The organism is Pseudomonas sp. LBUM1643, from assembly GCF_059716215.1.
The window spans coordinates 4,960,001-5,017,671 of record NZ_CP166813.1; the positions used below are offsets into that span (position 1 = coordinate 4,960,001).

The window sequence follows — 57,671 nt, forward strand, 5'->3', positions numbered from 1 at the left end:
AGTGTCAGTATCAGTCCAGGTGGTCGCCTTCGCCACTGGTGTTCCTTCCTATATCTACGCATTTCACCGCTACACAGGAAATTCCACCACCCTCTACCATACTCTAGCTCGACAGTTTTGAATGCAGTTCCCAGGTTGAGCCCGGGGATTTCACATCCAACTTAACGAACCACCTACGCGCGCTTTACGCCCAGTAATTCCGATTAACGCTTGCACCCTCTGTATTACCGCGGCTGCTGGCACAGAGTTAGCCGGTGCTTATTCTGTCGGTAACGTCAAAACACTAACGTATTAGGTTAATGCCCTTCCTCCCAACTTAAAGTGCTTTACAATCCGAAGACCTTCTTCACACACGCGGCATGGCTGGATCAGGCTTTCGCCCATTGTCCAATATTCCCCACTGCTGCCTCCCGTAGGAGTCTGGACCGTGTCTCAGTTCCAGTGTGACTGATCATCCTCTCAGACCAGTTACGGATCGTCGCCTTGGTGAGCCATTACCTCACCAACTAGCTAATCCGACCTAGGCTCATCTGATAGCGCAAGGCCCGAAGGTCCCCTGCTTTCTCCCGTAGGACGTATGCGGTATTAGCGTCCGTTTCCGAGCGTTATCCCCCACTACCAGGCAGATTCCTAGGCATTACTCACCCGTCCGCCGCTCTCAAGAGAAGCAAGCTTCTCTCTACCGCTCGACTTGCATGTGTTAGGCCTGCCGCCAGCGTTCAATCTGAGCCATGATCAAACTCTTCAGTTCAAACATCTTTGGGTTTTTAAGAAACCCTAAACTTGGCTCAGCAATCGTTGGTTACATCTTTGATTTCTCGCGGAGTAACTTGTGATGCTGATAATCTTGTTGACTATCAGTCTGACTCCACAAGCACCCACACGAATTGCTTGATTCAGTTGTTAAAGAGCGATTGGTTAAGATCTTTCGTCTCAACCGAGGCGCGCATTCTACAGCAGCGCTTGTTGCTGTCAAGCGGTTATTTTCAGAAGTTTTCAAAGTTTCCTTTGTAACTTCAACCACTTGCGCTTTCGATCTCTCGTTAGCGGGAGGCGAATTCTACAGCGTTACTCGCTGCTGTCAACACCTCTTTTTCAACTCCTTTCGCGCTTCGATGACCTGAAGCAACTCACTGCCGAAAACTTCGTAACTCTTTGTTTACCAAGGAGTTTTCCGTTTCGACTGCGCCGGAAGTGGGGCGAATTATAGACATCCTGAATCTGCCGTCAAGCACTGATTTTGCTTTTCTATCAGAAACTCGAATAGTTTCCTTATATAAGGAAGGGATCCGACCTGACAGCTTACGCGCGACATAAAAAAGCCCTGCCTGAGTGAACCCAGCAGGGCTTTTCGACTTCTGCAGTAACCTCAAGATCTTGATGAACATCACCGAACAAGAAACGGGCCGGCAGAAGGAGAAGTCATGGTGTCCCAGGGCAGGTTCGAACTGCCAACCTTCCCCTTAGGAGGGGGATGCTCTATCCAATTGAGCTACTGAGACATTCGTCATCCGGAAAACTGCCAAGAGGCATCATGCAGCGACGGCGTGCATGTTAACGGGCAACCCTTCTTTTGTCATGTCGTCCGCATGCTTTTTAAGCGTAGGCAATGTTCCCCTCATTTGCCGATGTTGGCCGGTCGTGCAAATAACCTCCCCCCAAAAAGCCATCATTGCAAAATGCACGAACAAAACCATTCAGTTGACCCCTAATTCCCTGTATTTGAGGGACTTATCCCATTTAGACTGTTGGCATGCTCGCTGCTTTAGTAACCTGCAAAGCATCGGAGATCATTCCCATGAACAACATCCTTCTTCTTTCGAACGTGATCGCACTGGCGCTTCTGCTGGGATTCACTTTCACACCCGAGAAGGATGAAGAGTCGATCGTCCAACGGATGCCGCATTATCTTCAGCTGCAAAAAGCCCCTCAGCTAGCGGTCATAAATACCGATTCAGGCTTTGCAATTCAAAGCGGTAGTCAGGGGACGGTCGGGTTGTCCACTCATTCTTCAGATCGCTTGGTATTTTGAATCATTCAGGAGCATCAGTATGTCCAAGTCCGCCGCAGGATTATTCGTCCTGGCCCTAATAAGCGGCATCTACCATTTTTCATCAGCACAAGAGACGTATCTCACCGTCCCACTGATTGCTTGCGGCGCTTTTTCCTCGCTTTTCATCCTGGCATTGATCGCCGGTCGTAAGATCAAGTTCGACCCGGTATTTCGCTAACACACTCGTAGCAACGTCAAAAGGCGAGGACCACCAGAGTGACCTCGCCCAACCCCCTCACGAAAATGAATCCAGAATCGCAAAATCAACCGCGCCAATTTTATGGCCACGGTATCTGATCAGCGCGACTTCCCGTGGAGCCTCCTCCCCGGCTAGCGGCCTCGTTAAAACTCTGCCATCCATCCTGAAACTGCCTACTTCACGAACCTTCAACTAGCGAATCGGCCATTTGCCACTATTCTCTAAAAGGAAGGTTTCCGCAGAACCTCGCATAGCTAGCGACTTCAGGTGGCACTTGGGAAATCGTTTTGCAAGCACGAGGACGCGCCGGCAGGACAGCCGGTCAAAGTTTCAAACCAGTCCGCATTTCTGATGATTGGTGCTGGCAGAACGCCTTTATCCAGTTCAATATTTGTCACAGAATTGGCGCCAACGAACTGGCAATCTTGAGGCATGATGCGAGCCTCTATCAATTCAGGTTGAACATTTGGCCAGAGCGCTTGTCCTATCAGACATCCTGCGGCCAATCCCGAGAACCGCTCCCCTGAACTAACCGGTTAAATATATGCGCCCATTGAAACAGGCAATTTATTCCAGCCGTACGGCTGACAAGTTCGTCGTACGTCTGCCAGACGGAATGCGTGAACGCATTGCCGAAGTGGCTCGCAATCATCATCGCAGCATGAACTCCGAAATCATCGCGCGCCTTGAGCAAAGCCTTATTCAGGAAGGTGCGCTGGGCGAAGAACTAAGCATGCGCCTGGACAGCCCGGAGCTGTCACTGCACGAACGCGAACTGTTGCAACGTTTCCGCCAACTCTCCCATCGCCAGCAAAACGCGCTCGTTTCGCTGATCGCCCATGACGCCGAGATGGCCACAGACGCGTCCTGATTGAACTGATTCCCAAGCCAGCGTAAAGCTGGCTTTTTTTTGTCAAAATTTCAGTAGTAGAGGTGCATTGCCCGCCCCTCGCCCACTGTAATACCTGACTACTTTGGCGCCCTGATTATGCAAAGAGAACCGTCTTGGATTCAGAGTTCCACCGATAAAAACGAGAAAAGCCCTGCAGGCGTAACTTGCAGGGCTTTTCGGTGAGACTGGCCATCGAATTAGACCCGTCGAATGACGGATCTTAAAAACGGTAAGTCAGAGCAAGAATATCGTCGCCAAGCCCAGAAATATGAAGAAGCCCCCACTGTCCGTCATCGCAGTGATCATGACACTCGCTCCCATTGCAGGATCACGTCCTAGTCGAGCGAGTGTCATGGGTATCAACACCCCCATCAATGCAGCAAGCAGGAGGTTAAGTGTCATGGCAGCAGTCATGACCACCCCCAGGGACCAGCTCCCATATAGGAGGTAGGCCACGATGCCAATGACGCCTCCCCAAACCAAGCCATTGATCAGGCCGACCGCCAACTCCTTGCGCATCAATCGCGAGGTATTGCCTGTACTCACCTGATCCAGCGCCATCGCCCTTACAATCATAGTGATGGTCTGATTACCCGAGTTACCGCCAATACCGGCCACAATCGGCATCAATGCCGCGAGTGCTACCAGCTTTTCAATAGAACCTTCAAACAGGCCAATCACTCGCGAGGCAATGAACGCAGTAACCAGGTTAACCGCCAGCCAGGCCCAACGGTTACGCAGAGACTTCCAGACCGACGCGAAAATGTCCTCCTCTTCACGCAGACCCGCCATGTTGAGAACTTCGTTCTCGCTCTCTTCACGAATCAGATCGACCATTTCATCGATGGTCAGACGGCCGATCAACTTGCCGTTCTTGTCGACCACGGGGGCCGAAATCAAATCGTAACGCTCAAATGCCTGAGCAGCATCGTAGGCATCTTCATCCGGATGAAAACTTACCGGATCGCTGGCCATGACCTCCGCGACCTGTTTGTCCGGATCGTTGACCAACAAACGTTTGATGGGCAAAACGCCCTTCAGCACGCCGTCGTAATCCACGACGAACAGTTTGTCCGTATGACCTGGCAACTCTTTTAGGCGACGCAGGTACCGCAAAACCACCTCAAGACTGACATCCTCACGGATCGTCACCATCTCGAAGTCCATCAGCGCACCGACTTGTTCCTCGTCGTAGGACAACGCGGAGCGAACGCGCTCACGCTGTTGACCATCCAGAGTTTCCATCAGCTCGTGAACAACGTCTCTCGGCAACTCGGATGCGAGGTCCGCCAATTCATCGGCGTCCATGTCCTTGGCTGCCGCCAACAGCTCGTGATCGTCCATGTCGGCGATCAGGGTTTCACGAACCGAGTCGGACACTTCAAGCAGGATGTCACCGTCGCGATCGGCCTTGACCAATTGCCAGAGCGTTAAACGATCGTCCAGCGGCAAAGCTTCAAGAATGTAGGCGACGTCGGCGGAGTGCAGGTCATCGAGCTTGCGTTGCAGCTCGACGAGGTTTTGGCGGTGAACAAGGTTCTCGACCCGTTCGTGATGCGGGCCTTCCTGGCGATGAGTCAGGTCTTCGACCACTCGCTGACGATGCAGCAGCTCAACGACCTGAGCGAGGCGGTCTTGCAGGCTTTCTTGCGTTTTCTTTACTTCTACTTCAGACATAGGCGAACTCCACTCCCAGCAGCGGGGCACGCCGGAAGGATCAATCAGTTAATTCATGATTGGAAAAATGGGGTACTGAGTAACTACTGGGTAAGTCCATGGAGGTTTTCCACAAGCCCCGGCGGGGCTGACGGGCGCAATGATACACCGCCCGAAGGTTTTAAACGTTAAAAAATCGCGGTTGAAACAAGCGCTTGCAGAACAAACCTGAGTGACGCCCTGATCCATTCAATCTGCGACGACTCATTCGGAAAAGAAAACACACCCTCACCGGAAAATGTAGCGACTACCCTGCAATAGGACCGTCAAGGAGGATGATCGATGCTTTCGAATAGACATTATTTTTTGCTGGCCGCTTTGCTCTGCCTTCCCCAGACCGCGCTTGCAGTGACCATTCACCGCTGCGAGGCGCCTGACGGAAGCATCACCTTCACCACATTGAGCTGTAACGCCGGGGAGGACCTCTCAATGCAAGAGGTGCGCACTTCGGTGCCAGGTACCACGATGGCACTGCTGCCGGAAGCTGATATCCGCGACAGGACAAGCTCAACCGGGATGAGGAATCTGACGATCGTCGGCCATGCCGAGGATAAATGTGGAAATCAGTTGAGCGCACGCGAGAGACGTGAAGCGATCATCAGTCAGCGCATCGTCGCCGGCATGACCCAACAGGATGTGGAAAGTGCCTTGGGTAAACCGGACAAGATCACTATTCGAAATTTTGCCACGAGCTATCGCTACGACACCAAACGAGGTCGTAACGCGCAAATCACATTTGACGAAAGAGGATGCACGAAAGGAAAAGCCAAATCCCAGACGGCAAAAAGCCCGCTGTAAAAGCGGGCTTTTTGTTGTTTGGTGCACTCGACAGGATTCGAACCTGTGACCGCTCGGTTCGTAGCCGAGTACTCTATCCAGCTGAGCTACGAGTGCATGTGTGTTTTTATACCAGATCACAACTGGTTGGAGCCAAGTCATTCGCATTACTGCAAACAACTCTTAAATGGTGCACTCGACAGGATTCGAACCTGTGACCGCTCGGTTCGTAGCCGAGTACTCTATCCAGCTGAGCTACGAGTGCATTTGTTGCCGCGCATTATAGGCCGTCTAATCTCTATGTCAAACACTTTTTCTAGTAATTTCAACAACTTACCGAAGAAGCCAGATTACAACGTACTACGCAAATAATGGCGGAGAACGGGGGATTCGAACCCCCGACACCCTTTTGAGGTGTACTCCCTTAGCAGGGGAGCGCCTTCGGCCACTCGGCCAGCTCTCCGCAACACGGGGCGTATCTTAACCAACCTTTTCCCCGTTTGCAAACATAAAAAGCGATAAAAATTAATGGCTTGGTTCTTCGTCCTTCTCTTTCTTTATACGCAGGTAAATTTCCTCACGGTGGACCGCAACCTCTTTCGGGGCGTTGACACCGATACGCACTTGATTTCCTTTGACGCCGAGCACGGTTACGGTGATTTCGCCATCACCGATAATCAGGCTTTCTGCGCACCGACGAGTCAGAATCAACATACCTTTCTCCTCACGCATTACATTTCAGGGACAGCAGTCTGCAAAAAAAAGGCACTCGACCTACAACCAAAATGGTCGAAGTCCTACATGCCTGAGTATTGACCAGCGCGAGCAAAAGAACAGCCTCGAGTCACGCCATTCAAGAAAACAAAAGGCGCGGTCAGACCGCGCCCTTTGGCAAACGCATCACTCGCCCTGACGGGCCGGCGCGTCCAGTTCGAAAGCCGTGTGCAGAGCGCGCACAGCCAGTTCCAGATACTTCTCTTCGATCACCACGGAGACTTTGATTTCCGAGGTCGAGATCATCTGAATGTTGATCGTTTCCTTGGCCAGTGCTTCGAACATCCGACTGGCGACGCCTGCGTGGGAGCGCATGCCAACACCGACGATCGACACCTTGGCGATCTTGGTGTCGCCGATGACTTCACGGGCACCCAACTCGCTAGCGGTTTTTTCCAGCACCGTCTGCGCCGCCTGGTAGTCATTGCGGTGCACAGTGAAGGTGAAGTCAGTGGTGTTATCGTGCGCGACGTTCTGCACGATCATGTCGACTTCAATGTTCGCGCCACTGATCGGGCCCAGAATCTTGAACGCAACGCCCGGGATGTCTGGCACGCCACGGATAGTCAGCTTGGCTTCATCGCGGTTGAAAGCGATACCGGAAATGATCGGCTGTTCCATGGTTTCCTCTTCATCAATAGTAATGAGGGTGCCCGGCCCCTCCTTGAAGCTGTGCAGTACGCGCAGCGGAACGTTGTACTTCCCGGCGAATTCCACCGCACGGATCTGCAACACCTTTGAACCGAGGCTGGCCATTTCCAGCATCTCTTCAAAGGTAATCTTGTCCAGGCGCTGAGCCACGGACACCACTCGTGGATCCGTGGTGTAGACGCCATCGACGTCGGTGTAGATCTGGCACTCGTCAGCTTTCAAGGCCGCTGCCAGCGCCACGCCAGTGGTGTCGGAACCGCCACGACCGAGGGTGGTGATGTTGCCATGCTCGTCGACGCCCTGGAAACCGGCGACAACCACCACACGTCCTGCTTTCAGATCACCACGAATCTTCTGGTCATCAATCTGCAAGATACGCGCTTTGTTGTGCGCACTGTCTGTCAGGATCCGCACTTGATTGCCGGTGTAGGACACCGCTGGCACGCCGCGCTTGATCAGCGCCATGGCCAACAGTGCAATCGTCACCTGCTCACCAGTCGAGACAATCACGTCCAGCTCACGAGGAACCGGTTGATCGTCGCCACTGATTTTCTTGGCCAGATCGATCAGACGGTTGGTTTCGCCGCTCATTGCAGACAGCACAACCACCAGGTCATCGCCGGCATCGCGGAATTTCTTAACCTTGTCGGCGACCTGCTCGATTCTCTCGACAGTGCCGACCGAGGTGCCTCCAAATTTCTGTACGATCAAAGCCATTTCAAAGCCGCCTCTGCCCCTGAAGGGCGCCCAAATAATCACTCAAACAGCGTTCTGGTCCGCCACTAGACTGCGGATCGGAAACAGTTGCCTTATAAACCCTGCTCTACAAACGGAACAGTCAGGGCCAATGCCGCGTCCAGTGCGCCAGCGTCAGTACCACCGCCCTGCGCCATGTCTGGACGACCACCGCCCTTCCCGCCCACTGCCGCAGCGGCTTGCTTCATCAAATCACCGGCTTTGAGTTGGCCAGTCAGGTCTTTGGTTACGCCTGCAACCAGAACGACCTTATCCTCATGGACACTGCCGAGCAGGATCACTGCGCGGCCGAGTTTGTTTTTCAGTTGATCGACCAGCGCCAGCAGCGCCTTGCCATCCTGGCCGTCCAGACGCACGGCCAGGACCTTCACACCCTTGACGTCCAGCGCAGAAGCCGACAGATCGTCGCCCGCCGCGCTGGCAGCCTTGGCCTGCAACTGCTCGAGTTGCTTCTCCAGCAGACGGTTGCGCTCCAGCACAGCCGAGAGCTTGTCGATCAGGTTGTCGCGACTGCCCTTGACCAGGTTGGCCGCTTCCTTGAGTTGTTCTTCCGCAGCGTTCAAGTAAGCCAGTGCCGCAGCACCGGTGACGGCTTCGATACGACGCACACCCGAAGCCACACCACCTTCGCTGATGATTTTCAGCAGGCCGATGTCACCGGTACGGTTGGCATGGATACCGCCGCAGAGCTCGACGGAGAAATCACCGCCCATGCTCAGTACGCGAACGTTGTCACCGTACTTTTCGCCAAACAGCGCCATGGCGCCTTTTTGCTTGGCGGTTTCGATATCGGTTTCTTCAGTCTCAACCGCAGAGTTCTTGCGAATTTCAGCGTTGACGATGTCTTCCAGTGCTTTCAGTTGCTCAGGCTTGATCGCTTCGAAGTGGCTGAAGTCAAAACGCAGGCGCTGACTGTCGACCAAAGAGCCTTTCTGCTGAACATGTTCGCCCAGCACCTGCCGCAGTGCTGCGTGCAGCAAGTGGGTCGCCGAGTGGTTCAGCGCGGTGGCGTGACGCACTTCGGCATCAACATGAGTGTCGACCGGCGCGCCAACGAGCAGGCTGCCCGAAGCCAAAACACCGTGATGCAGAAATGCACCTCCAGTCTTCGTCGTGTCGCGCACGTCGAAACGCGAAGCGCCCGCTTGCAGGTAACCGCTATCGCCAATCTGGCCACCGGATTCCGCATAGAACGGGGTCTGATTGAGGACGATGACGGCCTCTTCGCCTTCACTCAATACGTCGACCGACTGACCATCTTTATAGATGGCGACAATTTTGGCCGAACCGCTGGTGGCTTTGTAACCGGTGAACTCGGTGGCCACGTCAACCTTGACCAGCGTGTTGTAATCCAGGCCGAACGAACTGGCCGAACGGGCACGGACGCGCTGGGCTTCCATTTCACGTTCGAAGCCGACTTCGTCGACGGTCAGATTACGTTCACGGGCGATATCCGCCGTCAGGTCCATCGGGAAACCGTAGGTGTCGTACAACTTGAACACCACGTCGCCAGGCACGACGGTGCCTTTGAGCTCCAGCAGATCCTGCTCGAGGATCTTCAGGCCGTGCTCAAGCGTCTTGGAGAACTGCTCTTCTTCAGCTTTAAGCACGCGTTCGATGTTGGCTTGCTGCTGCTTGAGTTCCGGGAAGGCCTCACCCATCTCGGCAACCAGTGCCGCGACGATCTTGTAGAAGAAGCTACCGGTTGCGCCCAGCTTGTTACCGTGACGGCAGGCACGACGAATGATCCGGCGCAGCACATAGCCCCGACCTTCGTTGGACGGCAGCACACCGTCTGCAATCAGGAAACCGCACGAGCGGATGTGGTCAGAGACCACCTTGAGCGACGACTGGTCGTCATTGCTGCAACCGATGGCCTCGGCCGAAGCGCTCAGCAGATTCTTGAACAGGTCGATTTCGTAGTTGGAATGGACGTGCTGCATGACCGCACTGATCCGTTCCAGGCCCATGCCGGTATCGACCGACGGCGCTGGCAACGGATGCAACACGCCATCGGCGGTGCGGTTGAACTGCATGAACACGTTGTTCCAGATTTCGATGTAGCGATCACCGTCTTCTTCCGGCGAACCCGGCGGGCCGCCCCAGATGTGGTCGCCGTGATCGTAGAAAATCTCGGTGCAAGGACCGCACGGTCCGGTATCACCCATGGTCCAGAAGTTATCGGACGCATACGGCGCGCCCTTGTTGTCGCCGATACGGATCATGCGCTCGACCGGCACACCGATCTGCTTCGTCCAGATGTCGTAAGCCTCATCGTCCGACGCATAGACGGTGACCCAAAGTTTTTCCTTGGGCAGCTTCAAGACATCGGTCAGGAAGGTCCAGGCGTACGTGATCGCGTCATGCTTGAAGTAATCGCCGAAGCTGAAGTTACCCAGCATTTCAAAGAATGTGTGGTGACGAGCGGTATAGCCGACGTTTTCCAGGTCACTGTTCTTGCCACCGGCACGCACGCACTTCTGGCTGCTTGTCGCACGGGTGTACGCGCGCTTTTCCTGGCCCAGGAAACAGTCCTTGAACTGGTTCATCCCCGCGTTAGTGAACAGCAGGGTTGGGTCGTTGCCCGGAATCAAAGAGCTGGAGGCTACACGGGTGTGGCCTTGCTCTTCGAAGAAGCGAAGGAAGGCTTCACGGATTTCTGCGCTTTTCATTAGGTTCTTCCACGGAGGCTGCGGCCAAAGGCCTGTGCGAAACGTCAACAGACGAAGCGACGGCAAAGGGCCGTATTATATCGGCGTTAGTGACTAGGTACAGTGTGTTTGTACGATACAAACAGTCAATTGGACGGCTAACACGGTCAGTTGCGAGAAAAGTCGGCAAATGTCGCGACGACCTGCTCGATTTGAGCACGACTAACGTCCATGTGAGTCACCATACGGAGCCGCCCGGCAGCACTCAATTTGATCCCTCTCTCGGCGGCGAAGGCCTTGATCGCCTCGGCTTTTTCGCCCATTTGCACATAAACCATGTTGGTCTGAACGGGCTCGACCTCATAACCAGCGGCTTTCAGGCCGTCAGCCAGGTGTTGTGCGTTGGCATGATCGTCGGCCAGACGCTCCACGTTGTTTTCCAGCGCATACAACCCAGCCGCCGCCAATAGACCCGCCTGACGCATACCGCCCCCCACCATTTTGCGCAATCGCCGGGCCTTGGCAATCAGTTCCGTCGAGCCACACAACACCGAACCGATGGGCGCCCCGAGTCCTTTGGACAGGCAGACGGACACTGAATCGAAATGCTGGGTAATTTCTCGCGCATCCACCCCCAATTTGACCGCCGCGTTGTAAAGACGCGCGCCATCCAGATGCAACGCCAAGCCATGCTCTCGGGTGAACGCCCGAGCCCGAGCCAGATACTCCAATGGCAGTACTTTGCCTTGCATGGAGTTCTCCAGCGCCAGCAAACGGGTGCGGGCGAAGTGGAAATCATCCGGTTTGATGGCGGCGGCCACGTGAGCCAGATCCAGCGAGCCATCGGCCTGCACCTCGATAGGCTGCGGCTGGATCGAACCCAGAACCGCAGCGCCGCCACCCTCGTACTTATAGGTGTGTGCCTGCTGGCCAACGATGTATTCGTCACCACGCTCGCAGTGGGCCATCAACCCCAACAAGTTGCTCATGGTGCCCGTTGGAACAAACAGCGCCGCAGCAAAGCCCAACCGATCGGCAAGCTCGGCTTCCAGACGATTGACCGTCGGATCTTCACCGTACACGTCATCACCCGTGGCCGCTTTGGCCATCGCGTCGAGCATACCGGCGGTGGGTTGGGTGACGGTGTCGCTGCGAAGATCGATAACGCTCATGAATCTGGCCTCGGTAAGCAGGGGAAATCCCTTTCATGTAGGAATTACTGCGGTCTTGGCGCCGAATAATCAACCCCGCGTCGAGGAAAAGTCTCGTCGACACAACTGAAAACTCGATCGCAATCATCAGATAGCAGCGATGCACCAGTCAGAAATATGTGTTAAAAACGCTTCGCCGCCAGACAATCTGGCGGCAAAACGTTCTCAGGGCGGGGTGCAACTCCCCACCGGCGGTAATTGCGCGCAATGCGCATAGCCCGCGAGCGCTTGGCGGCAGGCACGGCAATAGCGGTGCATGACGGCAAGGTCAGCAGACCCGGTGTGATCCCGGGGCCGACGGTCATAGTCCGGATGAAGAGAGAACGGGATTGGCGCCAAAGGGCCGTCCGCATGCCTTAGTGCGAGCGTGCGTACCCTTAAATCCCATTCGATTCATATGCCCTGTTTTTTACACAAACAGGAGTCAGAACATGCAACCCACCGCAATCGATAGCAAAAGCAAACACCATCACGGCGAGCGCGTAGCGTTCATCCAGGCCTGCTGGCACAAGGAAATCGTCGATCAGAGCCGGAAAGGCTTTTTGGCGGAAATGATTGCCCAGGGTTATCAGGAATCCGACATCGACTTCTTCGAGGTCGGCGGCGCCTTTGAAATGCCTTTGCACGCCAAGTTGTTGGCCAAGACCGGTCGCTATGCCGGCATTGTCGCGGCAGCCCTGGTAGTAGACGGCGGGATCTACCGTCACGAATTCGTTGCCCAGTCGGTGGTCAGTGGCCTGATGCAGGTTCAACTGGAAACCGAAGTGCCAGTGTTCTCGGTCTCCCTGACCCCGCACCACTTCCATGCCGGCGAAGAACTGCATCACACATTTTTCTTCGAGCATTTCGTGCATAAAGGCCAGGAAGCGGCGAAGACCTGTGCCGATACGCTGCACAAGATACGTGCATTGCGCCGTACTGAACCGCGTGCGGTAGCGGTCTAATCACCGACTGACCCTCACCCTCACCCTGTAGGAGCTGTCGAGTGAAACGAGGCTGCGATCTTTTGATCTTGTTTTAAAGAAAAGATCAAAAGATCGCAGCCTCGTTTCACACGACAGCTCCTACAGTGGATTTTATGTCGGGCCAAGTATTGTAATCAGACCAGATTTTCGTCGGTCGTCGGCACGATCAGGATGCCGGCACGCAGTCCGTTCTTGACTTTGGGATTCGGGAAGATAATCCGGGCGCCCTCCTCCTCGATGATCCAGCGCGTCTGGGCGATGTCTTCGGCCAGCAGATAACCCACCTCCAACTCCGAAAAATTTTCGATGTCTGCTGGCAAGTTCAGGCGGAAGCTATCGCTGTGCTTGATGATTTCCCGCGCCACGCTGAACAGCTGCAAACCCTCCAGCGAGGCTTCGCTGAGCGGCGGCTCATTACCCTCGATAATCTGCTGAAGACGGGTTTCCAGCAGATCAACGTTGACCCCGTCGTTCTGCCCGAACGGCCGCGCCTTGCCCAATTCAAGCGTGAAAGACTCGGCGCCAAGCTTGTCATAGGTGTAGGAACTGAAAACGATGGACGGCTTGTTCTGCAGCAGCACGGCCTCCATCCCGGCGGCACGCAAGCGCGCCAGCTCCAGGCGTGAATGCGGACGACCTTCCTTCCAGGGGTACAAGGCAAACTGCTCGATTTTCGAGCCGCGAATCGCCGTGTGAAGATCGTAGTGCAGACGGCTGCGATCCGGCAGGCTGAAGAAACTGGCCGCCAGCCGCTCCAGTTCACAGGCGCGCAGGGCCTCGGCACCACTGCTTTGTTCGTGACGGCCGTTGAACAGCCGATTGACGTCCTGCTCGATGAAGCGCTCGCCTTTGCGAATCGCATCCGGGTTGCCGAACAGGAACAGAATGCGTGCACGCGGCTTCAAATCGCCGCGGGCGATGTCATGCAACAGGCGGTCGAGCAACTCGATCGGCGCTGTTTCGTTGCCATGGATGCCGGCCGACAGCAGCACGTCCATGCCATTGTCGCGGGCTTCAGGTGGCCGGACTTCCAGCGCACCTTCGCTCAACCAGCGCATCCGCACGCCTTCGACAGTCAGTTGAGTCTTCTCCGCCGGTTCACGGCCGGCGAGGGTCAGTTCAAGCAATTTGCCGAGGGCGAGCATAGAGCGTTTCCTTAGTGGTCGTGTGCGCAATCCGGGCCGTGCACGTGGTCTTCGTCACCGACTTCAGCCGGCTCCATTTCCAGTTGCAGACTTACCAGATTAGTCGCCAATGGGCGCAGCAGCAGGTTTGCGTATTCAGCGTCACCTTCTTCGACGTCCACGCCGATCAGCAGCTGGCCACGGCCATCGTGCTGAATCCACAGCTCTTTGCCTTGCCAAATGACCGCGACGCGGGTGCAGGATGTTTCCAGTTGCGTGCCGTCGGTGTCTTCAAGGATCAGCTGCAGGGTATCGCTCATGTTTTTACGCTCTCGACTTTCAATTGATCTGGAAAGGATAAACCGCGCCCAGTTTAAGGATTTGTGTCAGTTCATCCAGTGCCGTCCGGCACTCAAGCAACAATTGCGGGTCCGCAAGATCGTTTTCGGTCATGCGGTCGCGGTAGTGCTTGTCGACCCATTCGGTCAGCGTGCCGTACAACGGTGCCGTCATGATAACGCCTGGGTTGACCGCCGCCAGTTCGGTTTCATTCAGCGCAACGCGCAACCTCAGGCAAGCCGGGCCACCGCCGTTCTGCATGCTTTGCTTCAAGTCGAAAACCTTGACTTCACGGATCAGGCCACCGGAGCTGGTCAGGCTTTGCAGGTACTGCCAGACGCGCTCGTTGCCACGGCATTCTTCCGGCACGATCAACAGCATCGAGCCATCCGGACGTGTCAGCAGCTGACTGTTGAACAAGTAGGACCGAACCGCATCCTCTACGGTTACGGCAGAACGCGGTACGCAGATCGACTGAAATTTCCCGCCGACCTTCGCGAGTTTGCCGTGCAATTCAGCCAGCATCTGCTCGGTGTCGAGGAACGCGTCCTCGTGATAAAACAGCACCTCGCCGTTACCCACCGCAATCACGTCGTTGTGAAACACGCCCTGATCGATCACCGAAGGGTTTTGCTGGCCATACACCACACCGTCATCGCTCAGGCCATGCAAACGCGCAACCGCCTGAGACGCTTCGAGGGTCTGGCGCGCGGGATATTTCTGTGGGGCCGGATAACGGGTGTCGAACGCACTGCGACCGAACACGAAAAACTCGACGCCCGCCTCACCGTATTCGCGGCAAAAGCGGGTGTGGTTGGCAGCCCCTTCGTCACCGAACTGCGCAACCGCCGGCAACGCCGCATGATGAGCGAAGTGCTTCTGATCGGCGAACATCGCGCCCAGCACGCGACTGGTGGTCGGGTGCTCGATGCTGCGGTGATATTTACAATTGAGGTTCGCGGCGGTGAAGTGCACACGCCCGTCTGCCGTGTCCGCACTGGGGCTGACCGTGGCGGCGTTGGCCACCCACATGCTCGACGCCGAGCAGCTGGCCACCAGTAATGGCATGGCTTCTTTGGCTGCGCGCTCGATCACTTGAGCATCGGTGCCGCCGAAACCCAACCGGCGCAACGCCGCGACATCAGGGCGTTCTTGCGGTGCCAGAACGCCTTGCTGGAAGCCCATTTCCATCAAGGCTTTCATCTTCGCAAGGCCTTGCAGGGCCGCTTCCTTCGGATTCGAAGATTGCTGGCTGTTGCTCTGGGACGCGACGTTGCCGTAGGACAAACCGCCGTAGTTATGGGTCGGCCCCACTAGACCGTCAAAATTGACTTCATAGGATTTCATCGGCGAGGCTCCACGAGAATCTGTTGTATAGGCTTCAGTAACTAACTGTTCAGTGCGACCGGGTCGCGGCCATCGCCAGCAGGCTGGCTCCCACAATGGTTGCGTCGAACACTAAATGTGTGAGCACCACTAAACCTGTGGGAGCCAGCCTGCTGGCGATGGGCGTTACGCCATTTTCACGCCCGGCGTAAGGGTCGCCGGCAACGTCAGGCTCGGCGTTTCCAGCGAAGCCACCGGGTACGCGCAGTAATCTGCCGCGTAATAGGCACTGGCGCGGTGGTTGCCCGAAGCGCCAACGCCACCAAACGGTGCGCTGCTCGCAGCACCCGTCAGCTGCTTGTTCCAGTTGACGATACCGGCACGGCTTTCCAGCCAGAACTGTTGATAACGTGCTTCGGAATCCGACAACAAACCGGCCGCCAGTCCATAGTCGGTGTTGTTGGCTTCAACGATCGCCGCCTCGAAATCAGCGTAGCGAATCACCTGCAACAACGGCCCGAACAGCTCTTCGTCAGGACGATCGGCCACCGCCGTCACGTCCAGAATGCCTGGGGTCAGCAATGCGGCCTGGGCCTGAGGCTGAGTCATCTCCAACAGCGCCACGGCGCCATTCGCCAACAGATGTTCCTGAGCATCGATCAGCGCTTTCGCCGCGCCAAGAGAAATGACCGAGCCCATGAACGGTGCAGGTTGCTGGTCAAACGCGCCGACTTCGATGGTCGCACTAACCGCCACCAGTCGCGCCAGCAGCGCATCACCCCAGGCACCTTGCGGCACCAGCAAACGACGAGCGCATGTGCAACGCTGACCGGCGGAAATGAATGCCGACTGGATGATGGTGTAAACGGCCGCATCAAGATCAGCCACCTCATCGACCACCAGCGGGTTGTTACCGCCCATCTCCAGCGCAAGAATCTTGTCCGGGCGACCGGCAAATTGCTGGTGCAGATGATTACCGGTACGACTCGACCCGGTGAAGAACAACCCGTCGATGCCCGGGTTCGCCGCCAGGGCGATACCGGTTTCGCGAGCGCCTTGCAGCAGGTTCAACACGCCTGCGGGCAGCCCCGCTTCGATCCAGCACTTCACCGTCAGTTCGGCGACTTTCGGGGTCAGTTCGCTTGGTTTGAACAGCACGCTGTTACCGGCCAGCAGCGCCGGCACAATGTGACCGTTAGGCAAATGACCGGGGAAGTTGTAAGGCCCGAACACCGCGACCACGCCGTGCGGCTTGTGACGCAACACCGCGGTGGCGTCGCCCAGCGGGCCGCTCTTCTCGCCGGTGCGCTCACGGTAGCTCTGCACCGAAATCGCAATTTTGTTAACCATGCTGGTGACTTCGGTCGCGGACTCCCACAGGGGTTTACCGGTTTCCTCGCCAATGCAACGGGCCAGTTCGTCAGCGTGGTTTTTCAAGGCCGCGGCAAAGGCTTCCAGCACCGTGATGCGCTCGTCGAGGGTACGACGGGCCCAGCCCGGGAATGCCTGGCGCGCAGCTTGCACAGCCGACTCAACCTGAGCAGCCGTGGCGCCCTCGCCCGCCCACAACACTTGCTGGGTCACCGGGTTCAACGATTGAAAGGCCTCGCCCTGACCGGCCAGCCACTCACCTGCGATGTATAGCGAATTCATTATTTCGACTCCCGAGCAGCAGACAACGGTACGGCGCGCACTTGGTCGCCAGCGTTGAGTTGAAGGCGTTTGGCGGTCATTGGATCGACGACCAATGTGCCGGCAGCGAAGCGTGCCGGTGCAGCCGTGATTCGACAGTCTTCGCGCTTGCGGTTGTGAATCAGGAACGGCGTGGCGTCATCACCGGGCGTGCCAATGGCCAGCACCAATGCCTGGCTGTCGCGCACCGCACGGATCTTGCCGGTTTCGCACTCCACCGCCGGGCCCGCATCGAAGATGTCGACGTAGCCTTGATAGCTGAAACCTTCGCTCTTGAGCATGGACAGCGCCGGCTCGGTGTCCGGGTGAACCTGACCGATCACGTTGCGCGCATCAGGCGACAGGAAGCAGGTGTAGAGCGGGAATTTAGGCATCAGTTCGGCGATGAACGCTTTGTTGCCCACACCCGTCAGGTAGTCGGCCTGGCTGAATTCCATCTTGAAGAAGTGACGGCCCAGGCTCTCCCAGAATGGCGAACGCCCGGCTTCGTCGGACACACCGCGCATCTCGGCGATGATCTTGTTGCCAAACAGTTGCGGGAACTCGGCAATGAACAGCATCCGCGCCTTGGCCAGCATCCGGCCGTTGAGACCATTGCGGTAATCGGCGTGGAGGAACAGCGAGCACAACTCGGAATTGCCGGTCAGGTCGTTGGCCAGAAACAGCGTCGGGATTTCGCGATAGATGTTCAGTTCTTGCGAAGCACTGACCGTCAGGCCAACCCGGAAGTTGTACCAGGGCTCACGCAGGCCAACGGCGCCTGCGATGGCGGAAATGCCGACAACACGGCCATTGTCATCTTCGAGCACAAACAGGTAGTCCGCATCGCCACGCCCGGCTTCGCCGCGAAAGGTCTTCTCGGCCCAGCCGACCCGATGGGCCAGACGTTCTTCATTGGCCGGCAAGGTAGTCAGGCCGGTGCCGGTGCTGCGGGCCAGGTCGATCAGAGCGGGTAAATCGCTGCTGCGTACGGGACGAACGATCATGCTATCTCCTCAAACGGGCCACTCACGCCACCCGCAAAACTTCGCTGCTTTCTAGGCATTCTTTCCAGGCTGTGCAGCAGTCGCTAGACCGCTACCAGGCGCACGCTGGCGCCTTCACCGACACCCAGGGCTTCGGCTGTTTCAAGATCCAGAACCACGGGTTTGCCCGGCGCATAATCGAGCTCGAGCAATACCGCGCGGTAATCTTGCAACTGGGCGTTGGCCACCAGGTACTGACGACCGGCACCTTTGGCCGGCTCACCGATTTTCACTGGTACCAGGCGGCTCTGGGCAATCGAACGAATCCCTGAAACGCGGGCATGCAAGGTCGGTCCACCGTCGAAAATATCGATGTAGTGATCGGTCTCGAAACCTTCGCGCATCAGGATGTCGAACGTGATCTGCGCCCGTGGGTGTACCTGGCCCATCGCTTCTTGCGCGGAATCCGGCAGCAACGGTACATAGATCGGGTAGTGCGGCATCAGCTCGGCCAGGAATGTGCGGCTTTTCAACCCGCACAGACGCTCGGCAGCGGCGTAATTGAGGTCGAAGAAGTTGCGGCCGATGGCATCCCAGAATGGCGAGTCACCGTTTTCATCGCTGTAACCGACGATCTCGGTCACCACGGAATCAGCAAAACGCTCCGGATGGCTGGCCACGAACAACAGGCGCCCACGGGAGTTTAGTTCCGCCCAAGGCGAGCCGACCAATTCGCGCTGCACATAGAAACTGGTCAGCAAGCTGTTGCCGGTCAGGTCGTGGCACTGGGAAAGCACGTGGATCTTGTTGTGAATCTTCAGCTCGCGGGAGGCGTGCACGAAGGTTTCATTGCGGAAGCTGTAGAACGGCTCCGAATAACCTGCCGACGCCACGATCGCCGAGCAGCCGACCAGTTTCCCGGTGGCGGTGTCTTCGAGCACGAAGAAATAGCTCTCTTCACCGTTGAAGCTGACTTCAGCGGCAAACGAGGCTTCGCTCGCGGCGATCTTGTCGCTCAGGCGTTCAACGTCATCCGGCAAGGAAGTGACACCAATCGGGCTGTCCGCAGCCAGACGCTGTACCTCGCCCAGATCAGCCATTTGCGCGGGGCGCATCACCAGCATGGTGTCACTCCTTAATCTCAGAACTTACAAAAGAAAAAATCCCGGGCCATCCCTGAAACAACTCAGAGTCAACTGTGGGAGCCAGTCTGCTGGCGATAGCGTCCTGTCAGGCAACAATGATGTTGGCTGTCAGGCCCTCATCGCCAGCAGGCTGGCTCCCACAGTTTGATTCGGTCCGAAACAAAAATTTGGGTTCGACGCCCGAACAATAAGACGTCGAAGGGTCAATCAGGCTTGCGTCAGTGTCGCTACGGCGCGCTCGAAGCGATCCAGACCGGCATCGATATCGGCGTCTTCAACCACCAGGCTTGGGGCGAAACGCACCACGTCCGGGCCGGCTTGCAGGATCATCAGGCCTTCTTTTTCAGCGGCATTGAAAATGTCCTTGGCCTTGCCTTTCCAGGCATCGCTGAGCACGCAACCGATCAACAGACCCAAACCACGAACCTGCGTGAACACGCCGTACTTCTCGCCAATCTGCTCAAGGCGCGCCTTGAACTTGTCGTGCTTGGCGTTGACGCCGGCCAGCACTTCAGGGGTGTTGATCACATCGATCACCGCTTCCGCCACCGCGCACGCCAGCGGGTTGCCGCCGTAGGTGGTGCCGTGAGTGCCAACGACCAGATGCTTGGCCAGTTCTTCCGTGGTCAACATCGCGGCGATCGGGAAACCACCGCCCAGGCTCTTGGCACTGGTCAGGATGTCCGGAGTTACGCCGTAATGCTGATAGGCGAACAGCTTACCGCTGCGCCCCATGCCGGTTTGCACTTCGTCGAACACCAACAGCGCGTTGTGCTCGGTACACAGTTCACGGGCACCTTGCAGATAAGCCAGCTCGGCCGGCAACACACCGCCCTCGCCCTGGATCGGCTCCAGCACCACCGCGCAGGTCTTGTCGGAAACAGCTGCTTTCAAAGCGGCCAGATCGTTGTAAGGCACGTGCGTGATACCGGTGATCTTCGGACCGAAGCCATCGGAATACTTCGACTGACCGCCGACGTTCACGGTGAACAGCGTGCGACCGTGAAAGCTGTTCAGGGCGGCGATGATTTCGTACTTCTCGCTACCGAAACGGTCGAACGCGACGCGACGGGCCAGCTTGAAAGCGGCCTCGTTGGCTTCTGCGCCGGAGTTGCAGAAGAACACGCGCTCGGCAAACGTGGCGTCGATCAGCTTATGGGCCAGGCGCAAGGCCGGCTCGTTGGTGAACACGTTGGACACGTGCCACAGCTTGTTCGCTTGCTCTGTCAGTGCACCGACCAGCGCTGGATGAGCGTGGCCCAATACGTTAACGGCGATCCCGCCAGCGAAGTCGATCAGCTCGCGGCCAGACTGGTCCCACACGCGGGAACCGGCGCCACGCACGGGAATGAATGCGGCAGGCGCGTAGTTGGGAACCATTACCTGGTCGAAATCGGCGCGTTCTACTGCAGCGTGCTCAACGGACATCGGAGTCTCCTGAAGAGGAACACCCGCCTGAAACTGGCGAGCGATGGGGGGATTGTAAGGAGAGTTTTCAGCTTGGCCTTGCCGCCAAGCGACAACTTCTTATAGCGCAAACCCCGGTTTTCACCGGGTTTACGGCAATGCGACAAATAGCGTCGCAAAGGCGCAGTTTAAACTGGTGGCGAGGTTAGAGGCAGGGTTACCGGGATTTGATTTATGAGGCCAGCCTCACCTTACGTATGTACCGCACCCCGCTCGCCACTTCCTGATTTGCTTTGCCTTTCTTTAAACGCTCAAGGATTGGCACGATGCAACTGTCTGAAGGATGGCAACCCACGGCCGCAAGCGACACGAACGAATCGCAGCACCCCGACAGCCACTATCAACACCTCCAAAATTCAATGCCCCACTGGCTCGGCAACGCCTCGCCCTCAAGACGCCTGGCCCTGAAAAACACTCAGCCCCAACTGCTCGACCTTCTCAAAGCTGCACCGGTCGCCCAGCATCAACAGCTGATGGCACTCAACGCCGAACACTGGACTGCACAAAGTGAGGTCGACAAAACCCTCGCACACCTGCAAGACGTTAACGCCTTCGCCGAACCTTTGCTCAGAGCCGCCTTGAAACGTCGCTTCGGCCTGGACCTTGACGTTAAAACAACCTTCCTGCGCCTGTACGTTCCGGCAACTACGCCGTGGTTTCCGGTCAAGACCGGCACCCGCGCCTGGACCGTCTCATTGCTGGACGCCGCGCTGCATAATTTCGAAGAGACGGAAACCCAGGGCAGCGCCTACGAATCCGATTCGACCTACATCACCCAGCCCTCTTCGACAGGCCAGTTCGACACCCTGCCTTTGATCAAGGCCCAGATGAGCATCCCGGCGTTTACCAAACTGTGCCGGGAGCTGGACATCGGCCGCCAATACACAAGCTACCTCGAAGACAACCTCGGCTTTTCCAACCCGACCGCCGCCTCGGCGTTGCGGCTTCAGGTCGACGCCAGCCAAAAAGCCGCGTTGAAAGCCGCCCTGCAATGGGCGCGGATGACCGGTGACATCACACCGAACTACTCGCGCCTGATCGAAGGGTTGCTCGATGGACTGCAAGGCATGCGGCTCAATGGCCAGTCGGTGCTCTGTCATGACCTGACCATGATGTCCGCGCCCCTCACCGGTATCGTCGTGTTTGCCCCTGACCTGGATCGGATTCAAACAACGGCACGTGTTGTCGCCTACGTTCCGGACGACCCCGAGCATCCGATCAAGGAATACGCCTCGGCGCTCGACATGGTCATCGAACTGACCCGTCAATTGCGTTCCAAGGATTACCAGCACTTCTTCAGCCGATTCGTGAACCACGAGCAACGCGGGTTTTTCTTCGCCAGCCTCAATGACCGCCTGAGCAAAGTGAAATGGCACCCGCCCGTGGCTGGAAGCTCAGCGCCGACCTGGCGGGAAATGCCCCTCGACCGGCCCAACCTGCAGACTGCCTTTGTGCCGTTCAATGACAACCTGTGGCAGCACCTGTATCAGGCCAGGCTCAACAAGATTCTCAACGACGCTCGCGTCATCGCTGTCCCCACCGCCGCCGTCGACCAGAAAGCCCGTTGGGCTTTGTGGGACTCACTGATCAACATCGCCTCGTCGATTATCCAGACCGCCGCCTTTATCATTGCGCCGTTCGTGCCCGTGCTGGGTGAAGCAATGATGGCTTACATGGCTTATCAACTGCTCGACGAAGCCTTCGAAGGGATCATCGAGTGGGCACAAGGTCGAACCCGCGAGGCGTTCGAGCACTTCATGGGCACCGTCGAATCACTGGTCCAACTGGGGGTGTTTGCCGCAGGCGCGGCCATCGGCGCCGGGGAGTTCCGCAAGGTGTTGCCCAAAGAAATCGTCGCGTTCATCGACCGTTTCAAACCGGTTAGGCTACCCAACGGCCAAACCCGCTACTGGGAACCGGAGCTGAAGAACTACGAGCAGCAATCCATCCCCGCAAAGGATTCCAAACCCAACGAACTGGGTCTTCATCAACACCAGGGAAAACAGCTGCTGCCCCTCGAAGACGCCCACTTTGCCGTGAACGAAAGTGCGCTCCCCGGCAGCTACCAGATTGAACACCCCACCCGGCCTGACGCCTACACACCGACGGTGCGGCACAACGGTGACGGCGCCTGGCACACCGAGCTCGAACAACCGCTGGCATGGGACAAGCCTACGGCCTTGCGCCGCCTCGGCCATACCGTTGAATCGTTCACCCCCGAACAACTCGAGACAATTCTGCAAGTCAGCGGCTACAGCGAAGATGCGCTGCGCAAAATGCACGTCAATCAGGAACCGCTACCGCCCTTGCTGGCCGACACCATCAAGCGTTTCAAGATCGATCAGGACCTTAAACTTTTTGTCGAGCAACTGGACAGTGAGCTGCCCGAGCACTACCTCAGCGCTGATCCGGTGACTCAGCTGCAACTGCTGACGGATCAAGGCCGATGGCCAACGAACCAACGACTGCGTTTTGTAGATCAACAGGGGGAAATCGTTTGGGAATCCTCGACCAATCAAACCCTGCCTTTGACAGACATTCATCAAGACAGCCTGATCGACGGCGACCTGCTCAAAACGCTGCTGCTTGCGCTTGACGAAAGCCAAGCCAAAGCGCTGCTCGGAGAAGAGTTCGGCGGTCCGACTCCAGCACTGCAAATCCGCGCTCGAACGTTGAGAAAACAACTGGTCGAGCTCGCCTGGCAAAAACGAACGCCCATGTTCGAATCACGTTACCGGGCACTTGAACGACTCGAAGACCCGCTGGCGCAGCCCATCACCCAATACGACCCACAGCTGCCGGTCAGCATCACGCGGGAGCTACTCAACACCGCCACCGGTGATGAGCTGATACAGATCAGCGAAGGGCAATTGCCCCAGCGCCAACAAGACCTCGCTCAACGGGCCAATCAGGAAGTACGCCTCACCCGGGCTTATGAAGGGCTGGAACTGGATTGCGTCAGCAATCCGGACACCGACACCCTGGCACTGCACAGCCTGCAACGCTTGCCCGGCTGGACCGGCGAAGTCCGCATCGAGATCCGCGACCAGCATTACGAAGGCCCGATGCTCGACAGCACCGGACGCGCAGACGCCCCCGCACAAAAAGTCCTGGTGCGACAAAATGACGGCACCTATCAACCCTACGATGACCGCGGTCAGCAACTGCATTCGGCAACCGACTTCTACTCCAGTGTCCTGAACGCACTGCCAGACTCAGAGCGCCAAGCCGTGGGCATCCAGATCGGCCAGGGAGCCGCGCTGAAAAGTGCGATTCGCGAGCGCCCTATGGCGCGAAGCGAACTTCGATTGGCAATGTCGCTTCCTGACGTTGCAGTACCGGTCATAGACACCCTGCGCTTGGTGGGACTGGACGGTTATCGACGACTCTCGCGAACTGTGCGAACCCACAGGAGCGAGCCAACTTTCACGCTAGAAGACAGGGTGCGAGAACTATATCCCCGGCATACCCCCGCCGAAGTCGAAGCATTGATTTCCAGGCTGCAGAATCACCCGGCAGGGGTACGCGGTGAACTGTCCCGCCTGGGCAATGAATACACCCGACTCAGAATTGACCTGCATCGCTGGGCAAACGAGATACCGCCTGTCGACCCCGAGAGCGGGCTCGCGCTGACAGCAGACCAGCGCCGTGCAGCACTGCGCAATCGCAGGCTGCTCAAGGACGCTATCCAACAGGCCTGGCGCAGGGAAACACGTGGGCGTGCCGGCTACACGCTCTACCTGACGGAGCCGATAGTGGGCGATCTCCCCGCTCTGAACGCCGACTTCAGTCATATTGCCGCTCTGACGATCAATGGCAGCGCCAGCACCCTGGGTTTCGAGCCGTTTTTACAGAATTTCCCCGGGTTGATGTTCCTGGACGTTCAACACATCCCCTTGCCGGACCTGCCTGTTTCCATCCTTTCTATGCCGATACTTCGGCAACTGGTCGTGCGCAACTGCGGCATCACACTCTCCCCGGCCAACCAGCAATTGCTCGCTTCGTTATCCGAGCTCTCTCTGCTGGATCTGCAGGACAATCCGTTGGCGATTACCCCTGACATTCGGGGCATGCGCTCCTTGAATCACCTCAATCTCGCCAATACGGGCCTCACTGCACTGCCGATCGGTCTGCTGGATCATCCGCAATTTATCGTGGGCCGATTTGACGGCAACCAGATAACTGACCTGCCCGCCGCGCTTTTCACGGCATCCAGCAATCGTACCCACGGATTGGATTTTGCAAACAACCCATTGTCGGCCGCTACTCGGGCGCGAATAAAAACTCACTACAATCAAACCGCAAGCCACTTCGGGGTCTTGGCCGAGCAAGCGGATATCGATCGCGCGATTAACCTGTTTCCAGAGCTGAACGCCTATCAGGCGACTGACCTTCTGTATCGTTTACCAGGAACTCTGGCTCAAGGTCGAAACCAGCTTGGGAGTTGGGAAACCGAGATTCTTCGGTTAAACAACGACCTTGCGCAGTGGGCCCGAAACGTTCCTGAACGCGCACCGTCGACAGGCCAAACCCTGAGCATCAATGAACAAGTCGGTGAACAGCTTGCAAGGGAACGCTTCAGGCAACAATTGGACCAGGCATGGCGCAGCAGATTGAACGACCAGATGGTCATGACACTGGAATTCATGGGGGACATGCCGGCAGTGACCGCGGATTTCAATCATGTTTCCTACCTGAGCCTGACCGGCAACACCGCCATTTCTGCAACGACTCCATTCCTGCAGCGCTTCCCGAATCTGCGGCACCTGGGTTTGCGTAAATTTGCGCTGGAACAGGTGCCCCAGGCAATCACCCGCATGCCGCAGCTCAACACTTTGATACTGGACGATTGCGGCGTGGTATTGAATCGCACGGGGCAAACAGCACTGTCCTCATTGCCCCACCTGGATACGCTGGAACTGACTAACAGCCCATTAGGTGCGACACCCGATGTCACTTCGCTGCCGGCATTGAAGTATATCGACCTGTCCAACACCCGCATTTCCAACGTTCCCGTCGGTCTGGCGGAACATGCAAACCTGAGCACTGCCATTTTCAATGGCAACCTGATTACCGAACTGCCCGAGGCCCTTTTCACGCTTCCCGCCAACCGCAGCGACGGGTTTGATTTCGCCGACAACCCATTATCGTCAGCGACCCGGGAACGGATAAAAACGTATTTCCGTGAAACCGGACAAGACTTTGGGGTGACAGCCGACCCAGCCGACATCGATATGATGAAAACGCTTTTCCCAGCGCTGGACTCACAGGACGCCAGCGATGCGATCTATGACTTGCCCGGCACACTGCAAGATAGCCGCCGCCAACTGCTGCGCTGGAGAGCAGAACTGAGCAAACTGACCGCAGACCTGACGGCATGGGCACCTCGGGTTCCTGACCAACATCCCGTCACCGGTGAGGCGTTTACTGCCCCACAGCTATACGAGCAATACGCATCGAGGTCAGCGTTCGGGCAAAAACTTGAGCAATTCTGGCGCCGTCGACCAGAGATGTCCCGGATGCGCGATGACCATTTCGCAGCCAGCCTGACATTCTCAGGTGACCTGCCACTGCTGACAGCGGATTTCGGCCATGTGTCCACCCTCACCCTCGATGGCAATCAAGCAATCCTTGCCACCGGCCCATTCCTCGACCTCTTCCCGAATTTGCAACGACTGGAGATGCGTAACTTCGCGCTCAACCAGGTGCCCCAAGCCATCACAAACATGCCCACCCTCAAGGAGCTGAATTTAAGCAATTGCCGATTGGCACTCACCCCAGCGGGTCAGGCAGCACTTTCATCTCTTCGCGAGCTCGAAGTCCTGAATCTCAGTGACAACCCACTGATGATCGCTCCCGATATAGGAAACCTGCCGTTACTGAACAACATTCAACTGTCCAATACCGGAATCAGCGAACTGCCGAATGGATTAACCAGCCGTCAACATCTAGGAACCGCCATTTTCAATGGCAACCGAATAACCGAACTGCCCGACGATTTCTTCGATCTTGACCTTGATTTCGCCGAGGGTATTAACCTCGCCAACAACCCGTTGTCTTCAATCAGCCGAGAACGGATAAAGGCCTACTATGCAAAAAAAGGAAAAGACTTCGCCGTATTGGCCGAGCAGGCCGACATCAATCGCGCACGCGCACTGTTTCCAGGACTGGACACCGAAGACGCCAGTCATGTGATTTACACGTTAGCCGGAACACTGGAAGACGGTCGCACCCGGCTCTCCCAATGGGAAACAGAAATCTCCCGTCTAACCAGCGACCTCAGGGCCTGGAATGATGACGTTCCCTCGCATAACCCGTTGTCCGGTGCCCCTTTAAGCACCCTTGAAATGACCGCAGAGCGCACCGAGCGAGTCGAGTTCAGCCAAAAACTCGAGCAATTCTGGCGCCAAAGACTGGTAGGCAGGTCAGACTTGAGGGCAGACTCGTTCATTGCAGACCTGGCCTTTATTGGTGAAACGCCAGCGCTGACAACCGATTTCAGCCATGTCTCGGCACTGGCCTTCAACGGCAACAACGCGTTGAATGTCTCTTCCCGCTTCCTTGAATGTTTTACGGGCTTACAGCATCTGGAATTACGCGACTTCGCCCTGGATCGCATACCTCGGTCGATCACCGGCATGCCGTTTCTCGAAAAACTGATATTAAGCGATTGTCGCGTCGTACTCGGGGCCGAGGGACAGGCCATACTTTCCTCGCTCGCTCGCCTGGATATGCTGGACCTGTTCAATAACCCACTGGGCAACGTTCCGGACGTTACCGCAATGCCAGCGTTGACGTTTATCGACCTGTCCAGTACTGGAATAGACCATGTACCCGATGGCTGGTCGAATCATCCTCGACTTCAAACTGCCATCCTGAGCAATAACCGGATAACCGACATCCCGCTCGACATCTACACCCTGTCCACCGAGGCTGGCGATGGGTTTGATTTTGGCCGCAACCCGCTGTCCGAAATGACCCTGGAGCGGGTAAAAAGCTATCACCGACGCACCGGATTGGACCTGGGCGTACTGGCCGATCAAGCCGATATCGATCAAGTAAAAGACCTATACCCGAGTTTGAGCAACGACCAGGCAAGCGAGTACATCTATCGACTGCCCGGTACGCTGGCTGATGGACGTATCGAACTGGCACGTAAACGGGCCGAGTTTGACACCATGAGCCGCGACCTTGCCGTGTGGATGACCGATATCCCTGACGACCCCGTCACGGGTGAGCCGCTGGGGTCAGTGCCTCTGCTGCAAGAGCAATACAAAAGAATGAAATTCAAGGACAGCCTGGAACGGTGCTGGCGGCAGATATCGGCAGACGGTGCAGCCATGGGCGAACACAGCTTTACATCCGATCTGGCGATCATCGGCGACTTGCCTGTTCTTACGACCCAATTCCCTCATGTCAGTGAACTCTACCTGAGGAGCCCGGGGGCCATCGCGCCAAGGGCAAGCCGGTTTCTGAGTATTTCCCCAACCTGGAAAGCCTTGGCATGCGGGGTTACCAACTGGACAACCTGCCTGAGGCCGTCTTCAAGATGAAAAGACTGACGGCTCTGAGCCTGCCCAACTGCCGCATCACCCTGACCCGGCCAACCCTCAATGCACTCAATGGAATGGAAAATCTCGACAGCTTGAATCTCAGAAACAACCCGCTAGGCCTGACGCCCAACCTGAGCAACATGCGGGACTTGTTCACACTGGACCTGAACAACACCGGGCTCACCGAAGTGCCCATCGGATTGTTCAACAGCACAGGTTTAATGAACGCTGACCTTTCCAACAACGCCATCACTGACATGCCCATCGAGTTGCTGGAAGCCAATCCCGACAACACGGAACACTTCTACTTCAGTGGCAACCCACTCTCCGCACGAAGCCTGGAACGCGTCGCGGCTCACTTCCACGATACGGGGAACACGCTGGGCATCGCCGCCGTTACGGGGATGCCGCGCCCTGGTGACATTGCACCTGACGTTGATATGGAAAGCTGAAGGATCACTTGAGCACCAAGGCCGTGGACGTCATTCCACGGTCTTTTGCGCTAGCGACTAGCCGCGCTCGGAAGGCACCGACGACAATTCAAACGGACTGCTGCTGCGCCGCTGGTTGCGATCTTCGCGCGGTGTGGCGCCGAAGAAGTTGCGGTAGGCGCTGGAGAAATGCGGCCCCGAGGAGAAGCCACACGACAGGCCGATCTGGATGATCGACTTGCTGGTTTGCATCAACATCTGCCGGGCCTTGTTCAGGCGCAGTTCCAGGTAATACTGGCTCGGCACACGGTTGAGGTACTGCTTGAAGATCCGCTCCAGTTGCCGACGGGACACGCACACATGCTGGGCGATTTCGTCGGTGGTCAGCGGTTCTTCGATGTTAGCTTCCATCAGCAACACCGCCTGGGTGAGCTTCGGATGACTGGAGCCCAAGCGGTTCTGCAATGGAATGCGTTGGCGCTCGCCGCCCTCGCGAATGCGTTCGACCACCAGTTCTTCAGAGACCGCCCCGGCCAGTTCCGCACCGTGATCCCGGGCCAGCACGGCCAACAACAGATCGAGTACGGACAGACCACCACAGGCAGTCAGGCGATCGCGATCCCAGTCGAACAGATGGCTGGTGGCAATGACTTTCGGGAATCGCTCGGCGAAATCATCCTGCCAACGCCAATGCACCGCAGCGCGATAACCATCGAGCAAACCGAGTTGCGCCAACGGATAGACACCGGCGGACAAACCACCAATCACACAACCGGCTCGCACCAGTTGTTTCAGCGAACTGCTGAGCGCCGGCGCGAGTGTGGTCGGCGGCTCGTCGGCGAGCAGAAACAGCTTCTGGAAATTTTCCAGCTTGCCGGCCCAAGGTTCACCCGGCAATTGCCAGGCACCTTCAGCAGGCGGTTCGGCCTGCAGGAACGACAGTTCGTAGACAACGTCCGGATGCACACGCTGGGCAACACGCAAGGCCTCCTCAGCCAGCGCAAGCGTCAGTGCTTTAGTGCTGGGCCAAATCAGGAAACCAATTCGATGGGCAGTCATGGCGGGCAATCCGAAACGAAAACAGTGATGAAGGCACGGGCCAATGCTAGCCCGAAAGTGAACGCAGTTCTCAAAACCAGCGGCAATCTACTGTAGGAACTGTCGAGTGAAACGAGGCTGCGATCTTTTGATTTTAAAAACAAGATCAAAAGATCGCAGCCTTCGGCAGCTCCTACAGGGTTATCCGGGCCAGCCTTCAGGTTGCGAAGCATGCACCATCCAGGTGCACAACGGCAGCCCTGATTACTTGAGGCTGCCCGACAGGAACTGCTGCAAACGCTCGGACTGTGGATTGACCAGCACTTCGCGAGGATTACCACTTTCTTCGACGATGCCTTTATGCAGGAACACCAACTGGTTGGACACCTCACGGGCGAAGCCCATTTCGTGCGTCACCACCACCATGGTCCGGCCTTCCAGCGCCAGGGCCTGCATCACCTTCAACACGTCACCGACCAGTTCCGGATCGAGGGCCGAAGTCGGTTCGTCGAACAGCATCACTTCCGGTTCCATCGCCAAGGCACGGGCAATCGCCACACGCTGTTGTTCGCCGCCGGACATGTGGCCCGGATAAGCGTCCTTGCGATGCGCCACGCCCACCTTGTTCAGGTAGTGCTCGGCCTTCTCGCGGGCTTCGGCCTTGGACATGCCAAGTACGTGGACCGGCGCTTCCATGATGTTTTCCATCGCGGTCATGTGCGACCACAGATTGAAATGCTGGAACACCATCGACAGGCGCGAACGCATGCGTTGCAACTGTTTCGGATCGGCCGCTTTCATAGCGCCGTCCTTGTTCGCCACCAGTTTGAGCTCTTCGTTATTGAGCAGAATGCGGCCCGCGTGCGGCTGCTCCAGCAGGTTGATGCAGCGCAGGAAAGTACTTTTGCCGGAGCCACTGGAGCCGATGATGCTGATCACATCGCCAGCCGCCGCTTTCAGGGACACGCCCTTGAGCACTTCGTGACTGCCATAGCGTTTATGCAGGTCTTGGACTTCAAGTTTGTACATGCGGTCGGTTCTCACAAAAACAGTCAGTCAGTCGTTGAGCAAGCGCCCGTGACGCAGCGCTTCGCGCCCCGCCACCTTGGCCAGCCAGAAACCGGGTTGGGCATAACGCAGCCGTTCAATGGCAAACAGCACCCCGGACGTACCAGCACACACCGTGCTGACCTGATCCGATAACGGATCGATCACTTCGAAAATCTCGTCGCCGGCTTCGATCCATTCACCGGGCCGGCGCAAAAAGCTGATCACCCCAGGGTGCGGCGCGAACAACAATTCGGTGCCCTCGAACGGCATGCCTTCGCACGCCTCCTGAGCAGGCGCTGGCCACTCACCGCTGATCAAGCCCTGCTCGGCGAGGAACGCCAGTATGCCCTCAGCGTAAGCCTGCGCCTCGTGGCGACCGGTGTCGGCCTGACCACCCAATTCAATGGTAGTCGCCAGGCACGCCAGTGGAATCTGCGCATCCGGGAACAGACGCGAGAGTCGCAACCAGGGCAGCGAGCAAGCCTCGTCGAACGAACTGCCGCCGGAATCTTCCGCCAACAGCCCCACCTTCACACCCAGGTGCGCGGCCAGCGAGCGCCATTGCGGCCAGTGTTGCGGCAAGGCGTACATGTGCAGCGCCGCTTCGGCATCGCAATGCAAGTCCAGCACGACGTCGGCCGTGCAGGCATGGCTGAGCAAGACACGCTGCATGCCTTGCAACTGACTCGCTGCCGGCGGCAAGGCGGCCAGCGCATCGCTCATGGCATGACGAATCAATTGGATGTTGGCGTGCGGATCATCGCCCAGGCGCCCCGCCAGCTCAGCGGCGACTGGCGCACTCAGCTCGACGAAATCGCGATTGAAGTTCTTGCCGCTGCCCGCCTCGAAACGCCCCTGATGATTGCCTTGAAGCAACTGACCCAGCCCCAGTGGATTGGCCACCGGCACCAGTTCGATCACCCCGTTCAGCAAGCCTTGGGCTTCGAGTGCGGTGAGGCGCTTTTTCAGCTCCCAGGCGGTGCGCATTCCCGGCAGCTCATCGGCGTGCAAGCTGGCCTGGATGTAGGCCTTGCGCTCGCCGCTACCAAATCGGAATACCGAAATCTGGCGTTCGCTGCCCAGGTGGCTCCACGGTAATGAATGATCGATGCGTTCCATATCAGTGCTTCCGCGGGGCCATGTAGCCCAGCCAGCGGCGCTCGGCCATTTTGAACAGGCGCACCAGAATGAACGTCAGGCACAGGTAGAAAACACCGGCGGTAATGTAAGCCTCGAACGGCAAGTAGTACTGGGCGTTCACGGTACGCGCGGCACCGGTGATGTCGATCAGGGTCACGATGGACGCCAGACTGGTGGTCTGCAGCATCATGATCACTTCATTGCTGTATTGCGGCAGCGCACGACGTAGGGCCGACGGCAGCAGGATGCGCTTGTACAACTTGTAGCGCGACATACCCATCGCCTTGGCGGCTTCAATCTCGCCGTTCGGCGTGGCGCGCAGGCTGCCGGCAATGATTTCGGCGGTGTAGGCGCTGGTGTTGATCGCAAACGCCAGGCACGCACAGAACGTCGCGCTGGACAGCCACGGCCACAGGAAGCTTTCACGCACTGCTTCGAACTGCGCCAGCCCGTAGTAGATCAGGAACAGCTGCACCAGCATCGGCGTGCCGCGGATCACGTAGGTGTAGAGCCACGCCGTCATGTTGACGGCCGCGTTCTTGGAGACGCGCATCAAGCCCAGGGGCAACGCGCACAGCAGGCCGAAAAACAGCGACAGCGCGAGCAGTTTGAGGGTGGTCACCAGGCCGCCGAGGTACAGCGGCAAGGCCTCCCAAATGACGTTGTAGTCGAAGATCATAGATCAGCCGCCCTTACGCCTACCGAGTAGCGCTTCTCAAGGTGACGCAATGCCAGCAACGAGACACTGGTGATGACCAGGTACATCGCCGCCACTGCGAGGAAGAAGGTGAAAGGCTCGCGAGTGGCATCTGCCGCCTGCTTGGCCTTGAACATCATGTCTTGCAGACCCACCACCGAAATCAGCGCGGTGGCCTTGGTCAGTACCAGCCAGTTGTTGGTGAAACCCGGAATCGCCAGACGAATCATCTGCGGCACCAACACCCGGAAGAACACCTGAAAACTGCTCATGCCGTACGCCATGCCGGCTTCCGCCTGACCTTTGGGGATCGCCATGAACGCGCCGCGGAAGGTCTCCGACAGGTACGCACCGAAGATGAAGCCCAGGGTGCCGATACCGGCGGCCAACGGGTTCAGGTCGATGTAGTCGTCATAGCCGAGCATCGGCGCTACGCGGTTGAGCAGGTCCTGACCACCGTAGAAAATCAGCAGGATCAGCACCAGATCGGGAATTCCGCGGATTACCGTGGAATACAGGTCGCCCAGCCAGGCCAGCCAGCGCACCGGAGACAGACGCAACGCAACGCCGATCAGACCCAGAACGATGGCCAGGGCCATGGACGACAAGGCGAGCTGAAGCGTCAGCCATGCGCCATCGAGGATGACAGCCCCGTAGCCTTTCAACATGATTCAGGTCCTCGAAAGTTGGGATGAAAAAATGGCGCAAACCTCAGAGATCCTGTTGCTTGCGCCATTTCGGACTTGCCGCCTGGACGTGTTACTTGCCGTAGATGTCGAAGGCGAAGTACTTGTCCTGGATTTGCTTGTATTTGCCGTTCTCGCGAATGGCCGTGATCGCGGTGTTGATCTTGTCTTTCAGCGCGTCGCCTTTGCGCACAGCGATGCCGACGCCGTCGCCGAAGTATTTGACGTCGGTGAAGGCAGGGCCGACAAACGCGAAACCTTTGCCAGCGTCGGTTTTCAGGAAACCGTCGTCCAGCAAAGTGGCGTCAGCCACGGTGCCGTCGAGGCGACCGGCAGCCACGTCGAGGTAGATTTCGTTCTGCGAGCCGTACGGCTTGATTTCAGCACCCAGCGGGGCCAGGACTTCACGAGCGAAACGCTCGTGGATCGAACCACGTTGCACACCGATGTTCTTGCCCTTGAGCTCGGTCAGGCCTTCGCTGACCTGAGTGCCAGCCTTCATGACCAGGCGAGCCGGAGTGTTGTAGTACTTGTTGGTGAAGTCCACGGATTTCTTGCGATCTTCAGTGATCGACATGGACGACAGGATCGCGTCGATCTTGCGTACTTTCAAGGCCGGGATCAGACCGTCGAACTCTTGCTCGACCCACACACATTTGACCTGCATCTGCTCGCACAGAGCGTTGCCGATGTCGTAGTCGAAACCAACGATGCTGCCGTCCGGTGCTTTGGAAGCAAACGGAGGGTAAGCCGCTTCGATACCAATTTTCAGAGGCTTTTCATCGGCGAAGGTTGGCAGGGACAGCACGGACAGTGCCAGGGCGCCAAGCAGCACGAGTTTCTTCATCTTGGGACTCCATCGGTAAAGGGCTAAAAGGCAGAGTGAGCGACAGCCCAATATGCGAGTGAGTAAAACCGGAAAGCGATTGCTGCGTCTTGTGTAACACACGTTATTTTCAACGCACGCAACGACGAGCGAGTGATCGGCATTCTAACGACAGGCCCGAAGCCGATATTTCTTCAATGCGACAACAAATTACAGAAGCACCGAGAAAGCCGCTTGGGCACGTTGACAGCCCTGCATTTTCATGCAGGAGCAAAAGACAGTGAACCGATCCATGCTGCAAATTGCGGGCCTATTATTGGCAAACCCTTCTAATCCGGCAAGCGTAGCGTGGTGTCTTATTTTTCAGAGGGGCTGGAGACGCCCAAGCATGGGGCTTTGCGTTTCTCAATGCCCCGTATCGGCGCGAGCGGTTACACATTTAGTTACTCCAAGGGTGGCGGGTAACAGTAGGAAAAGGATGACAGGGGATGCCGATAATTATTGGCTGATGTTCGTCTAGCGTCTGACTGATCGCCATCGCTAGCAGGCTAGCCCCCACAGGGGGACATGCGCTGGACTCAGATTTTGAATCCACTGGAGATCCTTGTGGGAGCTAGCCTGCTAGCGATGAGGCCCGAACAGCCCCCACAAAAACCCCAGACAAAAAAAACCCATCCGGCACAACACCGGATGGGGGTTTTACTGACTCAGAGAAGGCGGTTAAGCCACATTCATCGTCTTATGCGTATCAATCAAATGCTGCACCACACCTGGGTCCGCCAGGGTCGAAATATCACCCAACCCATCGTACTCAGCCGTCGCAATCTTGCGCAGAATCCGGCGCATGATCTTGCCCGAACGCGTCTTCGGCAGCCCCGGTGCCCACTGGATCACATCGGGTGAAGCAATCGGCCCGATCTCTTTACGCACCCAGTTCTTCAACTCCAGACGCAGCTGCTCGGTCGGTTCTTCACCATTTTTCAGAGTGACATAGACATAAATGCCCTGCCCCTTGATATCGTGCGGCACACCAACCACGGCAGCCTCGGCGACTTTCGGGTGTGCAACCATCGCACTCTCGATCTCGGCGGTGCCCATACGGTGCCCGGAAACGTTGAGCACGTCGTCCACGCGACCCGTGATCCAGTAGTAACCATCTTCGTCACGACGCGCACCGTCGCCGGTGAAGTACATGCCGCGGAAGGTCTTGAAGTAGGTGTCGACGAAGCGGTCGTGATCGCCATACAGCGTACGCGCCTGGCCTGGCCACGAATCGAGAATTACCAGATTGCCCTCCGCCACGCCTTCGATGATGTTGCCCAGGTTGTCGACCAACGCTGGCACGACGCCAAAGAACGGACGTGCCGCAGAACCCGGCTTGAGGGCATGAGCGCCAGGCAGCGGGCTCATCATGTTGCCGCCGGTTTCGGTCTGCCACCAGGTATCGACGATCGGGCAACGGGATTTGCCGACGTTCTTGTAGTACCAGTCCCAGGCTTCCGGGTTGATCGGCTCACCCACCGAACCGAGCAGACGCAGGCTGCTGCCGTCTGCGCCTTCAACCGCAGCAGTGCCAGCCGCCATCATCGCGCGGATCGCGGTCGGTGCGGTGTAGAGGATGTTGACCTTGTGCTTGTCGACGATCTTCGCCACCCGAGTGATGTCCGGGTAGTTCGGCACGCCTTCGAACAGCAGCGTGGTCGCGCCGTTGGCCAATGGGCCGTAGACAATATAGCTGTGGCCAGTGACCCAGCCGACGTCGGCGGTGCACCAGTAGACTTCACCTGGACGGTAGTCGAACACGCGCTCGTGGGTCATCGCCGCGTACAGCAGGTAACCGGCGGTGGTGTGCTGCACTCCCTTCGGCTTGCCCGTGGAACCGGAGGTGTAGAGGATGAACAGGGCTTCTTCGGCACCCATCTCTTTCGGCGCGCAGACACTGCCCGCCACTTTCATCAGGTCTTCGAACCAGATGTCGCGATGCTGGTTCCACTTGATGTCGCCACCGGTGCGCTTGCACACGATGACTTTCTGGATGCTGCTGGTTTCCGGGTTGGTCAGCGCGTCGTCGACGTTGGACTTGAGCGGGATTTTCTTGCCGGCACGAATGCCTTCATCCGCAGTGATGACCACTTTGGAGCGGCAGTCGATGATCCGACCGGCCAGGGCTTCCGGCGAGAAACCACCGAACACCACCGAGTGAATCGCGCCGATCCGGGTGCAGGCCAGCATGGCAACCACGGCTTCAGGGATCATCGGCATATAGATAGTCACCACGTCGCCGCGGTGCACATCCTGGCCGCGCAGGGCGTTGGCAAACTTGCAGACTTGTTCGTGCAGCTCGCGGTAGGTGATGTTGCGGCTTTCGGAAGGGTCATCCCCTTCCCAAATGATCGCGATTTGATCGCCGCGCTCGGCCAGATGACGGTCGAGGCAGTTGTAGGAAACGTTCAGGGTGCCATCGGCAAACCATTTGATATCAACGTGGTGATCGTCAAAGGAAGTCTGCTTCACCGTGGTGAAAGGCTTGATCCAGTCGAGGCGCTTGGCTTGCTCGCGCCAGAAGCCGTCCGGGTTGACGACCGACTGCTGGTACATGGCTTTGTAGGTTGCCTCGTCGGTCAGCGTGTTGGCTGCTACCTCGGGACGAACGGGATACAGGGAAGCCGCACTCATCTTTCTTACCTCGGTGAAATAGTTGTTTTTGTATGACCCAGTTGTAGCCGGGCCAGCCGTATAGAACCATTCGACGATGGTAGTAACAAGCCCCTACAAATTATCGTGATAAGCCTCAAACGCCCGCCACGACGCCTGTAGGAGCAAGGCTTGCCCTCGAATGCGATATCACTGAAAACTTAAACCTGAAGATCAATAACGCTCGCCTTGTAGCAGCTGGCGAAGCCTGCGTCCGGCTGCGAAGCAGTCGTGAAATCTGATAGCGCAGTTTCGCCTGACACACCGCATGCCCCGAAATGACGACTGCTTCGCAGCCGGACGCAGGCTTCGCCAGCTGCTACAAGTCGTGTGTTACCGCTGGGAAACACCGATTGTTACGAAATCTGTCAAAGGTGTTTATCAAAACCCCACCTATATGAATCCAACACCCGCGCCTAAAATCCAACTCGCCAACCAGGCAAGTGATTAACCCAGTTGCAGCCCCCACGAAGGCAGTTAATCCAAGACTCTTGTTAAAGCTCCACACGCAACCCCAAAAAGGTTGCGTGACCCCATTCGACCTCTAAAAGGTAAATTTGAAATGAAAGCTTTATTAGTTCTGGCCCTCTCCAGTCTGTGCGCAACCGCCATGGCAGACGAGGTCCCGACTGATGTCGCACAGCAAAAACCAGCCATCGAGGAATACACTTACTCCACTCACCTGGACATCGCTAAAGTTGTCTCCATGAGTGAAATCCCCAATGTGTGCGAAGTGGTTCCAATGAAAATGGAATACGACGACTCCACCGGTCAACGCCACATCCTGCGTTACAGCGTTATGGGTAACGGCTGCTCCAACGGCTGATCACCCGCTCCCCTTTATACGGTTTGACCCGTCCGCCAGTTTGTTTAGGCAGATGAAGCGCCAAACCTTATAGATCGATTTATACGATTGTTTTAAGCACTTATTTGCGCTTTTTAATCGATTTATCAGGCGTAGTATGAATTCCACACCCAAGGCACAAAACGCCAACGAACCTGGAGCCACTACCATGAAAACCAAACTGATCTTCGCCCTGACCCTGTCTGTACTGGCTGCAAACACCTTTGCCGCCGACGGTTATGACCGCACCGGCTCGGCCACCTTCACCCACGAAGCAGCCGTTGCTGCAGATGGTTACGACCATACCGGTTCAGCGTCTTTCGCTGCCGATGGTTCGGATCACGTCGGTGCAGGCAAACTGGCTTCTGATGGCTTCGATCGTACTGGCGCCGCCAAAGTCGCTGCCGACGGCTTCGATCACACCGGTGCAGCGAAAGTCGCAGCGGACGGTGCAGATCACGTCGGTGCCGCTCGTTACAGCTGATCCTCGAGCGTGACTTTACAGCCCGACCTCGGTCGGGCTTAGTTGTGTCTAGGGCTATCGAAAAACGCCTTTAAACACAACATGTAGTGAAAAAATGGGTTTTCTGACTATTTTTTGAACAAAAAATTGTCTACCCAAAATTTATGAAAAAAAATCTGCACCCTCGATATCCAGCCAAAGCCCTGTAAACCCTCGCTCCAACCGAAAAACCTCCCCCGTCGACCCTTCCCAGCGCCATTTCGTCGCAGCACACGGCTGTTTTTTTCCCTATAATGCGGCCTCAAACGGGCCTGCAATATTCCCTTACAGGGGTGAAAAGCCAGTCTGAAGTCCACGCAGAAGCCGTAATCGCTATTTGCGCCCATCAGAGGCTTCGGAACACCCGTACGATTTTCTGTTTATTGCCTGCGTATAGCTGCAAAAAACGATTCCTTTAGATCCAACGCGGTCAGACCCGACCGTGTGAAAAACCATCACACGGGCATCTGGCCCTCACGCAGGAGACGACACGTCATGCTGAGCTGGGACGAATTCGACAAAGAAGACAGCGGCGAAACCGTGGTTAAAGGCGCCAACGCCGGCCACGCGACTGAAGCCTACATGGACCGCCTCGACACCGCAGGTGGTGTTGCCGCTCAAGAAGCTCGCGCTGTGACCGCGTCCGACTCCGCCGCCATCGCTCGCGCCAAGGCCGCCCTGGACAACCTCGACGTTGCCGAAGGCCTCGCCGAACTCGAAGGCGCCTCCGCCCGTGTGGCCGTCGACGAAAAGCGCATGATCAACTGCCGCGCCGACCTCAACCAACTCGTACCTTTCAAGTACGACTGGGCCTGGCAGAAGTACCTGGACGGTTGCGCAAACCACTGGATGCCGCAAGAAGTCAACATGACCGCCGACATCGCCCTCTGGAAAGATCCGGAAGGCCTGACCGACGACGAGCGCCGCATCGTCATGCGCAACCTCGGCTTCTTCTCCACCGCCGACTCCCTGGTTGCCAACAACCTGGTCCTGGCCGTGTACCGCCTGATCACCAACCCGGAATGCCGCCAGTACATCCTGCGCCAGGCGTTCGAAGAGGCGATCCACACCCACGCCTACCAGTACTGCATCGAATCGCTGGCCATGGATGAAGGCGAGATCTTCAACATGTACCACGAGATCCCATCGGTCGCGAAAAAAGCCACCTGGGGCCTCAAGTACACCCGTTCGATCTCCGATCCGAAGTTCGAAACCGGCACCGTCGAAACCGACAAAGAACTGCTGCGCAACCTGATCGCCTACTACTGCGTTCTGGAAGGCATCTTCTTCTACTGCGGCTTCACCCAGATCCTCTCCATGGGCCGTCGCAACAAAATGACCGGCGTCGCCGAGCAGTTCCAGTACATCCTGCGCGACGAATCCATGCACCTGAACTTCGGCATCGACGTGATCAACCAGATCAAAATCGAAAACCCGCACTTGTGGGACGCCGAAATGAAGGAAGAAGCTTCGCAGATGATTCTGCAGGGCACTCAGCTGGAGATCGAATACGCACGCGACACCATGCCTCGCGGCGTGTTGGGTATGAACGCGGCGATGATGGAGGACTACCTGAAATTCATCGCTAACCGTCGTCTGTCGCAGATTGGTTTGAAGGAAGAGTATCCAGGGACAACTAACCCGTTCCCTTGGATGAGCGAGATTATGGACTTGAAGAAAGAGAAGAATTTCTTTGAGACTCGGGTTATTGAGTATCAGACTGGTGGGGCGTTGAGCTGGGATTGATGGCTGAGTTCGCCACGATTTGACGATTTGAATCTGAATCATTAAATCAAAAATCTGAAAGCCCCGATCTTATCGGGGCTTTTTTATTGAGTAAGAAAACTCTTACTCGCGCTCTCAATAGCGGCCAAACCTCCCACAGCAATTTCAGCTTCGTCCGTATTGATGACCAATTAATGCGTCGTTAAGCTCTGTTACAGGTGCCTAAGAAACGCCCAACGTAGAAGCTGCTCACTGACTCAAAATCGCGCATGTCTCGAAGACACGTGTGCGACATATTGTTTGTAGTGAGTGCTTGTTGGGATTTTCTTCAATCCTCTACGTCGGGTTTTTGGCCCTATCCAAAACAAACGTAGAGGTAATGGAAGATGCCCATATCGACTCCCCTCCGCTTCTCCATCTCGGAGTTCGGTCATGCTTGATCCATTCATACCAACGGAATTCACCCGCCATCACCTTCGTCTCCACGCCCTTCTCCTAGAAAACCAACCGTGGTTTTGTGCTCGTGATCTGGGTCGGTTAATGGGCTTCCATCTCAGTGATCGTGCAGTCAACAAGTTGGACGAGGATCAGCGGCATATGCTGTTGATTAACTACAACGGCAAGCCTGAGAACCAACTGATGATTAGCGAGTCCGGTTCGTATGCCTTGTTGGTGTATCACTACGTGCCGGGGAATCGGTTGTTGCGTGAGTGGTTGACGCATCAGGTCGTCCCTGCCCTGCGCGATGCGGGAATGTCGAAGAACTCGGATCGGCCGATGTTGAGTTTGTTGGATTGGCCTGAGATGTCGCTGAGTCTGTTGCATTGGCAGGATGAAGGTTGGATTCGGCTGCGGGACATGCCCTATCTGTTGCTCAACCGGACGCGGCGGCGGGTGCAGGTGGTTAAGCCCTGGTGGCGGAGAGTTTGGAAGGCGCTTCAGTCTTCAATGCGTTCAGTTGGTTAGCGCTTGTAGGATCGAGTGAAGGACGCGTCGCTCTTTTCTGTAGGAATTTTCGTAGACAGTCGTAATGGCCACTCAGTATCGTCCGAGGGTTTTCAACCCTCGGCGATGCTATGAGCGTAAAGAAGAAAGAAAGCGATTGGAGTGTTCCTGAGATTAGGGCTGCGGTGGATGCCTATCTGAAGATGCTCGCGCTAGAGCTAAGCGGTCAGAAATTCGTGAAGACTGAAGAGAATCTTGCTCTGCGCGAAGCGGCCTTGCCCACTCGCACCGAAGGCTCTGTTGAGTTCCGGATGCAGAACATCTCCGCTGTTCTGATGAAAATGCATCGGGAATTCATCAAAGGATACAAGCCTGCCAGAAACGTTGGCTCGAACGTTGAGCAGTCAATTCGAGCGGTGCTAATTGAAAGAGGCGTTAAGCCTGGAGATCCTACAGCTCCGACCGCTGACGAAGAAACACTAGAGCGAAGAGCCGCGGCACTAGAAAAAATGCCTCTTCAAGATGAACCTGCGGGGATTTTGAAGCCAAAGCGTGCTCTTGCCCAAGGCACCGCCTACATACGCGATCCAAAGGTTAGAGCCTGGGTTCGTAAGAAAGCCAAAGGTATATGTGAAGGGTGTGGTCAACCGGCGCCATTCACTAAAGATGACTTGCCCTACCTTGAAGTTCACCACGTTAAGCACTTGGCGAATAAGGGTTCTGATCGAACTAGCAACGCTGTGGCGCTTTGTCCGAACTGCCATCGACGCTGTCACCACTCGAATGACAGTGAGGAATTCACTGAGTCGCTTTATCATCAAGTGAAGCGATTGAGACGTGAGTAATTGGACTGCATAGAACCTGTGGCGAGGGGATTTATCCCCGTTGGGCAGCGTAGCGGCCCCAAAACCGCCAAATGCGGTCAATCAGAAAGATCAATTGATTCGCTTTTCGACTGCTCCGCAGCCGAACGGGGATAAATCCCCTCACCACAGGTTCGTGCCTGGCTTGGTTGCTGCGTTGATCTGGGAATCGCGAGCAAGCTCGCTCCCACAGGTTTGGTGTGTTGCTGCAGATTTTGCGGTGTGTTGAAAACAGTCAGTGCAACCCGCCCCACCTCTCGCTATTAATACCCTTCCCCCTCAAGGACCCTAGCCCCGCCATGAAATTCGACCTCGCCTACTGCCTCAGCCTCGACGACAAGCTGTCGATCTACGACGTGCGAGATTTGAATTTCGACGAGACCATGGCGTTCGATTCCGCAAAAGAACATTTCCAATGCCCCAATGACGCCTGCAGGGCGGCGTTCGATGGGATGAATGTGTTGACGACGTTCAACGCCAAAAACGTGAATTACGTTCGCACCCCGCATTTCAAAAATACGCCAAGCACCCGGCATGTCGCGGATTGCCCTTATGTCAGTCTCAAGTCGCCAACGACTGGAGTGGACGCGGACGGCGCGGAAACAGATGACAGTCGCGAGGAGCATTTCCCGTCGGAGTTGTTGCTGACTCGACGTGAGTATGTGCGTAAGCCTTCGAATCCGGCGGTGGTGGCGGATGTTGTGCGCGAGGAATCAAAACCGTATTTAGCCGCAGAAGATGTCGAAAAACCTGCCCACGATTCTGCGCCAGACAAGACCAGCATCTTCGCCCATCCAGTGGAGTGTTTTGTCTCGAACTTCGAAGACAAAGACCTGCTCAAGCGCATGCCTTTGAAGATTGGCGAGCACACGGCGCCCTACGGGTCATTCTTCAAGAAGATCGAATACCTGACGGACAATAAGGGGCTGATTTACTGGGGCAAGATCAAGGAGATCAAGGATTACACACAGAGCTTTCGCATCGATTTCGAGCAGAAGGTCTGGTTCAAACAAGCGGATGAGGCGAAGAAGAAGCCGTATTCAGTCAACGTTTATCTGAGCAAAAAGTTGATCGAGAACTACCGCAAGCGCAAAGCGTTTCTGGAAGAGATCAAGAACGCCATCGAGAGCGGGAAGGACTTGTATTGCTTCTTTTATGGCGTGACGCCGGAGTTGAAACAGGTGCCGAGCAAGAAGAACCCCGAGCAGACGTTCGGGGTGTTCAGTGCAAATATCGAGAACCTGGATCACTTCATTATTCGGGAAGCGCCGGGGTTGGGGCAGCAGTGATCAACTTTGTTGGAGTTGTCGCTCAGTCTTTTTGACCTTTAATGCCTCTGAGGAAGTCGTTCGCGTACTCATCCGGCTAGCTGACGCACATGCTCAGCATTACCAACGTTAACAAACCAACATAAACCCGCGCATGCACCCGATCCGGAATCCGACCGATCCATGGCGTAGCCAGTCGAATACCCAACAACGACCCCATCGTCAAAACTGCAAACGCCAGCAGATCTACGTATCCGATGAACCACGCCCCCAGATCAAACTCGGTGAACCCCGCCATCGTCATGTAAGTTACTGTTCCGGCCACTGCCACGGGCAGGCTCAGCGGATTCGCCATGGACGTCGCCTGGCTCATGCTCAACCCACAGCGCCGCAATAAAGGCACAGTCATGACGCTACCGCCTACGCCAAGAAACGTAGCAATTGCGCCGATTCCTACACCTCCACCAGAAACCTCCGCCCTCCCCAATCCACGTGGAATTTCGTTATCGGTTTGCGTAAGAAATCCACGTCTGAGCAGGCAATCCAAAATGGTTACGCCCAAATAAGCGATGAAGGCATAGCGAATCACTTCGCTACTCACCCACATCGCCGCGACCGCGCCAATGACTGCACCCACTCCGATGAACCCGCCCAACGGCCACAAGTAGTCTCGGATCAGATTGCCGGCGCGACGGTGTTTCGCGGTGGCAACCAGTGCGTTGACGATCATTACGCAGGTCGAGGTAGCGACAGCAATGTGCATCGCCGATTGGCCGATGGAGTCGTCTGCGCCGTTGCTGGTCATAAGCATGCAGTACAGCAATGGCACGACCACGAAGCCGCCGCCAAAGCCAAACAGCACAGCGGTAGCGCCCGTCATGCAGCCGAAAAGTGTCAGCAGTAAATAGAACATCGCGTGTCGTCCGCTGGTTGAGGGGGGACGACGATAAACCGACCGGGGTTGGCTCGCTTCAGCAAGCCAGCCAATAATGTTCGCGTTTACGCCAATCGCCGGATGTCTCAATGCGCAATGTTTCAATTGATCTGCTGGATGACACGCCGCGACCCGTAGTAGCGACCGGCTCGGATTATTCCTACGGGCATCTTTTACCCCGTCATACGCACCGGCGCGCACAACTGTTGTATGGGGCAACCGGGGTGATGCAGGTGAGTACGCACGACGGCAACTGGGTCGTGCCACCGCAGCGTGCGGTGTGGATACCAGCGGGCATTGCCCACGAAGTGGTGATGTTAGGGGTGAGCACCCGCAGCCTTTACGTCGAACCGGGGACTGTCGATCTGGGAAGTCGTTGTCAGGTGATCAATGTTTCGCCGTTGATGCGGCATTTACTGATGGAGGCGGTGGAGATTCCCTTAACGTACGACGAGGCCGGGCGCGATGGAGCGCTGATCGATTTGCTGCTGCACGAACTGGCACGCAGTACTCATTTACCGCTGCACATTCCGTTGCCTGTGGACGCCCGGCTCCTCGGGTTGTGCCAAGGTTTCGTGCAGCATCCCGATGCACACCAGTCGCCGCAGCAGTGGGCTGATCATTTGCATATCAGTCTGCGCACGTTCAATCGCCTTTTTCGCCAGCAGACCGGCTTGAGTTTCAGTCAGTGGCGACAGCGCGCCTGCGTGGTGTTAGCGCTGGCGCGGTTGGCGGAAGGTGAACCCGTAACGCGGATTGCACTGGACTTCGGTTACGACAGCCCCGCGGCGTTCTCAACGATGTTCCACCGCGTCCTGGGACAGGCGCCGTCCGTCTGGTTGAACGGGACGAAATAGGAAAATCGAAAAAATCAATTTGATCCGGGCGCAAAACAACTGTACAAAAACACAGTACATTTAAAACCAGCACTCTCGAGCCCGGAGAACACCATGGCCTCTCACGCGATCAAAATCACCCTGGAACGCATCGCCCTTTTTCAATTCACCCCCGCCCACTGTGCCCAAGCCCGGGCAATGCTGGGTTGGAGCATCGAAGAGTTGTCCCGCGAATCCGGGGTGTCGGTGGAGGCCATTCAGCGATTCGAGAATGAGCAAACCGTGCTGGATGTCACCCGATTGGCGTTGGCTTATCGGCTGGAATCCGAAGGCCTCGCGTTCTTCCCAGGGTTTGCGCCGGGTAGAGGCATGAACGTGCGAGGGTCTACACCTAATCCAGTTGGGCGGGCGGATTATGCGATGGTGGAGTGAAGGGACTCAGCGCTAAAGCGGGATCTGCGTTAGCGCTAAAAATCTGATTGAGTGAGTCAGTAACTACGGCTTGAATTGAGGCACTTGCCGCGGATGTGACGCTTGTTCATAGCCATAAGCCAATGCCAACAGCGTGGCTTCGCTCCACCGTGTTCCGAAGAAGAATACCGACGTTGGCACCCCGCTTTCTTCTGCGCCGGAAGGCATCATGATGCCGGGATATCCAGCCAGGGATATGACGTTCAACCCAGGTGAACCGACGTCCATGACCACGGCATCCAGTTGATGCGTTGCCAGCAATTCATCGATGACCGCTGCGTTTTCCCGTTGAATGTTCTGCCACAACTCGTTGTAGGTACGCTCGTCAAAAACAACGTTTTCGACCTGCTTCAAGAAGGCTTGCCCATGGCTCTCTTCGCCCGGAGCGTTTTCGTTGAAGCGCACAATCTCTTCGACGCTATTGGCGGCGAGACCCGTTCGCGTCGCAAGGTATTTCGGAACATATTTTTTGAAGCTCATAGACATCGCCTCCTCTACCCGTTGGGAGTCAGGGTCTTTGAACTCGACCGGAATCAACGTGGCTCCTGCGGCCTGCATGACCTCCAACGCTTCGGAAAACTGCGGGTCGTCTTTCATGGCTTGACCGCTGGCGTCGAACTTGACCGGATAGCCGATCCGCCGCGCTACCAGTGAATCGGGCTGCAGCAGTGCCGTGTAATCCACCCCTTTCAGGGCTTGAGGTTGTTTAACCAGGTCGGCGGCATCACTGCCCGCCATGGCGTTCAGTAGCAATGCGGCGTCCCTGACGGTTCGTGTCATCGGCCCGGGTGTGTCGAGTCTGGGCGCCAAAGGGACGATGCCACTGCGACTCAACAACCCAGTCGTGGGTTTGAGGCCTACCACGCCATTGAGGGAGGCTGGGCAGATGATCGAGCCAGAGGTTTCGGTTCCAACGGTTAACGGTGCAAAACCTGCAGCCACGGCCGCGCCGGAGCCAGAGCTTGAGCCGCAGGGTGTGACACTGAGCACATGGGGATTTTTAGTCTGTCCACCGCGTCCGCTCCAGCCCGGCGGGATTTCGGGATCGCGGAAATTGGCCCACTCGCTGAGATTGGTTTTCCCCAGGATGACCGCACCCTCCGCTCTGAGACGTTGTACGACAAAGGCATCCTGCGCGGCGGGTTGCCCCACCATTGCCAAAGACCCGGCACTGGTCTGCATCTGGTCGGAGGTGTCGATGTTGTCCTTGAGCAGCACCGGAATGCCGTGCAACGGGCCACGAATGCGCCCCTGCTGTCGCTCCTGGTCCAGTGAAGCGGCGATTTCCAGCGCATCAGGGTTGAGCTCGATGATCGAATTGATTGCCGGCCCGTTTTTATCCAGCGCCTCGATACGCTGTTGCAGGTGCTGCACGATTTTCACAGCAGTTAACTGGCCACGGTCCATTCTTTTGCCGAGTTCATCGACACTCAGGTATTCCAGCCTCGATTCGGGTGCCGGTGTTTGCGCATGGGCGGCGCCAGCGATTGAAAGCAGGACAATGACGGACAGCCGCGTCATGCGGCCTTTACGGTTTACATCCATGTGAAAGTTATCCTTGTGATGACTGATGGCGAGTGACAAAGCTCACTCGCTTTCCAGCCTACCGACGCTGCCGATAATGTTTGTCATCACTGATCGTCAGATCACGTATGAAAGCGCCCTTTACGCTGTAGTCGCTTTATCCAACGCTTTGCTGATTCTGATACACCTGCTGCTCTACGTCATACCACCAGGCTGCGCCACGGGACGGGTACTTCACGTTAAATGCAGCTCCCATCTGCGGCGTAGTAATCGACACATTGCGCTCCCACGCCAACGCCAGAATGCGGTCGAACGGTTCATACCAGGCATGCATCGATAAATCGAAAGTCCCGTTGTGAATCGGCAACAACCAGCGCCCTTTCAGGTCGATGTGCGCCTGCAGGGTTTGCTCCGGTTGCATGTGCACATGCGGCCAGTCGACGTTGTACGCCCCGGTTTCCATGAGCGTCAGGTCGAACGGGCCGTACTGTTCACCGATGCGTTTGAAGCCATCGAAATAGCCACTGTCACCGCTGAAGAAAATCCGCGTATCACCATCGATCATCACCCACGACGCCCACAGCGTACTGTTGCCATCGAACAGTCCCCGACCGGAGAAGTGCTGCGAAGGGGTTGCGATGAACTGAATGCCTTCCACCTCGGTGCCCTGCCACCAGTCCAACTGGCGGACCTTGCCGGCATCGATGCCCCACTTGATCAAGGTATCGCCGACACCCAGTGGCGCGAGGAAGTAGTTGGCCTTGTCCGCGAGCCTGAGCACGGCCTGATAATCCAGATGGTCATAGTGATCGTGGGACAGGATCACGGCCTCAATGGGTGGCAACTCATCAAGACTGATAGGCGGCTGATGAAAGCGTTTCGGCCCGGCCCACTGAACCGGCGAGGCGCGTTCGGCGAAGACCGGATCGGTGATCCAGAATTTATCCCGCAGTTTGAGCAACACCGTGGAGTGGCCCAGGCGGTAAACGCTGTGATTGGGCGCGGCGATCAACGCATCGCGTGTCAGGGTTTCCACCGGCACGGCAGCGGTCGGGCGAGTGTTGCGCGGTTTGTGGAAAATCACGTTCCACATGATGCGCAAGGTTTTACGAAAGCCTTCGCGTTTGACCGGCGCATGGTTTCGAAAAAGCCCTTCGACCTGCCGCGAAGATTCAGGGGGTTGGGCGTTGTCCGCCTCGGAATTTGAAATGGCCATGAATGAATGACTCCAGAATGACCGCAATCAATACGGTGCTTCTCGGTGGAACGGTAAATGGCCAAGCATGCACGCATCAGCCGAAGTTTCTATTTTTGACCGCGCAGCATTAACAGAACATTACACTGCACAGTGTAGTTTCAAGGTTGCATCAAAGTGGATCACAAGTAAACTACCGAGTGTAATTCTTCTCTCTTCCTGCCGAAGCGTACTTATGACAGCTCCAAAGCGCCTGACCGACCGAAAACGTGAAGCCATCATCTTGGCGGCGATTGCCGAATTCCGTGCCAACGGTTTCGACATCACCAGCATGGACAAGATCGCTGCTACGGCGGGCGTTTCGAAGCGCACGGTGTACAACCACTTCCCGAGCAAGGAAGAATTGTTCGCCGAAATCCTCAATCAGTTGTGGGCGCGGGTGACGGAGGAAAAGGAAACGTCCTACCACGCTGATCAGCCGTTACGCGGCCAGATGCGCCTGATGCTGATGGCGAAGTTGCAAACCCTCGGCGATGAAAACTTTCTCGACCTGGCACGCGTCGCCATCGCCGCGACTATTCATTCCCCCGAACGCGGGCAGAACATGGTTGCGCGCATGGGCGAGCGGGAAGAAGGCCTGACGGTGTGGATTCGCGCAGCTCAGGCGGATGGTCGTTTGAAACCGGTCGACCCGGCATTTGCCGCGCAGCAAGTGCAGGGAATACTCAAGTCCTTTGCGTTCTGGCCGCAAATTTCCATGGGGCTACCTGGCCTTGAATCCGACATGCAAAACACGGTCGTGGACGCTGCGCTGGACATGTTTCTGGCCTGTTACGAGCTGCGATAAATGACAATATCCGCGGCAGGGTCAAGGTTTCGCCAACGCTAAATTAATCATCACGATGTGTTTCGGAATGAAACGGGCGCGGGCGCTATAGTGATCTTCAGTCCCACCGACCCGTAGAGAGCATCATGACCACGCCAACCGAAACCCAGCCCGCCCCCCACGTCGATCACCGGCGTTTTCTGCGCCATCACGATCATTTGGCGCCGACCTTTGGCAACGACAAATTTGCCTTGCGCGCCGAAGCCTTTGCCCGGTTCTTCGGTACGCCGATCTTCCTTGGCGCGCAAACGTTGATCGTCGTGTTGTGGGTGTGCCTCAATCTCTTCGGTGTGGCGCACTTCGATCTGTATCCGTTCATCCTCCTGAACCTCGCGTTCAGCCTGCAATCGGCCTATGCCGCGCCGCTGATTCTGCTGGCCCAGACCCGCCAGGCAGCGCGGGATAAGGCCCAGTCGGACGCCGACGCGCAGCACCGTGAAGCGCTGGCCGTGGCCAATTCCGAACGCCAGGCACAAGCTGCGCAGAACTCCGCTCAACTGCTGGAACTGCTTGAGCAAAACACCCGACTGACCGAAATGACCAAGTCGCTGACCGAGCGCATCGAAAGCCTCACCTCGCAAATGCACCAGCACTTTGTGCTCAAGGATCAGCCCAAGGCTTGATGCCCCTCACGGCAACTTCAGCGCTTGCCCCAGCTCATCGAACAAAGTCACCACCGAGCGCAATGCACGGCAGTCCGGTCGGGTGAGCAGCCAGAGGGCCGTGTCATACCCTTCGAGTGGGCCGGTCAGCGGCTGCAGTTCCTCCCCCATCAAAAAGTCTGGCAGCGCTGCAACACCGAGTCCGGCGCGCACCAGCTCAGTCACCGACAGCATGCTGTTACATCGATAACCGGGCATTACGCCGGGCAACTGCTGACGGCGCCAGGCGACGGTGGGGTGATCCGGCAGGAAGTCGTCCGGGGCAATCCAGGTGAGCGAGGCGAGGTCCTGGTGAGTGACCGTTTTCAAGTAAGCACGGCTGGCACAGACGCGATAGGACACGTCAGCCAAACGCCGGCCCACTAGATGCTCGGGCGCAGTGCGGGTCAGGCGCAAGGCGATATCGGCATCGCGGCGACTGAGGTTGGCGAAGTCGTTGGACGTGCTCAGTTCGAGGGTCAGCGCTGGATAGCCGGGCATGAACCGCGCCAGCGCCGGCAATAACAAACCCTGCAGGACCGAATCGGTGCACGTCAGGCGAACGGTGCCGCTGATCACCTCTGCACCCTGCTCCACGCCAATGCGCGCCGCTTCAAGCGCCTGTTCGGCTCGCTCCGCCTGCTCGGCCAGCGACATCGCCAAGGTGGTCGGCAAATAGCCGGCGCGGCTTTTTTCGAACAACTGCTGGCCCAACGCGGCTTCCAGTCGGCGTACGGCGCGAAACACCGTCGAAACGTCGACCCTCAACAGTGCCGATGCCCGTGCCAAAGAGCCTCCACGCACAAGCGCGAGAATCAGGGACAGGTCCGGATAGTCCAGTCGATAGTGCGCGGGTGCATTGATCACTTGGGATAACGCCAATATTGAGTGCGTGAACGCCAATCTATAGTGGGCACCAGGAATCAACAAGCGTGGAGCGCACTCATGGAAAACCGCCCGATTCGCATCGCCCTGATCGGCGATTACGACCCGCACGTCACCGCACACCAGGCCATCCCCGTCGCCCTTGGCATGGCGGCCGAACAGTTGCAACTCGACGTGCACTTCCAATGGCTGGCCACCGATGGCATCAACGCCGACACCGCGCTGGATGACTTCGACGGCTTCTGGTGTGTGCCCGCCAGTCCCTACCGCAACATGGAGGGCGCGTTGCGGGCGATCCGCTTTGCCCGCGAACACCAACGACCTTTCCTCGGGACTTGCGGCGGCTTTCAACACGCCGTGCTGGAGTACGCCCGCCATGTTCTGGGTTGGGCAGACGCCGAGCATGGCGAAGCATCGCCGGAGGGACCCCGGGTTCTGCTGACGCCATTGACCTGTTCACGGGTGGAGGTGGTCGACAGCATCCATTTGGTCGATGGCTCGTTGATCGCCACGGCGTACGAAAGTACCGACATTCATGAAGGCTATCGCTGCAGCTACGGTGTGAATCCTGAGTTCGAAGGGGCATTGTTCAAACAGGCACTGCGCCGCACCGGCCACGATTCAGCGCAAGACGTACGCGCCGTAGAACTTCAGGGTCATCCTTTCTTCGTCGCGACCTTGTTTCAACCGGAGCGAGCCGCGCTCAAGGGCACACTGCCGCCGCTGGTCCGCGCATTGATCGAAGCCTGCGTGAGACAGCCATCATGATGGCCGATACGCCAACTGCGCCGTATTACGCGGTGATCTTTACTTCATCGCGCACGGAGGGTGATCAGGGTTACGCCGCGGCTGCGGAGCGCATGGTTGAATTGGCCCGGGAGCAACCCGGTTTCCTGGGGGTGGAATCGGCTCGAGGTGACGATGGACTCGGGATTACCGTGTCCTACTGGGACAGTGAAGCGGCGATTCTGGCGTGGAAGCATCATCCCGAGCACAGTGCGATCAGAGAGCGTGGGCGGTCGACCTGGTATGCGGCGTGTCATACACGGGTGTGCAGGGTTGAGCGGGCGTATGCGTTTAAACCGTGAGTGATGCGGTGTTCTTCTGGCCGTCATCGCGAGCAGGCTCACTCCTACAAGGGTTTGGGGTTGGACACCAAACAGGTGATCAACGCAATCCCCTGTAGGAGTGAGCCTGCTCGCGATGAGGCCAGCACATACACCGCAACTCTCACCCCTGCACTAGACTCCGAACCGCCGCAATCTCCGGCACATCCCGCCGATTCATATACACCCGCAACGGCTCGGTAATGTTGATTCGGTCATCAATGTTCTGGTCCAGCAACAACTGAATCAACTCGCGTTTAAGTGTCATGCCCTGCTCCGAATCAGCAGCCCAGACGAATTCACTGGTGGGAATAATGCCGTCGTCCGCCACGTCCATCCCGAAGGAATCTTCGCTGAAACGCACGATGTAGTGGCCGGTTTTGCGATTGAGGCCGACAAAGCCTTTGAGTTGGTCGGCGGCCTGGCAGATGAGCTGGGAAGTGATGCGCATGATAAACCTCACAAAAGGTCGAAAAGGACCGGTGATCGATGGTTTACACGCAGGGCAAGCGAACGGATTTCCCTCTGCCGGGGAAACGCCTGGGGCAAGAGTACTGCAAAGAACCGCACAAACGTGCTGAAAAAATCTGCTTTAAACAGGTTTATGTCGGTCTGGCGATAGCGCTCAAAGTCCTCAGTTGTTAAAAGGGACGTCTTTGAATCTCTGCGAAAGGACCTCGACCATGCCTGTCACCTTCACCCAAAGCGCCCTGCTGCTGAGTGTACTGCTCGGCCTCGGCCAGGCTCAGGCTGCCAACGAGCCAAGCCCCACGGCGCTGGCGACCCGTATGGGTATCCCGCACCCGGCGGTGATCGCCCATCGTGGCGCCTCGTTTGATGCGCCGGAATCCACCGCCGCGGCCTATAAACTGGCCCGTGACCTGGGGGCTGACTATCTGGAAATGGACCTGCAGCGCAGCAAGGATGGCGTGCTGTTCGCCCTGCACGATGACAACCTGCAACGCACCACTGACGTCGCCACCAAATTCCCTGAGCGCAAGGACAGTCCGGCCAACGCATTCACCCTTGCCGAGCTGAAAACCCTCGACGCCGGCAGCTGGTTCAACACCGCCTACCCGGACCGAGCACGCCCGTCCTTCGTCGGCCTGAAAATCCTGACACTCGACGAAATCATCGACATCGCTCAAGGCAACCCGCTGCATAAGCCCGGGCTGTACATCGAAACCAAAGAACCGAAACAATTTCCCGGCCTCGAACGCGACCTCAAGGAAAAACTTCAGGATCGTGGCTGGTTGAGTCCTGCCGGTTCGAAACTGGCGAAAAGCGAACTGGCGGTCGGCCAGGGCAAAGGCAAAGTTGTGTTGCAAACCTTCGAGAAGAGCAGCCTCGAACTGCTCGAAAAGGAAATGCCGCAAGTGCCGAAGATCCTGCTGCTGTGGGTCGGCCCAGGCAGTATCGAGCCGAAATCCAGCGTGACGTTCGCTCAGTCCGGCGACAAGGACAAAGCCACGTACTACGCCAAACAGGAACCGAAGAGCAAAGCCGAATTCCAGCAGTGGGTCGAGTACGCCAAGGCCCAGGGCGCCATCGGCACCGGGCCTTCTGCGGCACTGACCAAAGGTGGCGATCAGAGCTATTCCGATCTGGTGCAGCCATGGATGAATCAGTACACCCACGATCAGGGCCTGTTGGTGCATGCCTACACGGTCGACGATGCCGTGGATTACCAGAAGGTCATGGACGCCGGTGTGGACGGCATCTTCACCAACCGCGCCAGCGAACTGCTGAAGTTCTACAAACGCCCGGCGGCAGCGAGTGTTGCTCAGTTGCTGCAGAACAACGGGTATTGATTGAAGACCGAGTTGCCCGCGAGGGCCGCACCTCAATCGTGGGAATTAAGGCTGAATTAAGTTGCCACAGTTAATCTGATCCCACTTAAACAGCTCATCCAAGGAAAGAACCTCATGAAAACTTTGACTGCCCTGTTCACTGCTGCTGCCCTGACCCTCACCGCTGGCCTGGCCCAGGCTAAAGATGTACCGGTCGATCAGATCCCTCAGTTGGAAAAAGACGGCAAGATCAAGCCGCTCAAAGAGCTGAACGAGATCGTTCTGAAGTTGCACCCGGGCGCCACGATTACCGACAGCGACCTGGACAACCACATGAACGGCCAACAGTACGAATACGAAGTCGAACTCCGTGATGCCCAAGGCGTTGAATGGGATGTGGACTTGAACGCTGCCACTGGCGAAGTGCTGAAGAACAAGAAAGACGACTGATTAAACACCGAAAAAAAAGCCGCACGATCTTCGGATCGTGCGGCTTTTTTGCATCCAGTGCCTCGTCCTGAATAACCCGGCACCTGTAGGAGCTGTCGAGTGAAACGAGGCTGCGATCTTTTGATTTTGTTTTTTTAAACGCAAGACCAAAAGATCGCAGCCTCGTTTCACTCGACAGCTGCTACGAGGGGTTAAGTCTCTGCTCCAATTCGGTAGTGCGCCGGGCGTAAGGGTGAAACAGGTGTAAACCTATTTCAGGACTAGACACAGGATGTGGTCAGGCCAACGCCCGAACCACCCTGCTATCAAGCGCTCAGTCGCGCCGTCACTTCATTCAGTTGACCCGACAACCCGTGCAGGTTGTGGCTGGCCGCTTCGGTGCGCTGCACGTTATCCAGGTTGGTGCTGGCGATGCTGGTGATTTCCGTGAGATTGCGCGAAATGTCTTCGGCCACTGACGTCTGCTCTTCGGCAGCCGTGGCGATCTGACGATTCATGTCGCGAATCGCTTCCACCGCGTGGGTGATGCGTTCGAGCATCGCACCCGCCTGGGTGACTTGCTCGACGCTTTCCTCACTGCGCGACTGACCGCTTTCAATTGCTTGGGCCGCGTCCACCGCACCGGTTTGCACGGTCTGGATAATCTGGTTGATTTCGATGATCGACGCCGCCGTGCGCTGGGCCAGGCTGCGAACTTCATCGGCCACCACGGCAAATCCGCGCCCGGCTTCACCGGCACGGGCCGCTTCGATGGCAGCGTTAAGCGCCAGCAGGTTGGTCTGTTCGGCGATACCGCGAATCACTTCCAGCACCTTGCCGATACGTCCACTGTCGGTTTCCAGCTGACGGATGACCGTGGCGGTGCTGGCGATTTCACCGCGCATCCGGGTGATGGTATGAATGGTGCCCTGCATGACTTTTTCGCCCTGCTGCGCTGACTGGTCGGCATCATCGGCGGCGCGTGCTGCATCGGCCGCATGACGGGCGACTTCCTGCGCGGTGGCGGACATTTCATTCATGGCCGTGGCCACCTGATCGGTGCGGTTGAACTGCTCGTTGGTGCCGCTGGCCATGAGACTGGCGATGGACTTCAACTCGCCGCTCGCGCTGTCCAGATCCGAGGCGCTGCGCTGCAAGCGAGTGAACGTGTCAGCGAGAAAATCGCGCAGCACATTGGCCGCGACTGCCAGCTTGCCCAACTCATCCTGACGGGTATTGGCCACTCGCTCGGCAAAGCGCCCCTGGCTGAGTTGCGCCACGTACTCGATCAGTTTGCGGATCGGCTCGACCAGGTTGCGATTGACCAGCCACAGGCTCAACAGGCCAATCAACAGGCCCGACGCCAACATCACCACGATCCCCAGCAACACCGTGCGATCGGCACTGGCGCTGATCACCGTCGACTGCTCGGCGCCCTGCTTTCGCAACTCGCCGACCAGTTCGCTCATCTGTTCGCTGGCCGCACGGTCGACTCCTTTGACGGCAGCGTCGCCGGCCGCTGGATCAGCACCCGCGGCCACATAGGCATCGCGCCCCTTCTGATACGCCGCGCCTAACAGGCGATGCTCATCACGCAGGCGTTCGATGCGCGTCTTGAGTGGTGGCTCGATACCTTTCTGCCCGGCCAGTTCACCGAGGATGTTTTGGACATCGCGCTGGCGGTCTTCGAACTGCTTCCAGTACTTGTCCAGGTCGGCTGGTTGCTTGCCACGCAGCAGGACGTTTTTCCATTCCTGAACCTGCACCTTGAATTGCAGGTTGGCTTCATCAATCAACTGCGACGTGTGCAAAGGTCCTTCGATCAGGTTTGCATAGCTCTGAACGCCATTGGACAGAAAGTGAAAGCAGGCCAGGGCGATCAGCAACATCGCCAGCAAGCTACCGCTCAACAAGGCAAGGATTTGTGCTCTCAGGGATTTTTGCAAAAACATCGAGGGGAGTCTCATGACAGGGGTAAGACACGCCCGGCAGGCGTGCAAGATGTCCGGACCTCCCTGTCGGCGACGCTGGTCCACGATCACATCGCGATATTCAGCATCACCGTCATCGGCGTGCCAGAGCCTTTCTTTAATGCTTTCGACCATCGGTAGTAACCCATCATCCGCGACATCTGACTGTCACAAAACGGTCAGAAGTCCTTGCGATGATCCGGCTCAAGTGAACCTGTAAAACCCGCAACAACCGCCTTCGCGCAGCGAGACCTCATGAACCACAGCATCGACCATAGCCATCGTGATCCGGACCTGTTCGGCTTACTCTACGGTTTCAGTTTTCGCCCCGGTGAGCGTGGTCGGGAAATCGATTCGGCCATGGCGTTGCAGTGCCTGGAGCATCCGCAAAGCAGCGACGACTTTCTCTGGTTGCACCTGAACCTTGCGCACGCGGCTTGTGAGCGCTGGATGAAAAGTCACCTGGGATTGCCCGACGAATTTTTCGAAGCGCTGCATGAAGGCTCGCGTTCGACGCGCATCGAACATGTCGATTCCGCCTTGCTCGCGGTGGTCAACGACGTGGTGTTCAACCTCAGCAGCATGGTGTCTTCGGACGTGTCGACGCTGTGGGTGTGCGCACGCAGCCGGTTGATCATCAGCGCGCGCCTGCAACCCCTGCACTCGGTGGACAAGCTGCGTACGTCGGTGAAGTCCGGCGAACGTTTTCGCTCCCCGCTGGAATTGCTTGTGCACTTGCTGCGCGACCAAGGTGAAGTCCTGACGCAAATCGTGCGCAGGACCAGCCTGAGCGTCGACCAGATCGAAGACGAGTTGCTGTCTTCACGGCTGTCGACCAACCGCGCCGAGCTGGGCGCCAACCGGCGGGTGCTGGTTCGCTTGCAACGCCTGCTGGCGCTGGAGCCAGGCTCGTTATTGCGTTTGCTCAATCGTCCGCCGCAATGGCTGCAGAAGGAGGACGTCAAGGAGTTGCGCAAGTCCACCGAGGAGTTCGCACTGATCATCAACGACCTCACGGCCCTGGGCGAACGGATCAAGTTGTTGCAGGAAGAAATCGCCGCCAACCTTAATGAACAAAGCAACCGCACGCTGTTCACGCTGACCGTGGTGACGGTGCTGGCGCTGCCAATCAACATCATCGCCGGCTTCTTCGGCATGAACGTCGGTGGTGTGCCGCTTTCCGGGGATCCGGAAGGGTTCTGGATTCTGGTAGCACTGGTGGCCACGTTCACCGTCATTGCGGGGCGCTGGGCGTTCCGTAAGCGCCAGGATTACTAAGATCAAAAGATCGCAGCCTGCGGCAGCTCCTACATTGATCCAGTTGGCCGCAATACCCGGATCATCGCAAAAACGGTTGGCCGCAATACCCGGATCAACACGAACCCTGTAGGAGCTGCCGAAGGTTCGGGTCGCGTTCGGACAATCTTTTGACGTTGCTTTTAAATGAGCGATCCCGCAAAAACCCCATACCCTGATCTGAAGCAGCTCCTCTGTAACATTTAGCAACGATCATGGACGGCACTCCTTCCCTCCTCAGGATTGTCCGTCATGGCTACGCCTTCTTACAGCCCCGATGTACAGGCTCGCGCGAGTAGCGCCAAGCCGCAGTTCGATAAAAAACCCGGCCTGTTCACCCTGGTGATTTTTTTCGGTGTGTTGGCCAGTGGGCTTCTGTTTACGGCCTACAGCCTGATGCAGGACATGCATGAACTTGGCACCGTGGTCACCACCTGGACGCCCTTCCTGCTGCTGGGTGTTGCCCTGCTGATCGCCCTTGGCTTTGAGTTCGTCAACGGTTTCCACGACACCGCCAACGCCGTGGCCACGGTGATCTACACCAACTCGTTGCCACCGAATTTCGCAGTGGCCTGGTCCGGCTTCTTTAACTTTCTCGGCGTGCTGCTTTCCAGCGGTGCGGTAGCGTTCGGCATCATTGCCCTGCTGCCGGTGGAATTGATTCTGCAAGTCGGTTCCTCTGCCGGTTTCGCAATGATCTTCGCCCTGCTGATCGCCGCGATTCTGTGGAACCTCGGCACCTG

49 protein-coding genes, 4 tRNA genes, 1 rRNA gene, 1 pseudogene and 1 riboswitch (2 of these 56 running past the window's edge) are annotated in these 57,671 nt (G+C 57.1%); of the genes and pseudogenes, 23 read left to right on the forward strand and 32 right to left on the reverse strand.

Annotated elements, in window-relative coordinates; all coding sequences use genetic code 11:
- A 16S ribosomal RNA gene (locus ACA063_RS22305) occupies positions 1-751 on the reverse strand; it reaches 786 nt to the left of the window's first position.
- Positions 752-1,425: 674 nt separating this feature from the next.
- Positions 1,426-1,502 (reverse strand) — tRNA-Arg (locus ACA063_RS22310).
- 296 nt (positions 1,503-1,798) lie between these two features.
- On the opposite strand from ACA063_RS22310, the gene ACA063_RS22315 reads away from it, so the two are divergent.
- The 3 genes from ACA063_RS22315 (at position 1,799) to ACA063_RS22325 (ending at position 3,123) form a co-directional block, all read left to right on the forward strand.
- Positions 1,799-2,032, forward strand: a complete 234-nt coding sequence (locus tag ACA063_RS22315; RefSeq protein WP_497663401.1) for a hypothetical protein — start codon at positions 1,799-1,801, stop codon at positions 2,030-2,032.
- A 19-nt stretch (positions 2,033-2,051) separates the two neighbouring features.
- A complete protein-coding gene (locus tag ACA063_RS22320; RefSeq protein ID WP_497663402.1) occupies positions 2,052-2,231 on the forward strand; it encodes a PA3371 family protein in 180 nt (59 codons plus the stop codon).
- Between the two features lie 565 nt (positions 2,232-2,796).
- Positions 2,797-3,123 carry an Arc family DNA-binding protein gene (locus ACA063_RS22325; RefSeq protein ID WP_008154293.1) on the forward strand — a complete coding sequence of 109 codons (327 nt, stop codon included), beginning with the start codon at positions 2,797-2,799 and terminating at the stop codon, positions 3,121-3,123.
- A gap of 255 nt (positions 3,124-3,378) precedes the next feature.
- On the opposite strand, the gene mgtE is transcribed toward ACA063_RS22325, so the two are convergent.
- A complete protein-coding gene (gene mgtE, locus ACA063_RS22330; RefSeq protein ID WP_162438712.1) occupies positions 3,379-4,821 on the reverse strand; it encodes a magnesium transporter in 1,443 nt (480 codons plus the stop codon).
- A 321-nt stretch (positions 4,822-5,142) separates the two neighbouring features.
- Here mgtE and ACA063_RS22335 point away from each other — a divergent pair, with 321 nt between their 5' ends.
- Positions 5,143-5,658, forward strand: a complete 516-nt coding sequence (locus ACA063_RS22335; RefSeq protein WP_497663403.1) for a cell envelope protein SmpA — start codon at positions 5,143-5,145, stop codon at positions 5,656-5,658.
- A gap of 19 nt (positions 5,659-5,677) precedes the next feature.
- On the opposite strand, the gene ACA063_RS22340 is transcribed toward ACA063_RS22335, so the two are convergent.
- From ACA063_RS22340 to ltaE, 7 genes are all read right to left on the reverse strand, one after another.
- Positions 5,678-5,754: transfer RNA gene (locus ACA063_RS22340), tRNA-Arg, on the reverse strand.
- Between the two features lie 71 nt (positions 5,755-5,825).
- Positions 5,826-5,902 (reverse strand) — tRNA-Arg (locus ACA063_RS22345).
- Between the two features lie 107 nt (positions 5,903-6,009).
- Positions 6,010-6,100: transfer RNA gene (locus ACA063_RS22350), tRNA-Ser, on the reverse strand.
- Between the two features lie 62 nt (positions 6,101-6,162).
- Positions 6,163-6,351 (reverse strand): carbon storage regulator CsrA, encoded by a 189-nt coding sequence (gene csrA / locus ACA063_RS22355; RefSeq protein ID WP_002554426.1) that lies wholly within the window; start codon positions 6,349-6,351, stop codon positions 6,163-6,165.
- A gap of 186 nt (positions 6,352-6,537) precedes the next feature.
- Positions 6,538-7,779 (reverse strand): aspartate kinase, encoded by a 1,242-nt coding sequence (locus ACA063_RS22360; RefSeq protein ID WP_497663404.1) that lies wholly within the window; start codon positions 7,777-7,779, stop codon positions 6,538-6,540.
- 92 nt (positions 7,780-7,871) lie between these two features.
- A complete protein-coding gene (gene alaS / locus ACA063_RS22365) occupies positions 7,872-10,490 on the reverse strand; it encodes an alanine--tRNA ligase (protein WP_497663405.1) in 2,619 nt (872 codons plus the stop codon).
- A 146-nt stretch (positions 10,491-10,636) separates the two neighbouring features.
- Positions 10,637-11,641 (reverse strand): low-specificity L-threonine aldolase, encoded by a 1,005-nt coding sequence (ltaE, locus tag ACA063_RS22370; RefSeq protein WP_497663406.1) that lies wholly within the window; start codon positions 11,639-11,641, stop codon positions 10,637-10,639.
- Positions 11,642-11,837: 196 nt separating this feature from the next.
- Positions 11,838-12,009: riboswitch (FMN riboswitch) on the forward strand.
- Between the two features lie 102 nt (positions 12,010-12,111).
- Here ltaE and ACA063_RS22375 point away from each other — a divergent pair.
- Entirely contained in the window at positions 12,112-12,624 is a 513-nt protein-coding gene (locus ACA063_RS22375) for a 6,7-dimethyl-8-ribityllumazine synthase (RefSeq protein ID WP_497663407.1), read from the forward strand.
- Positions 12,625-12,779: 155 nt separating this feature from the next.
- On the opposite strand, the gene astE is transcribed toward ACA063_RS22375, so the two are convergent.
- The 7 genes from astE to ACA063_RS22410 all read right to left on the reverse strand — a co-directional run bounded on the left by astE (position 12,780) and on the right by ACA063_RS22410 (position 20,664).
- Positions 12,780-13,790: a succinylglutamate desuccinylase gene (gene astE / locus ACA063_RS22380; protein ID WP_497663408.1), complete on the reverse strand. Its 1,011-nt coding sequence runs from the start codon at positions 13,788-13,790 to the stop codon at positions 12,780-12,782.
- A gap of 11 nt (positions 13,791-13,801) precedes the next feature.
- Positions 13,802-14,089: a hypothetical protein gene (locus tag ACA063_RS22385; protein WP_008033108.1), complete on the reverse strand. Its 288-nt coding sequence runs from the start codon at positions 14,087-14,089 to the stop codon at positions 13,802-13,804.
- 19 nt (positions 14,090-14,108) lie between these two features.
- Entirely contained in the window at positions 14,109-15,455 is a 1,347-nt protein-coding gene (astB, locus tag ACA063_RS22390; protein ID WP_497663409.1) for an N-succinylarginine dihydrolase, read from the reverse strand.
- A gap of 165 nt (positions 15,456-15,620) precedes the next feature.
- Positions 15,621-17,090 (reverse strand): succinylglutamate-semialdehyde dehydrogenase, encoded by a 1,470-nt coding sequence (astD, locus tag ACA063_RS22395; protein ID WP_497666568.1) that lies wholly within the window; start codon positions 17,088-17,090, stop codon positions 15,621-15,623.
- Positions 17,087-18,112 carry an arginine N-succinyltransferase gene (gene astA, locus ACA063_RS22400; RefSeq protein ID WP_162438704.1) on the reverse strand — a complete coding sequence of 342 codons (1,026 nt, stop codon included), beginning with the start codon at positions 18,110-18,112 and terminating at the stop codon, positions 17,087-17,089. Before astA ends, astD begins: the two co-directional genes overlap by 4 nt.
- Before the next feature lie 83 nt (positions 18,113-18,195).
- A complete protein-coding gene (gene aruF / locus ACA063_RS22405; protein ID WP_497663410.1) occupies positions 18,196-19,215 on the reverse strand; it encodes an arginine/ornithine succinyltransferase subunit alpha in 1,020 nt (339 codons plus the stop codon).
- 228 nt (positions 19,216-19,443) lie between these two features.
- Positions 19,444-20,664 carry an aspartate aminotransferase family protein gene (locus ACA063_RS22410; RefSeq protein WP_497663411.1) on the reverse strand — a complete coding sequence of 407 codons (1,221 nt, stop codon included), beginning with the start codon at positions 20,662-20,664 and terminating at the stop codon, positions 19,444-19,446.
- A 305-nt stretch (positions 20,665-20,969) separates the two neighbouring features.
- On the opposite strand from ACA063_RS22410, the gene ACA063_RS22415 reads away from it, so the two are divergent.
- Together ACA063_RS22415 and ACA063_RS22420 are read left to right on the forward strand one after the other, a co-directional pair.
- On the forward strand, positions 20,970-28,256 hold the full coding sequence (locus ACA063_RS22415) for a dermonecrotic toxin domain-containing protein (protein ID WP_497663412.1): 7,287 nt from the start codon (positions 20,970-20,972) through the stop codon (positions 28,254-28,256).
- Complete coding sequence (locus tag ACA063_RS22420) at positions 28,208-28,708, forward strand: leucine-rich repeat domain-containing protein (protein ID WP_497663413.1); 501 nt, start codon at positions 28,208-28,210, stop codon at positions 28,706-28,708. The genes ACA063_RS22415 and ACA063_RS22420 overlap by 49 nt, the downstream gene beginning before the upstream one ends.
- A gap of 57 nt (positions 28,709-28,765) precedes the next feature.
- On the opposite strand, the gene argR is transcribed toward ACA063_RS22420, so the two are convergent.
- From argR to acs, 8 genes are all read right to left on the reverse strand, one after another.
- On the reverse strand, positions 28,766-29,746 hold the full coding sequence (argR, locus tag ACA063_RS22425; RefSeq protein WP_497663414.1) for a transcriptional regulator ArgR: 981 nt from the start codon (positions 29,744-29,746) through the stop codon (positions 28,766-28,768).
- A complete protein-coding gene (locus ACA063_RS22430; protein ID WP_497663415.1) occupies positions 29,743-29,958 on the reverse strand; it encodes a hypothetical protein in 216 nt (71 codons plus the stop codon). Before ACA063_RS22430 ends, argR begins: the two co-directional genes overlap by 4 nt.
- 31 nt (positions 29,959-29,989) lie before the next feature.
- Entirely contained in the window at positions 29,990-30,754 is a 765-nt protein-coding gene (locus ACA063_RS22435) for an ABC transporter ATP-binding protein (protein ID WP_497663416.1), read from the reverse strand.
- Between the two features lie 27 nt (positions 30,755-30,781).
- The gene (locus ACA063_RS22440; RefSeq protein WP_497663417.1) at positions 30,782-31,894 is read right to left on the reverse strand and encodes a M14 family metallopeptidase; all 1,113 of its coding nucleotides are present in this window, start codon (positions 31,892-31,894) and stop codon (positions 30,782-30,784) included.
- A 1-nt stretch (position 31,895) separates the two neighbouring features.
- On the reverse strand, positions 31,896-32,594 hold the full coding sequence (locus ACA063_RS22445) for an ABC transporter permease (RefSeq protein ID WP_497663418.1): 699 nt from the start codon (positions 32,592-32,594) through the stop codon (positions 31,896-31,898).
- Positions 32,591-33,280, reverse strand: a complete 690-nt coding sequence (locus tag ACA063_RS22450) for an ABC transporter permease (RefSeq protein ID WP_007951063.1) — start codon at positions 33,278-33,280, stop codon at positions 32,591-32,593. The genes ACA063_RS22445 and ACA063_RS22450 overlap by 4 nt, the downstream gene beginning before the upstream one ends.
- A 91-nt stretch (positions 33,281-33,371) precedes the next feature.
- Positions 33,372-34,145, reverse strand: a complete 774-nt coding sequence (locus ACA063_RS22455; protein ID WP_162438695.1) for an ABC transporter substrate-binding protein — start codon at positions 34,143-34,145, stop codon at positions 33,372-33,374.
- Positions 34,146-34,844: 699 nt separating this feature from the next.
- On the reverse strand, positions 34,845-36,800 hold the full coding sequence (gene acs, locus ACA063_RS22460; RefSeq protein ID WP_162438694.1) for an acetate--CoA ligase: 1,956 nt from the start codon (positions 36,798-36,800) through the stop codon (positions 34,845-34,847).
- Positions 36,801-37,380: 580 nt separating this feature from the next.
- Between acs and ACA063_RS22465 the strand changes: the two genes are divergently transcribed.
- The 6 genes from ACA063_RS22465 to ACA063_RS22490 all read left to right on the forward strand — a co-directional run bounded on the left by ACA063_RS22465 (position 37,381) and on the right by ACA063_RS22490 (position 42,986).
- Positions 37,381-37,644: a DUF2790 domain-containing protein gene (locus ACA063_RS22465; protein ID WP_497663419.1), complete on the forward strand. Its 264-nt coding sequence runs from the start codon at positions 37,381-37,383 to the stop codon at positions 37,642-37,644.
- Between the two features lie 187 nt (positions 37,645-37,831).
- Positions 37,832-38,146 (forward strand): hypothetical protein, encoded by a 315-nt coding sequence (locus ACA063_RS22470; RefSeq protein WP_497663420.1) that lies wholly within the window; start codon positions 37,832-37,834, stop codon positions 38,144-38,146.
- Positions 38,147-38,659: 513 nt separating this feature from the next.
- Positions 38,660-39,910 (forward strand): ribonucleotide-diphosphate reductase subunit beta, encoded by a 1,251-nt coding sequence (locus tag ACA063_RS22475; RefSeq protein ID WP_497663421.1) that lies wholly within the window; start codon positions 38,660-38,662, stop codon positions 39,908-39,910.
- Between the two features lie 411 nt (positions 39,911-40,321).
- On the forward strand, positions 40,322-40,855 hold the full coding sequence (locus ACA063_RS22480; protein ID WP_497663422.1) for a BRO-N domain-containing protein: 534 nt from the start codon (positions 40,322-40,324) through the stop codon (positions 40,853-40,855).
- A gap of 110 nt (positions 40,856-40,965) precedes the next feature.
- Complete coding sequence (locus ACA063_RS22485; RefSeq protein ID WP_497663423.1) at positions 40,966-41,679, forward strand: HNH endonuclease; 714 nt, start codon at positions 40,966-40,968, stop codon at positions 41,677-41,679.
- Between the two features lie 317 nt (positions 41,680-41,996).
- The gene (locus ACA063_RS22490; RefSeq protein ID WP_497663424.1) at positions 41,997-42,986 is read left to right on the forward strand and encodes a hypothetical protein; all 990 of its coding nucleotides are present in this window, start codon (positions 41,997-41,999) and stop codon (positions 42,984-42,986) included.
- A gap of 76 nt (positions 42,987-43,062) precedes the next feature.
- Here the strand turns inward: ACA063_RS22490 and ACA063_RS22495 are convergent, their stop codons facing one another.
- Complete coding sequence (locus tag ACA063_RS22495; RefSeq protein WP_497663425.1) at positions 43,063-43,878, reverse strand: sulfite exporter TauE/SafE family protein; 816 nt, start codon at positions 43,876-43,878, stop codon at positions 43,063-43,065.
- Positions 43,879-43,988: 110 nt separating this feature from the next.
- On the opposite strand from ACA063_RS22495, the gene ACA063_RS22500 reads away from it, so the two are divergent.
- On the forward strand, positions 43,989-44,756 hold the full coding sequence (locus ACA063_RS22500) for an AraC family transcriptional regulator (protein WP_497663426.1): 768 nt from the start codon (positions 43,989-43,991) through the stop codon (positions 44,754-44,756).
- 93 nt (positions 44,757-44,849) lie between these two features.
- Complete coding sequence (locus ACA063_RS22505) at positions 44,850-45,167, forward strand: helix-turn-helix domain-containing protein (RefSeq protein WP_162438686.1); 318 nt, start codon at positions 44,850-44,852, stop codon at positions 45,165-45,167.
- 63 nt (positions 45,168-45,230) lie between these two features.
- Here ACA063_RS22505 and ACA063_RS22510 read toward each other — a convergent pair whose 3' ends face one another.
- Both ACA063_RS22510 and ACA063_RS22515 read right to left on the reverse strand, forming a co-directional pair.
- Positions 45,231-46,751, reverse strand: a complete 1,521-nt coding sequence (locus ACA063_RS22510) for an amidase family protein (protein ID WP_497663427.1) — start codon at positions 46,749-46,751, stop codon at positions 45,231-45,233.
- 136 nt (positions 46,752-46,887) lie between these two features.
- Positions 46,888-47,946 carry an MBL fold metallo-hydrolase gene (locus ACA063_RS22515; protein ID WP_497663428.1) on the reverse strand — a complete coding sequence of 353 codons (1,059 nt, stop codon included), beginning with the start codon at positions 47,944-47,946 and terminating at the stop codon, positions 46,888-46,890.
- A 214-nt stretch (positions 47,947-48,160) separates the two neighbouring features.
- Between ACA063_RS22515 and ACA063_RS22520 the strand changes: the two genes are divergently transcribed.
- Positions 48,161-48,772, forward strand: a complete 612-nt coding sequence (locus tag ACA063_RS22520) for a TetR/AcrR family transcriptional regulator (protein ID WP_497663429.1) — start codon at positions 48,161-48,163, stop codon at positions 48,770-48,772.
- Positions 48,773-48,897: 125 nt separating this feature from the next.
- Positions 48,898-49,434 (forward strand): DUF1003 domain-containing protein, encoded by a 537-nt coding sequence (locus tag ACA063_RS22525; RefSeq protein WP_497663430.1) that lies wholly within the window; start codon positions 48,898-48,900, stop codon positions 49,432-49,434.
- Positions 49,435-49,440: 6 nt separating this feature from the next.
- Here the strand turns inward: ACA063_RS22525 and ACA063_RS22530 are convergent, their stop codons facing one another.
- Positions 49,441-50,382, reverse strand: a complete 942-nt coding sequence (locus tag ACA063_RS22530; protein WP_497663431.1) for a LysR family transcriptional regulator — start codon at positions 50,380-50,382, stop codon at positions 49,441-49,443.
- Positions 50,383-50,397: 15 nt separating this feature from the next.
- Here ACA063_RS22530 and ACA063_RS22535 point away from each other — a divergent pair, with 15 nt between their 5' ends.
- Together ACA063_RS22535 and ACA063_RS22540 are read left to right on the forward strand one after the other, a co-directional pair.
- Positions 50,398-51,105, forward strand: a complete 708-nt coding sequence (locus tag ACA063_RS22535) for a CTP synthase C-terminal region-related (seleno)protein (protein ID WP_497663432.1) — start codon at positions 50,398-50,400, stop codon at positions 51,103-51,105.
- The gene (locus ACA063_RS22540; protein ID WP_497663433.1) at positions 51,102-51,425 is read left to right on the forward strand and encodes an antibiotic biosynthesis monooxygenase family protein; all 324 of its coding nucleotides are present in this window, start codon (positions 51,102-51,104) and stop codon (positions 51,423-51,425) included. Before ACA063_RS22535 ends, ACA063_RS22540 begins: the two co-directional genes overlap by 4 nt.
- A gap of 142 nt (positions 51,426-51,567) precedes the next feature.
- On the opposite strand, the gene ACA063_RS22545 is transcribed toward ACA063_RS22540, so the two are convergent.
- Entirely contained in the window at positions 51,568-51,894 is a 327-nt protein-coding gene (locus ACA063_RS22545) for a DUF2025 family protein (protein ID WP_497663434.1), read from the reverse strand.
- Positions 51,895-52,126: 232 nt separating this feature from the next.
- On the opposite strand from ACA063_RS22545, the gene ACA063_RS22550 reads away from it, so the two are divergent.
- Positions 52,127-53,254, forward strand: a complete 1,128-nt coding sequence (locus ACA063_RS22550; protein ID WP_497663435.1) for a glycerophosphodiester phosphodiesterase — start codon at positions 52,127-52,129, stop codon at positions 53,252-53,254.
- A gap of 114 nt (positions 53,255-53,368) precedes the next feature.
- The gene (locus ACA063_RS22555) at positions 53,369-53,683 is read left to right on the forward strand and encodes a PepSY domain-containing protein (protein WP_497663436.1); all 315 of its coding nucleotides are present in this window, start codon (positions 53,369-53,371) and stop codon (positions 53,681-53,683) included.
- Positions 53,684-53,988: 305 nt separating this feature from the next.
- Here the strand turns inward: ACA063_RS22555 and ACA063_RS22560 are convergent, their stop codons facing one another.
- Both ACA063_RS22560 and ACA063_RS22565 read right to left on the reverse strand, forming a co-directional pair.
- Positions 53,989-54,756, reverse strand: coding sequence for a methyl-accepting chemotaxis protein (locus ACA063_RS22560; RefSeq protein WP_490147625.1), 768 nt, complete (start codon positions 54,754-54,756; stop codon positions 53,989-53,991).
- A gap of 165 nt (positions 54,757-54,921) precedes the next feature.
- Positions 54,922-55,767 (reverse strand): annotated as a pseudogene (locus tag ACA063_RS22565) (hypothetical protein); the annotation flags it as partial.
- A 120-nt stretch (positions 55,768-55,887) separates the two neighbouring features.
- Here ACA063_RS22565 and ACA063_RS22570 point away from each other — a divergent pair.
- On the forward strand, positions 55,888-56,910 hold the full coding sequence (locus ACA063_RS22570; RefSeq protein ID WP_497663437.1) for a transporter: 1,023 nt from the start codon (positions 55,888-55,890) through the stop codon (positions 56,908-56,910).
- Positions 56,911-57,180: 270 nt separating this feature from the next.
- Positions 57,181-57,671 carry the start of an inorganic phosphate transporter gene (locus ACA063_RS22575; RefSeq protein ID WP_497663438.1) on the forward strand. Its footprint extends 1,126 nt past the window's final position, so 491 of the gene's 1,617 nt are visible here — the first part of the coding sequence; the start codon lies at positions 57,181-57,183; the stop codon falls past the right edge of the window.

What these genes read in the sequence shown, in the direction of transcription:
- ACA063_RS22520 (WP_497663429.1), top strand. Translation starts at nt 48,161, where the DNA reads ATGACAGCTCCAAAGCGCCTGACCGACCGAAAACGTGAAGCCATCATC.
- ACA063_RS22415 (WP_497663412.1), top strand. Translation starts at nt 20,970, where the DNA reads ATGCAACTGTCTGAAGGATGGCAACCCACGGCCGCAAGCGACACGAAC.
- ACA063_RS22545 (WP_497663434.1), bottom strand. Translation starts at nt 51,894, where the DNA reads ATGCGCATCACTTCCCAGCTCATCTGCCAGGCCGCCGACCAACTCAAA.
- ACA063_RS22325 (WP_008154293.1), top strand. Translation starts at nt 2,797, where the DNA reads ATGCGCCCATTGAAACAGGCAATTTATTCCAGCCGTACGGCTGACAAG.
- acs (WP_162438694.1), bottom strand. Translation starts at nt 36,800, where the DNA reads ATGAGTGCGGCTTCCCTGTATCCCGTTCGTCCCGAGGTAGCAGCCAAC.
- ACA063_RS22335 (WP_497663403.1), top strand. Translation starts at nt 5,143, where the DNA reads ATGCTTTCGAATAGACATTATTTTTTGCTGGCCGCTTTGCTCTGCCTT.
- ACA063_RS22480 (WP_497663422.1), top strand. Translation starts at nt 40,322, where the DNA reads ATGCTTGATCCATTCATACCAACGGAATTCACCCGCCATCACCTTCGT.
- ACA063_RS22550 (WP_497663435.1), top strand. Translation starts at nt 52,127, where the DNA reads ATGCCTGTCACCTTCACCCAAAGCGCCCTGCTGCTGAGTGTACTGCTC.
- ACA063_RS22440 (WP_497663417.1), bottom strand. Translation starts at nt 31,894, where the DNA reads ATGGAACGCATCGATCATTCATTACCGTGGAGCCACCTGGGCAGCGAA.
- aruF (WP_497663410.1), bottom strand. Translation starts at nt 19,215, where the DNA reads ATGCTGGTGATGCGCCCCGCGCAAATGGCTGATCTGGGCGAGGTACAG.
- ACA063_RS22315 (WP_497663401.1), top strand. Translation starts at nt 1,799, where the DNA reads ATGAACAACATCCTTCTTCTTTCGAACGTGATCGCACTGGCGCTTCTG.
- ACA063_RS22525 (WP_497663430.1), top strand. Translation starts at nt 48,898, where the DNA reads ATGACCACGCCAACCGAAACCCAGCCCGCCCCCCACGTCGATCACCGG.
- ACA063_RS22470 (WP_497663420.1), top strand. Translation starts at nt 37,832, where the DNA reads ATGAAAACCAAACTGATCTTCGCCCTGACCCTGTCTGTACTGGCTGCA.
- ACA063_RS22535 (WP_497663432.1), top strand. Translation starts at nt 50,398, where the DNA reads ATGGAAAACCGCCCGATTCGCATCGCCCTGATCGGCGATTACGACCCG.
- ACA063_RS22475 (WP_497663421.1), top strand. Translation starts at nt 38,660, where the DNA reads ATGCTGAGCTGGGACGAATTCGACAAAGAAGACAGCGGCGAAACCGTG.
- ACA063_RS22360 (WP_497663404.1), bottom strand. Translation starts at nt 7,779, where the DNA reads ATGGCTTTGATCGTACAGAAATTTGGAGGCACCTCGGTCGGCACTGTC.
- ACA063_RS22510 (WP_497663427.1), bottom strand. Translation starts at nt 46,751, where the DNA reads ATGGATGTAAACCGTAAAGGCCGCATGACGCGGCTGTCCGTCATTGTC.
- ACA063_RS22570 (WP_497663437.1), top strand. Translation starts at nt 55,888, where the DNA reads ATGAACCACAGCATCGACCATAGCCATCGTGATCCGGACCTGTTCGGC.
- astB (WP_497663409.1), bottom strand. Translation starts at nt 15,455, where the DNA reads ATGAAATCCTATGAAGTCAATTTTGACGGTCTAGTGGGGCCGACCCAT.
- ACA063_RS22500 (WP_497663426.1), top strand. Translation starts at nt 43,989, where the DNA reads ATGCGCAATGTTTCAATTGATCTGCTGGATGACACGCCGCGACCCGTA.
- ACA063_RS22420 (WP_497663413.1), top strand. Translation starts at nt 28,208, where the DNA reads ATGCGGGGTTACCAACTGGACAACCTGCCTGAGGCCGTCTTCAAGATG.
- ACA063_RS22430 (WP_497663415.1), bottom strand. Translation starts at nt 29,958, where the DNA reads ATGCTTCGCAACCTGAAGGCTGGCCCGGATAACCCTGTAGGAGCTGCC.
- mgtE (WP_162438712.1), bottom strand. Translation starts at nt 4,821, where the DNA reads ATGTCTGAAGTAGAAGTAAAGAAAACGCAAGAAAGCCTGCAAGACCGC.
- ACA063_RS22410 (WP_497663411.1), bottom strand. Translation starts at nt 20,664, where the DNA reads ATGTCCGTTGAGCACGCTGCAGTAGAACGCGCCGATTTCGACCAGGTA.
- argR (WP_497663414.1), bottom strand. Translation starts at nt 29,746, where the DNA reads ATGACTGCCCATCGAATTGGTTTCCTGATTTGGCCCAGCACTAAAGCA.
- ACA063_RS22455 (WP_162438695.1), bottom strand. Translation starts at nt 34,145, where the DNA reads ATGAAGAAACTCGTGCTGCTTGGCGCCCTGGCACTGTCCGTGCTGTCC.
- csrA (WP_002554426.1), bottom strand. Translation starts at nt 6,351, where the DNA reads ATGTTGATTCTGACTCGTCGGTGCGCAGAAAGCCTGATTATCGGTGAT.
- ACA063_RS22450 (WP_007951063.1), bottom strand. Translation starts at nt 33,280, where the DNA reads ATGTTGAAAGGCTACGGGGCTGTCATCCTCGATGGCGCATGGCTGACG.
- astA (WP_162438704.1), bottom strand. Translation starts at nt 18,112, where the DNA reads ATGATCGTTCGTCCCGTACGCAGCAGCGATTTACCCGCTCTGATCGAC.
- ACA063_RS22560 (WP_490147625.1), bottom strand. Translation starts at nt 54,756, where the DNA reads ATGGCCAGCGGCACCAACGAGCAGTTCAACCGCACCGATCAGGTGGCC.
- ACA063_RS22435 (WP_497663416.1), bottom strand. Translation starts at nt 30,754, where the DNA reads ATGTACAAACTTGAAGTCCAAGACCTGCATAAACGCTATGGCAGTCAC.
- ACA063_RS22375 (WP_497663407.1), top strand. Translation starts at nt 12,112, where the DNA reads ATGCAACCCACCGCAATCGATAGCAAAAGCAAACACCATCACGGCGAG.
- ACA063_RS22515 (WP_497663428.1), bottom strand. Translation starts at nt 47,946, where the DNA reads ATGGCCATTTCAAATTCCGAGGCGGACAACGCCCAACCCCCTGAATCT.
- ACA063_RS22555 (WP_497663436.1), top strand. Translation starts at nt 53,369, where the DNA reads ATGAAAACTTTGACTGCCCTGTTCACTGCTGCTGCCCTGACCCTCACC.
- ACA063_RS22320 (WP_497663402.1), top strand. Translation starts at nt 2,052, where the DNA reads ATGTCCAAGTCCGCCGCAGGATTATTCGTCCTGGCCCTAATAAGCGGC.
- ACA063_RS22465 (WP_497663419.1), top strand. Translation starts at nt 37,381, where the DNA reads ATGAAAGCTTTATTAGTTCTGGCCCTCTCCAGTCTGTGCGCAACCGCC.
- alaS (WP_497663405.1), bottom strand. Translation starts at nt 10,490, where the DNA reads ATGAAAAGCGCAGAAATCCGTGAAGCCTTCCTTCGCTTCTTCGAAGAG.
- ACA063_RS22485 (WP_497663423.1), top strand. Translation starts at nt 40,966, where the DNA reads ATGAGCGTAAAGAAGAAAGAAAGCGATTGGAGTGTTCCTGAGATTAGG.
- astE (WP_497663408.1), bottom strand. Translation starts at nt 13,790, where the DNA reads ATGCTCGCCCTCGGCAAATTGCTTGAACTGACCCTCGCCGGCCGTGAA.
- ACA063_RS22385 (WP_008033108.1), bottom strand. Translation starts at nt 14,089, where the DNA reads ATGAGCGATACCCTGCAGCTGATCCTTGAAGACACCGACGGCACGCAA.
- ACA063_RS22490 (WP_497663424.1), top strand. Translation starts at nt 41,997, where the DNA reads ATGAAATTCGACCTCGCCTACTGCCTCAGCCTCGACGACAAGCTGTCG.
- ACA063_RS22495 (WP_497663425.1), bottom strand. Translation starts at nt 43,878, where the DNA reads ATGTTCTATTTACTGCTGACACTTTTCGGCTGCATGACGGGCGCTACC.
- ACA063_RS22445 (WP_497663418.1), bottom strand. Translation starts at nt 32,594, where the DNA reads ATGATCTTCGACTACAACGTCATTTGGGAGGCCTTGCCGCTGTACCTC.
- ACA063_RS22540 (WP_497663433.1), top strand. Translation starts at nt 51,102, where the DNA reads ATGATGGCCGATACGCCAACTGCGCCGTATTACGCGGTGATCTTTACT.
- ltaE (WP_497663406.1), bottom strand. Translation starts at nt 11,641, where the DNA reads ATGAGCGTTATCGATCTTCGCAGCGACACCGTCACCCAACCCACCGCC.
- ACA063_RS22505 (WP_162438686.1), top strand. Translation starts at nt 44,850, where the DNA reads ATGGCCTCTCACGCGATCAAAATCACCCTGGAACGCATCGCCCTTTTT.